Raw genomic sequence first — 53,568 nt, 5'->3', positions numbered from 1 at the left:
GCGACACCAGCGGAGCGAGCGGTTTTACTGTCCGTCTCCCGGGACGGTCCGCTGGGACGTGGAAACCGGGGTGCTGTGCCAACGCTCAGAGGGAGCGCTGTACCGTCTCCGTGGCGCTCCGGACCACGGTCTCGGCTGGGACGTCTTCGGTGACGGTGGTTCCGGCACCGACGACGGCGTTTTCGCCGACCGTGACGCCCGGAAGGATCACCGCGCCAGCGCCGACGAAAGCCCCGTTCTCGATGACTATCTCGTCGAACGTGTCGTTCTGAAACTCCATGCCTGCGTCGGTGAGGTCGTGGGTTACGCCGACGATGGAGGCGTTGGGCCCGACCTGGACGGACTCGCCAAGCGTCGCGTTCTCGACGTAGGCGTTCGCGTTGATATCGGTCGGTCCATGGATAGTCGCCTTCTTGATCGAGGCCCCTTCGTAAATCTGGACGCCGTCGCCGATGTCGGCGTCGTGGATCGTCACGTATTCGCGAATCTCGACGGTGCCCAGCGTCGCGTTCTCGACCTGGGCGGTCTCGTGGACAGCCATATGCGGATGTCAGCGCCGACCGTAATCATCGTGGCGGCGGCCAGTGTCGGAACTGGAGATGGTGCGCAGCTCAAAAAAGTCGCCAGTGGTCGGCGCTCTGGAAGGGGTGCCGCCGCTCGACTGAAAGGCGGTCTTCGCTTCGTTCGGAGCGCCCGAAGCCCTCGCGGGTCACTGCGTTCCCCGCACGGGTATTCGAGGCCTCCCGCTGGTCGGTCTCGCTATGTCTCACGGCTCCGCCGCTCGACTGAAAGACGGTCTTCACTCCGCTCAGACCGCCCTACGTCTCGCGGGTCACTGCGTTCCCCGCTGCGCGTTCCGGCGGCCTCCTTTCAGTCGGCCGCCCTACGTCCCGTGCTGCCAGGAATCCATATACTCGGCCTGGGTGTCAGTCAGCGAGTCGAAGTCGACACCCTCAGCGTCGAGCTTGATCTCCGCGACTTCCTTGTCGAGCCGGTCCGGGACGGCGTGGACACCGGCCTCGTAGTCGTCGCCGTTCTCGACCAGTTCGCGGACACAGACGGCCTGCACGCCGAAGCTCTGATCCATTACCTCGACGGGGTGCCCGAGTGCGATGGGCGTCGCGAGATTGACCAGCCGGCCCTCGGCCAGCACGTTCAGGCGGCGGCCGTCGGCCATCTCGTAGGTCTGGACGCCGTCGCGGGCCTCGTAGGTGTCGGCGGCGAGGTCCGACAGCGCGTCGAGGTCGACCTCTACGTCGAAGTGGCCGGCGTTGGCGAGCAGGACGCCGTCCTGCATCGCCTCGAAGTGCTCCTCAACGATGACATCGCGGTTGCCGGTGGTCGTGATGAACACGTCGCCCTCGGCGGCGGCCTCGGCCATCGGCTTCACGTCGTAGCCCTCCATGTGGGCTTCGAGCGCACGGCGGGGCTCGACCTCGGTCACAATCACGTCGGCGTTCTGACCGCTGGCTTTCTTTGCGACACCTTTGCCGCAGTCACCGTACCCGGAGACGACGACGGTCTTGCCGGCCCACGAGAGATTCGTCGTCATCGCAATCGAGGCCAGCGAGGATTCGCCGGTGCCGTGGACGTTGTCGAACAGGCGCTTCATCGGCGTGTCGTTGACAGCGAACACAGGATAGTCGAGTTCGCCGTCATCGTCCATCGCGCGCAGTCGGTGGACGCCGGTCGTCGTCTCCTCTGCCCCACCGATGATAGTGTCGATGAGTTCCGGATAGTCCTCGTGGATGGCCGCGACGAGGTCCATTCCGTCGTCGACGGTGATGGTCGGCTTGTGGCCGATGACAGCCTCGATAGCCTCGTAGTACTCCTCGTCGTCGACGCCGCGCTCGGCGTAGGAAGTGATGCCGTCGACGGCGTCGAGTGCGGCACTCACGTCGTCGTGCGTCGAGAGCGGGTTACAGCCGGTGATGGCGACTTCCGCGCCACCGATTGCGAGGATTTCCGCGAGGACGGCGGTCTTGGCTTCGACGTGCATCGCCATGCCGATGCGTTCGCCGGCAAAGGGCTGGTCGGCCTCGAACTGCTCACGGAGCGCGCCGCAGATGGGCATATGCTGGATAGCCCAGTCCATCTTTCGGCGGCCGGAATCGCGAGCCTCGTCAAGGTCATCAAGTCGCTCCGAAATAGGCGTCGTCATGTCACAACAGAGGAAGAGAGTTCCTAAAACGCTACCGAAGCCGTTCAGTTACCGCGTTCGTCCGGCGGGCCGGCGTCGTCCGGTCGGCCGCGGTCGCCGTCGTCATCGTCGTCGCTATCGGTGTCGTCGTCAGCATCGTCGTCCTCGTCTTGCTCTTCTGACTCGTCTTGCTCTTCCGTCTCGTCTTCCGGTTCCTCGGTTTCGTTCTCGTCGTCTTCAGTTTCGTTCTCCACGTCGTCGTCATCGCGGTCCTCGGGTGGCCCAGCGTCTTCGGGCGGACCACGACGGTCGTCGTCCGTCTCGTTTTCGTCGTCCGTTTCATTCTCCGCGTCATCGCTGCCCGGACCGCGGTCTTCGGGCGGTCCGGCGTCCTCGGGCGGGCCGCGGCGGTCGTCTGTCTCGTTTTCAGTCTCGTTCTCGTCGTCACCGAAGATGTCGGCCGGCGGACCCTGTCGTTCGCTGGGGTGGGTCTCGTTGTCGTCGGACTCGTTCTCACCAGTGACGTGTGCGGGCGGGCCGGCGTGGTCCGGCGCGTTGCCGGGGTTGTTCGCCGTCACGAAACTGGCCACAGCCGGGCCGATACCACCGGTCCGGTTCTTGTCGCTCAACAGGTCGCTCACGTAGGCCGACACTTCGAGTCCGAAGGTGTCGAACTCGGTCACGTTGGTGGCGTTCGGCGCGACAGTCAGGTCCGCCGTCGTCGTCGCAGTGTGATTGTCGGCCGTCGCCGTCACGTCGACCGTCACGTTCTGCTCGGGGGCGGGCAGTCCAACCGTCCCGTTGCTGTCGGTCGTGTAGTTGCCGGTCCCAGCGTAGGAGGTGTTGTCAGCCGATTCCACGGCGACAGAGGCGTTCTCGACGCCCGTCTCGTTCTGTGTGACCGATACCGTCGCGCTGCCGTCGTCAGCCTGTGAGACACCGACCGCGAGGGTGTTCCCCGCGCCGGTGTTGCCGGCCGAGTCCGCAGCGGCCGCCAGACCCGGACCGACGGCCAGCAGGGCCAGTCCGACAGCGGCGTACAGTGCGAAGAGTTTGGTGCGCATCGTAGCCAATACGTTCGCCGAGAGCGCGATAAACACCCCCTCCCGTTCAACTCGTTCACGCCGTTCGCAGCATCGACAACACCGCCTGAAATATAGTTATACCGTTTAAAACCCGTTCTCAGCGTTTATTCCGCTCACTCAGTCACCGGCTCGTTCGACCAGCGCGGACGCGTGGTCGCTCGCTCGTTCGCGGACGGCCTGCTCGTCGAACACCTCGACCGTGCGGTCGCGCATGAGCACTTCGCCGTCACAGACCGTGTGGCGAACGTCGCTCCCGTGGACGGCGTAGGCCAGGTGCGAGACGAGGTCGTGGGCCGGCGTCAGGTGGGGAGCGTCGAGGTCGATGACGGCCAGGTCCGCGTTCGCGCCGGCTTCGAGACGGCCGCTGTCGAAGCCGAGCAGGTTTGCGCCGTTTTCCGTCGCCATTTCGACGACAGTGCCAGCGTCGACCGCGCTGGCGTCGTCGGCCGCGAGTTTACCTATCATCGCCGCGTCGCGCATCTCGTCGAACATATCGAGGTCGTTGTTTGAGGCCGCGCCGTCGGTTCCGATGCCGACGGTGACGCCGGCGTCCAGCAGGTCCTGCACGGGAGCCATCCCGCTGGCGAGTTTCATATTCGAGGCTGGACAGTGAGCGACGCCGGTACCAGTTTCGGCCAGCAGGTCGATCTCGCTGTCGTCGACGTGGACGCCGTGGGCCACGTAGGTGTCGCCGTCCAGCAGGCCGATGTCGTCGGCGTAGGCGAGCGGGCGCTGGTCGTGCTCGTCGACGATGGGTGTCACCTCATCGCGCGTCTCGTTGGCATGCAGGTGAATCGAGCGGTCATCGTCGAGGGCCTTCGGGACGTACTCGCGCAGGTATTCCTCACCGACGGTCGTCAGGGAGTGGGGCTGGAACGTCGTCCGGATACGGCCGTCGGCCGCGCCGTCGAGTTTCCGAGCCACGTCGAGACTCTCCTGCAGATCAGACCGCGCGGCCTCGTCATCCTTGCCGACGGTGACTGCAGTAAAGCCAAGCACTGCTCGCATCCCGGCCTGGTCGACTGCGTCCGCGATTTCCTCGACCTCGAAGTACATGTCCGATAGTGCTGTCGTCCCCGACCGGATCATCTCGACCAGCCCGAGTTCCGCGCCGGCGTGGATGTCCTCGGCGGTCAGTTCCGCCTCGACGGGCCAAATGTCCTCCTGCAGCCAGGCGTCGAGGGGCTTGTCGTCCGCGAGGCCGCGCAGCAGCGTCATGGCGACGTGGGTGTGGGCGTTGACCAGCCCGGGAATGACCAGGCCGTCGCTGGCGTCGAGTTCGTCGTCGCCGTCCAGTGTGCCCGGTTCGTCGACCGCCACGATATCGCCGCTGTCCTGTGAAACCAGTACGTCCGCACGCTCGACGGTCAGGTCCGGCCGGAGGACCTGCCCGCCGGTAACGAGGAGTTCACTCATGGCGGTGGCTTCGCAACCGCGGGTCTTAGTTCGCAGGGTCCACAGCGCCGCTGTGTGGCGTGTTGCCATATCCCTGGAACAGGCTGACCGCCGAGACGGTGCCTGTTCCGTAGGGGTCTTTCCCCTCCGGCGCGTTCGGAAGGCCAAGAACATGGCGACGGCAGAGCGCATCCGACAGCGGGTCAGCGCGATGCGGCACGGAAGCCCGGCCCGAATGCTGCTTGCCGTCGCTGCCGGCTGGTTCCTCGTCCTCGGGATGCGTTTCGTCGTGCCTGCGGTTCTGCCGACGATACGCGAGGAGTTCATCATCTCGAACACACAGGCGGGGCTCGCGGTCACGGTGCTCTGGCTCACGTACGCGGCGGTACAGTTTCCGGCCGGAGTTCTGATCGACCGGATCGGGGAGCGGACGCTGTTGGTGGCCGCGGCGTTGCTGTCCGGCGTCGGGCTGCTGGGCTACTTTTTCGCGCCGGTGTTCTCGCTGTTCCTCATCGCGACGGGCGCGTTCGGGCTCGGGACGGGACTGTACGGCCCCACCCGCGGGACCGCCCTCTCGCGGACGTTCGACGCCCGCGAGGGGACCGCCTTCGGTGTCGTGATGGCCGCCGGCTCTCTCGGAGCGGCCGCACTGCCCGCCGTCGCCGCGTTCGTCACGACCCGGTACGGCTGGCGGCTGGCGCTTGCCAGCGCCGCCCCGCTGTTCATGCTTGTCGCCGGCGCGCTCTGGCTCTCGGTGTCGGACCGTCCGACCAGCGAGTCCGAACGGAGCCTCCGTCGGGACCTCCGAACGGTCCTCGTCGGCTTTCGGGACCGCCGGCTCGTGCTGTCGGTTTCGGGCAAGACACTGATGTTGTTCGCCTTTCAGGCCGTGACAGCATTCCTCACCACGTATCTGGTCACGGTCCGGGGCCTCTCACAGGGAACCGCTGGGGCGCTTCTCTCGGTGCTGTTCGTCGGTGGCGCGCTCTCACAGACAGCCACCGGTCGGCTCGCCGACCGATACGGAACGCCCAGTGTCCTGACCGCTGTCGCGCTCGTCAGTACCGTTCCCCTCGTACTCATTCCGTCCGTCCACGGCGTCGTGCCGCTGGCCGTCGTCTCCGGCCTCATCGGGGTTCGGATGAGCGTCGGCCCACTGGCAAACGCCTACATCGTCGACACGCTGCCTGACGCCGCCGAAGGCACCGGCTGGGGCCTGCTCCGGACCGGCTTTTTCGGGATTAGTTCGCTGGGCTCGACCGCTGTCGGCCTGCTCGCCGACCAGAACCTGTTTGCGGTCGCGTTCTACGGTCTCGCCGGTCTGACGCTCCTGGCCGCGGCTACCTTCGTTGTCCTCCCACGCCGGGACCGCCTGTAACGGCTCCGCCCGCAGCTGGTCAGTCTGAGGGGAAAGACAGTTGCCCCGCGGCCTGCCAGTAGGCGTATGCGAATCGCCGTCCCCAACAAGGGCCGCCTGCACGAACCAAGCGAGGAACTGCTCGAACGGGCCGGCCTCCACCTGGTCGACGGGGCCGACCGCCAACTGCACGCCGACACCGTCGACCCGGACGTGACCGTCCTGTACGCCCGCGCCGCCGACATCCCCGAGTACGTCGCGGACGGCGCTGCCGACGTGGGTATCACCGGCCTCGACCAGGTCCGGGAGTCCGACACCGACGACCTCGTCGAACTCCGCGACCTCGATTTCGGCCGCTGTCGCCTCGTTCTGGCCGCGCCGGAGGACAGCGACATCGAGACCGTGTACGACTTCGAAGGGGGCCGCATCGCCACGGAGTTCCCCAAAATCACCCGGCGGTACTTCGACCGGGTCGATGTGGACGTGGACGTGACGGAGGTGTCCGGCGCGACGGAACTGACCCCCCACGTCGACATCGCCGACGGCATCGTCGATATCACCTCGACCGGGACCACGCTCCGGATGAACCGCCTCGCCGTCGTCGACGAGGTACTGGAAAGCTCTGTCCGCCTGTTCGCCCGCGAAGACACCGCTGACGACGAGAAGGTCCAGCAGGTCGACACCGCGCTCGGCTCCGTCCTCGCCGCCGAAGACAAACGCTATCTCATGATGAACGCCCCCGAAGACGCCCTCGACGACGTGGAAGACGTGCTTCCGGGCATGGGCGGCCCCACGGTGATGGACATCGCCGGCTCCGACCAGCTCGCCGTTCACGCCGTCGTCGAGGAGCGCGCCGTCTTCGAGACGATTAGCTCGCTCAAAGACGTGGGCGCAAGTGACATACTGGTGACAGAGATAGAGCGGCTGGTCGAATAGCCGTTTTGCTCGTGCTGTTTCTCACGCGCTCACGGAGCGTACTCGACTTTGATACACTCATCGGCGTCGACCGTGACGAGAGACTCGCTGAACCGAAACGAGATAGAATCGGTTTCGGGCGTCTCACGTTTGCTGTCCTGTCTGAACAAGTCATTCAGTGATTCGGGATTGACAACGCCGTACAGTGAGGGGAGCGCTCGTGGATGGCAATCCTCAGCGATACTCACAGCCAGGACGACCGCTTCGCTTACCGATTCAGCGGAACGAACCTCGCGTTTAATCATACTAATCCTATAATTCAAAATATCTAATTAGTTCTGATTTTCACGTTCTGCATGTTGTTTATTATCCGGGTGAAACATCGGACAGCCCGCCAACAAGGACTCAACGGGGGTTACACGAAGCTGAAGATGTTGTTCAGCGCGAACCCGAGGACGGCTGCGAAGGCCAGGTGCAGCGCCACGAGCGGGGCTGTCGAGCGGGTCGAGAGCCGGTACGTGGTACTAATCGCGATACCGTCGGCCAGCATTGTGAGCACGAGGACGACCAGCACGCCCAGATCCGCCGAGACGACGCCGGACTCGACCCCCCAGCGCTGGAGGATCAGCGAGACGACCGCCGGTGCGGTGGCGGCTTTGGCCGCGAGCTGGCTGGGCACGTCGCCAATGAAAAACGTCGCGGCCAGGTGGAGCGTGACGGCGTAGAAGAGCCAGGTGACGAGAACGGTAACGAGGACGGCGAGGATACCGCCACCGGTCAGGCTAGAGAACCCGGACTGGAGCATACTCGAGGTTCGGCGGCCGCTCGCTTGTGCGTTTTGTTCCCGGGCGCGACCGGCACGCTCATAGCCGCTCGGCCACACCGCTCGGGCGTGTACGTCCTCGAACTCGGCGGGCAGGACGACGCGTTCGCGCGGCGGGAGGCAGCAAGCGCCGCGAGCGCCGTCGACACCCTCGCGCCCGGACTAGCGACGGCACGGGGCATCAGCGACCGTGTTCGCCACCTCGCGTTCACCCACCGGGCCTGTGACCTGATCGGAACCGCGGACCCCGACATCGAAAGCGCCGCCGCGCTGCTGTCGGCCGCGACCATCGACCGCGAGGGGAGCGTCGCCGTGCGAGCGGTCGACGTGCGAGCGAGCACTGGCATCGACACACAACAGGCTGAGCGGACGCTGGGCGGGGTGCTGACCGATCGCGGCTTTGCCGTCGACCTCGACGACCCCGACCACGTCCTCTATGCCTATCTCTCAGACCCCGACGGCGACGAGGAGGGCGGGACCGGCGAGGCCTGCTGTGCGCTGGGCTGGCTTACCGCCGAGAGCGTGCGGGACTTCGGCGGCCGACAGCCGACAGACCGCCCGTTCTTCCAGCCCGGCAGCATGGACCCGCTCGAAGCCCGCGCGCTGGTCAATATCGCCGGAGCCGGCCCGGACGCAACGATACTGGACCCGATGTGTGGCACCGGCGGCCTCCTGCTAGAGGCGGGGCTGGTCGGGGCCGACGTGGTCGGCGGCGACGCACAGGAAAAGATGGTCTCGGGGACGCGCGAGAACCTGAGCTACGCGCTCGACGGCAACGGCCATCCCAACAGGGACGCCTATCCCGACCCGGGCGACTGGGGGGTGTTCCGCTCCGATGCGTCCAAACTACCGGTTGCCGACGACGCCGTCGACGCCGTCGTCTTCGACGCCCCCTACGGCCGCCAGTCCCGTATCGAGGGCGAACTCGCCCCCCTCGTTTCCGGTGCACTCGGCGAAGCCGACCGCGTCGCAGGACGGTGCGTGCTGGTCGCCGACCGCGACTGGCGCGAGGCAGGGACCGGCGCAGGCTGGACTGTCACCGACTACTTCCAGCGGCGAGTCCACCGTTCACTTGTCAGACACGTCCACGTTCTTGAGTGAACATACGTCCACCTTCTCTGGACATGCGTTGTGATTTATTGCGGTATGAGCAAGGTTTATGCCATGACAAATGCTAATTAGTACCAAGTATGCCGACGTGGTCAGACCCCGCCCCATGCGACGACGACGAACAGTTATTCGAATGCCCGGACTGCGGAAAGCGCCTCTGTAGCGAGCGCTCGGCGGTCTCCTGTGGTCGCTGTGGAACAGATATGCAGAACCTCAGCGTTCCACGGCCGGAATAAAACCGGTCGCGTCCCGTTTTCTCGCCGGTTACTCCGATACGAGCGCAATCGCCCGCTCGGCGTCACCGTCCATCCGCTCCAGCAGCGACCGGACCCGGTCCCGGGCTTCGGCGTCACAGTCTGCCAGCACCATCCCTTCGTCCGGCTGGCCGTACACGACGCTGGCACCGGCAGGTGCGGCGAGCACTGCGGGGAGCGTGGCGAGGTCCTCCTCGCCGTCGACATCGAGAAGTGTCGTCTCGCCGCTGTCGATACCGTCCCTGAGCGCAGCAAGCAGTTCGGCGGTGAGCGTCGCGGCCGGGTTTGACACGTCTCGCTTCCGGTCAAACCCGTCGATAGCCGCCGACACGTCCGCGTCGACGGCCGAGCGCTTGGTCCGTTCGTCGACCAGCGCGAGGTCGGGCACCCGTCCGGCCTCGATGAGGTGGTACGTGACCATATCGCCAACGGCGATGATGGGGTCACCGGCGTCGGCCAGCAGCGCCGCTGTATCGGTATAAATCCGTCCGAGCGGCTCTTTCAGCTCGTGCCGCAAGTCACTCGGGAGTTCGAGAACGACGTCGGACACGTTAGCGGACTTTCAGCGCGTACTTGCCCGGCTCGGTCACTTCCATCTCCTCAGCGATGTCGGACCGCTCCGGGTGCGCGATGACGACGTAGCCGGCCCAGTCCTCGGTCAGTGCGGTGCCGCCACAGGCCTCGCACTGGCTTTCGATTTCCGCGCCCTGGACGCGGTGACAGTCGCGACAGACGAGTCGGTCCGCCATCAGCTATCACCGGCTTCCGCCGTGCCTTCGCGGCGCTCGCGCTCCTCCTGAAGCCAGCCGTGCTTGCCCAGGCCGACCTGTTTCGCTGTTAGGCCGATCTTGGAGTCCCGCGGGTTGCGCTCGTCGATGCTCTTGGTGACGATGCGCGCCCGGACAGCGTCGCCGACGGTGAGCGTCCGGTTGGACTCCCGTGAGGCGAGTTGCTGGTTCTCCTCGTCGTAGGCCAGATACTCGTCGGATATCTGGGAGACGTGCAGCAGGCCATCGACCGGCCCGATGCCGATGAAGGCCCCGAAGTTGACGACCTCGACGACCTCGCCGTCGACCACTTCCTGCATCTGCGGGTCGAACGTGAGCGCGTCGAACTCGGCCTCGTAGTAGACGCCGGGCTTGTTCGGCAACACAGCGCCGGTGCCGATGTCGTGGACCTCGATGACGGAGACGACGCTGCCGACGTCCTCGTCCATTCGACCTTCGAGCTTCTCTTGCAGGAGCCGTTTGACCAGCCCCGGACTGACCTCCGCCAGAAAGCGTGGCGGGACTTCGACCGTATCGCGTAGGCGTACCCGTTTATACATGTGTTATGGTTGAGTGATACCCAGTTTGTTCCGGCCCCTTAAACTAATTACTGGAACGCCCGCGTCCAGCAGGCGTCGTTTGAGGGGGGTGTCGTTCGTGACCGCGTGTGTCGCATCGTCTGCCTGTGCCAGTTCGAGGACGGCGTCGTCCGCGTAGTCCGCCGTCGTCTCCCGAACCGTACACCGGTCGAGCAGGTCCTGCCCGACCGAGGCGGCCGTCGCTTCCGCACCGGCCCCGTCGGCCAGTTTCGCCAGTTCGTCGCGGACGGCAGCGGGCGCGACGTAGTCCGTCGCGTCCGGCAGCACCCTATCGAGTTCCTCGAACAGCCGTACGTTGCATTCGACCGGCATCATCAGTGCGTTCGTGTCCAGCACAATCATCACCGCAGCGTGCCGACACCGATGAGCCGCCACCGAGCGCCGACACGGCGGTTGATGGCGATCTTCGAGCCCGAGGCCGCACAGACCGGGCGCTTGAGCGCGACTTCACATTCCTCGTCGCGCGCGCTTGTGACCGAACCGACTGTGGTGGCGGTACCGATAGTCAGCATCAGCGGTTCGCCGGTCGAAATCTCGTCGACTTCGCCGCCGTCGTCGCCGACGATGCGTTCCAGCAGGTCCACGTCCATCGTGAACGTCTCGTGGACCGGCGGGAGGCTGCCGGGCGGGCCGGCGACCTGGCCGGCGAGGGCGTCGCCCTTCGTGATGGCGGGATCGAGACCGGTCCCGACGCCGAGCAGGCCGCCCGGCGTGACCGTGTCCACGAAGTCGCCGCCGGACTGGAGCGAGCGGACCGTCGTCGTCACGGGCTGCCACTCCGTCTGGCCGCCTTCCTCGACCTCGCGGCCGGGACGGAGTTCGATCTCGTCGTCGGCGTCCAGTTGGCCGCCAACGAGCGACCCGCCAAGCACGCCGCCCATCAGGTCGTCCCAGGTTGTACCGGGACGGTTGATGTCGAACGAGCGTGCGACCATCATGCGGGCGTCCTCGTCCGGGTCCCGTTCCGGCGTCGGAATCTCAGACTGGACAGCCTCGATAAGCAGGTCGATGTTGGCCTCCTGGCCCGCGCTGATGGGGACAACCGGTGCGCCTTCGGCGACGGTGCCCTCGACGAACTCCTGAATCTGCTCGTAGTTCTGCATCGCCCGCTCCTCGTCGACAAGGTCAACCTTGTTCTGGGCGATGACGATATTGTCGATACCGATGATATCGAGCGCGCTCAGGTGCTCCTCGGTCTGGGCCTGCGGGACGGGCTCGGTCGCCGAGATGACGAGAACGGCCCCGTCCATGATGGCCGCGCCGGACAGCATGGTGGCCATCAGCGTCTCGTGCCCGGGCGCGTCCACGAACGACACCGTCCGGAGGTGGTCGGTGTCGACGTCGTGGTCGTCGCAGTGCTCGTCGACGGTAAAGGCCTCCGGCTCCTCGGCCTCCGGACAGCGACGGAACGTCGCGTCGGCGTAGCCGAGTCGGATAGAGATACCGCGCTTCATCTCCTCGGAGTGCTGGTCGGTCCATTCGCCGGACAGCGCCTGTACGAGCGTCGTCTTTCCGTGGTCGACGTGCCCGACGAGTCCGATGTTCACCTCCGGTTGTTTGTTCGATGTCATTTCGAGAGTAATCTTGGTGGAGTTTCGCCGCGTGCAACTGATAAACCTACTGTTTGCGCCCGGAGCACCCCCGCCGAACCCGGTTCAATCGCCGGTTTGGTCTCTGCTGACGGCGGCAACGTCACCATATTGCTCGGTATCGCCCTCGATATAGCGACGCGACCCCTGTCGGTTGGTGCGAGCGACAAGCTGTACGAGTCGGATGTCACGCCGGCAGTCGCCGTTGCGATAGCTCCGGTTTGGTGAGTGAGAGTCCGCCGCTGAGGTGAGTGCGGCTACAGCCCGCTCTCGTCAGCAGTGTTACGTAACTGTGTTTCTGTGAACGCTTTTGTTCCCACGGGGACAAGTTCACGCACGATGCGAGTCGATGAGTCCCCCGAAACTGATGCCGACATCGACCCGGCGACGGCGTTCTCGGTCATCGCGAGCGAGACGCGCCTGGACATCCTAGAGGCGCTGTGGCGCGCTGAGGACCGGCCGGTTCGCTTCTCGGAACTGTTCGATGCCGTAGAACTGGCCGACAGCGGGCAGTTCAACTATCACCTGCAGGAGCTCACCGGCCAGTTCGTCAGCCAGGGAGCGGACGGATACGACCTCCGGCACGCCGGGGCGCAGGTCATCCGCGCGGTGCGGGCAGGAACGTTCACGCGGACGCCCGATATCGACCCGTTCCCGGTGGCCGGGGCCTGTACGCGGTGTGGCGGCGGTCTGCTGGCCGAGTACGCCGACGAGCAGTTCGCCATCGACTGCGAAGACTGCGGGAAGGCCCACGGCGAGTATCCGTTCCCGCCGGGCGGCCTGGTCGACCGGACACCGGCGGAAGTCGCGACGGCCTTCGCCGAGCGGGTGCGACACCTCCACTGTCTGGCCGCTGACGGCGTCTGCCCGGACTGCGCCGGCCGGATGCGGACAGATATATCTCGTGATGGCGACTGCTGTCTCGACGTGTCGGTCCGCGCCGAGTTCGTCTGTGAACAGTGTCGGCACGAACTCTGTTCGCCCGTCGGGCTGACACTACTGGACGACTCCCGCGTCACGGCGTTCTACGACGACCACGGCGTCGACCTGTCGAGTCGCCCCTACTGGACGCTCCCCTGGTGTGTCGACGACCAGTACACGACCGTCGAAGGCACCGACCCGTGGCGACTCGCGGTCCGGATTCCGCTGGCCGAGGCGGAACTGACCGCCTATCTGGACAGGGACCTCCAGCCAGTCGAGTTCGAGCGGCAGGCCTGCGGGCACTGAGCCGGCCCGCCGATTGCGTTGTCGGTCCGATGCCAGTGAACTGTTTTCCCGCTGACTGAAATCGTCTGCAGGAGAGCGCCGGTACGCGCCTCCCGCAGAAATATCATTCAGATTATGCTTATCGCGTTTCGGGACCATCGTTTCACTGTAATGTACCAGCCTGCACCGTACACCGACCCCGAACTGTATAGACCGACGTATCCGCCGCTGACCGTTCGTTCCCTCCTCGGAGTGCTGACTGTGTATTTCGGCCTTCTGGCGATACTCTCACTGAGTCCACTTCTCGGACTGGCGGCGCTGGCCTGTCTCTTCGTCGCTAGGCGGTAACCGGGCGCGGGGCTTTTGCCCGTCCCAGCCCTCCGTCCGGTCGTGCGGGAGTTCGACTTCGAACTGGCGCTGTGTGCCCACCTCGAACGCGAGGGCCGTCTAGTGAGCCGCCAACTCGGTGGCGCGGTCCACGGCCGGCGCGTCCTCGACACTGTCGTCGTCAAGCCGGGGCCCGAGTTCGATGAGCGGGCGGCCATCACTCCCGAACGGTTGCCGACAGCGGCCATCGAAAGCAACGTCGGGCCGGGCCGGGCGCGGTACTGGAAAGACGCCTTCGACTGCCACCCCGACCGCGCCGAACGGGCCGTCGAACTGGCGGCCGAGCGTGGATTCTTCGAACGCGAGCGCCGCGGCGGCCGGACGTACGTCCGTCAGACGACGCGGTATCCCGACTGGTTCGACGGAATCGTCGCCATCGAAAACAAGCCGGACCTCGGGCGGCCCGGCGACCTGGAATCCCAGTTGCGGACCGACGTGTCGCTCGCGCTCGCCGACCGCGTCGTACTGGCGACGGCCTCTTACGTCACCGGCGCGCACCTCAACCGGATTCCCGAGGAAGTCGGCGTCTGGCGGTTCGACCCCGACAGCGGAACCATAGACGTCCGTCGGGAGGCGACACCACTGCCGACCGACGATGCCGGCGTCGAACTGCTGGAGGAGGGGCCGGTCCGGACGGACGTGCGGATCGTCGATTCCGTTGAAAAGGCCCGCGCGCGTCGAAAACTGGCCGAGCGAGCCTACGGCAAGGGGTGGCGGAGTTTCGACTACCCGACGTGTGAGCGCTGTTCGCCCGACAGCGACGGGATTCCGTACTGTCAGTGGAAAGGGCGCGCTGTCCGCGAAAGCGACGACTGCGGCCCGGACTGCGGTGGGTACGAGGCAGCCGACCCGCCGGCCGTCGACGGCGACTCACTCCGGGCCGAGCGGACGCCGTGGCGGGCAGACCCCGACGGGCGCAGGCGTCGCCAGTCGGGACTGGATCGGTTCGGATAGCCACGAGAAGTTGTCACCGCTACCGGGTGTCGTCGCTTGACGGCGCGTTATCGGGCGGGACGCCGCCGTCGCCGGCTGTCGGACGGCCGTGCTGTTCGTAGTTGTCTTCTGTCACTTCGGGGGCCTCAGTTGCGACCTGCGCCGCGTGTTTCGTTCTGGCCTGATAGTTTGCCGCGGCTGCGATACCAATACAGGCCACCAGTCCCACCACCAGCACCCAGTCGATACCACCCACGAGGCCCTGCTGGGCGGCGGTTGCGAGGACACCGCCGGCCAGCGACAGCCCACCGACCTCCGCGATGCCGCGCCTGTCCATATAGCGGCATTATCCGCCAGTACCTATAAGCTACGGCCTGTTTCACGGAGCCGAACGGCCATTAGAGCGTGAACCGCTCGCCGTCGAGACCGATGTCATCGGCGAAGGCCCTGTCCGCGGGGACGTAATGTGCGGTGTGGACGATGCGGTAGTCGTCGGCCTCGATGTCGGCGGCGAAGTCCCGCGCGCCGGGCAAGGTCATGTGTTTCGTGCCGAACGTCCGCGGGACGCCATCCTCGTCGTGGTGCGTCCCGCCTTTCGGGTGGTACTCGCAGGCTTCCGGATGGACGATACCCTCGACGAGCGCGAGGTCGGCCCCGGTCAGCACTGATTTCGAGCGGTCGGGCACGTCGTAGCAGGTGTCGCCGGAAATCGACAGCACCGCGCCGGTCTGTGGTTCCTCGATTCGCAGGCCGTAGCACAGCAGTGGCGGGTGCGTGACCGGGACGAGCGTCACCTCGAAGCCGGCGACGATGAACGGCTCGAACGGCGTCTGTGCGTGGACAGACACCGTATCGAGGTAGTCATAGCGGCTCCGGACGCCCTCTGCGACACTCTCACCCGTGACCGGGTCTGTCTCGTCGGCGGCGTGGACCGGCAGCTCGTCGAACAGGCGATAGGCGTTCCCGAGACCGTCGAGATGGTCGAAGTGGACGTGCGTGACGATAGCCGCGTCCGGCAGCGGGACCCCTTCGCGGAGGAACTGGTGGCGGAAATCGGGGCTCAGATCGATGAGTAGCGACTCCCCGGTTTCGTCGTTCGCCACGGCGACGGAGAAGCGCGACCGCTCGACGCCGCCCGTTGGGTCGATGCCGCGCTCGCGGACGCGAGCCCGGAGTTCCTCGTCGGGGTCGCGCGCCCGTTCACAGGTGTCACAGTCGCACTGGACAGTCGGCGTCCCCGTCGTGTCGCCGGTCCCAAGCAGCGTGACCTCCATTACTGTCCCTTCAGGGAGCGACTCGCCTAAGCCCCTCGCTTTCGTTACTCGCCAGCGAGGTCCGACGGGTCGACGTCCTGTCGCTCCAGCGTCGCCGCCAGCAGGGACTGGGCGCGCTCGTCGGAAAGGTCGTCGAACAGGCAGTCGAGGAACCCTTCGAGCAGTGCCGGTCGGATACGTAGGTCGACGTACTCGACTTGCTTTTCAGCGATAACTACGTCTACATCCCACTCGCCTTCATCGGGGTCAGTCATGCGAACGTCGACCCACGATTCCGCGGGGTCGTCTGTCTCGGTGAACACGTCATCGTCAGCCATGGCTACAGGGAATGGTTCCTGTACTGATAAGTAGATCGCTCATAACGACGGCCAGAGCCGGCGCTCGAACGGGTGATCCGCCGCTCAGTGGTCGTGATCGTGGTCGTGGTCGCTGCCACCGTCGCCGGAGAAGCCGCCGCTCCCGGCGACCAGCGCGTCGGCGTCGCCGTCCATCATGTCCATGTTCTTGAGGTTGTCCCGCTCCTCGAAGTCGATGATGGCGTCTTCAAGGTCCTGCTGGGTCAGCGTGGTCCGCTCCTCGGTCAGGGCGTTGAGGACGGCCTCACGGAGCACGAGCCGGAGGTCGCTGCCGGTCAGTCCCTCGGTTAGCTCCGCCAGCGTCTCGGGGTCGAAGTCGTCGATCTCCATCTGCTGGGTGACGATACGGAGGATATCCGCGCGCATCCCGTGGTCCGGCTTGGGGAAGTTCACGATCTCGTCGAAGCGCCGCCAGGCGGCGGCGTCGAGCTGGTCCGGGTGGTTCGTCGCGCCGATGAGCAGCACCTCGTCCTGAATCAAGGATATCTCGTCAATGCTCTTGAGCAGGGTGTTGACAGCGCGCTTGATGGCGGCGTGTTCGTCGGAGGACCGGGTCTTGGCGACGAAGTCGAACTCGTCCATGAAGAGGATACACGGCGAGAGCCGCTTGGCGACCTCGAACACCTTCTCGACGTTCTTGGCCGTCTCGCCGAGGTACTGGCTGGTAATCATCGACAGCTTCACTTCGACGAACGGGAGGTCGAGGTCGTGGGCCAGCGCCCGGGCGACGCTGGTCTTGCCGGTCCCCGGCGGACCGACGAACAGCAGTTTCCCGATCTCTCGCAGGCCGATGCGGGCGAGGTAGTCGCGGTGCTCGATGGCTTTGACGATTTTCTGTATCTCGTCTTCCTGGTCGGTGGTCAACACCAGGTCGGCCAGGGTCATCTCCACCTCTTCGGGGGCGCGAACGTCCACGAGGTCCAGCATCTCCTCGTCGTCCTCGTCGTCGGTGTCGAACGCCTCCTCCAGTTTGGCGTCGATGAACGCGCGGTCGGCGCGCGACGGTCGGTTCTGCTCGCGGGCCCGCTCGTAGTCAGCGCCCTCGACCTGGTCCTCGAAGGCTTTCGCCAGGACCGGATTGTCTTCGAGGGCCGCGGCATCGACCCGTTCGAGGAACCACTCCTCGGCGAGGTCGCGGTCCGTCATGGAGATGCTCCCCGAGAAGTCGTCGCGGTCGGTGAACATCAGGCCGGAGATGGCCGCCCAGGGCCGCTCGACGCCGGTGGCCTCGCTCGCGGTCGTGTTGGTGACCGACAGCGGCCGTTCGATCTCGCCGTCGCTCCAGAAGACGGACCGGTACGAGGCCGGCAGGTCGTCCGGTTCGAGGTCCCGCCGCTCGCTGTAGATAGTGGCCGTCAGCAGAAACTCAACGACATCCAGTTCCGGATTGCTCATTCCCACTGATGTTACCACGCAACCGGTATAAGTCACTCGAAGCCCCGGTGACCGACACCAGGGTAATATACCCCCTCTGTGTACTCCCAACGTGGCAACTGATAACACATTAATCAGCGTGTATCGGAACCGCATCGGCGAGCCGACGACCGACGACGAGGCCTACGGCTACTGGCTGTTCGTCATCGGCATCGTGCTCGGTATCGTCGGCCTCCTTCTGTTTTACCTGACAGCATCGCGGAGTACGCCCCGGCAGTTCGGCTATCTGCTGGGAGCTATCGGGCTCATACTGCTGTTTGCGGGACCGACAATCAGACTGCCGCTGACACGGCGTGGGCTGATACTCACATATCTCGGCGCGGTGGTCGGGCTGGTCGCGATGGTGTGGTTCACCACGTTCTATCCATCGAACTGGACCGGCCCCGAGGGGAACCCGGCGGTGACGCTGTACATCGTCGGCCTCGGACTGATGGCGGTCGGCGCGGTTGTCTCCCCGCTGCTGACCGGGCGGAAGGAAGCATACGACGAGGCCGTGCGGACGGCACAGGAAGCGACGGAGTCCGCCAAACGGTCCTCAGATGAAGCAGAGCGAGCGTCCAAGGAGACCGAGCAGGCCTCTCAGATGGCCAGCGAGCAGTCTCAAATCGCTGAGCAGGCGGCCCGCGAGCGCGACACGCTGGCCGAGAAGTTGGCGACCAGCGAGGCCGCCCGCGAGGAGATGGCGACGGTCACAGAAGCGACCGAGGCGGAACTCGCCGCGGCCCACGGCACCATCGCGGCTGCGATGGACAGCAAGGCGACGTTCGAACTGTTCGAGGACTCGGCGGGCAAGTACCGCTGGCGGCTCCGCCACCGGAACTCCAATATCATCGCCGACAGCGCACAGGGCTATTCGTCGCGCCAGAAGGCGATGCAGGGGCTCCGCAGCGTCCAGTCCAACGCCGCCGGCGGAGCCGTCGTCTTCTTCGAGGACGCGACCGAGGACGACACCGCCGAGGACGTGCCGGTCGTGCCGGCTCCCGAAAGCGACGCGACGTTCGAATCGTTCGAGGATTCGGCCGGGGAGTTCCGCTGGCGCTTGCGCCACGACAACGGCAACATCCTTGCCGACAGCGGCGAGGGGTACGCCTCGAAGTCGAACGTTCGACGGGCGCTGGAGAGCGTCCGCGCGTACGTCCCCGGTGCGGCCTATCTCAAGATCGATCCCGTGGCGTACGAGGTGTACGCCGACGCCGCCGGGGAGTTCCGCTGGCGCTTGCTCCACCGCAACGGCAACATTCTCGCCGACAGCGGCGAGGGGTACAGTTCCCGGTCGAACGCCCGGCGGGCGGCCCGCCGCGTCGGCGAACTCGCGCCCGACTCCGAGGTCGACGACGGCTTCGAGGTGTATCAGGACAACGCCGAGGAGTGGCGCTGGCGGTTGCGTGCGGCCAACGGCGAACTCGTCGCCGACTCCGGCGAGGGGTACGCAAATCGGTCGAAAGCCATGGATGCCGTCGAGCGGGTCCAGTCCTACGCCGCCGACGCCGACCTGCTGGAGATCGGGAGCGCGGCCTTCGAGGTGTACGAGGACAGAGGCGAGGAGTGGCGCTGGCGACTCCGCCACCGCAACGGCGAAATCATCGCTGACTCCGGCGAGGGGTACGCCGAGCGCAACAAAGCCGTCGCTGCCATCGAGCGAATCAAGCGCCACGCCCCCGGTGCAACACAGGAAGGGTAGCGGCGACCGAGACGCCCGGGCGGGCAATTCTCCGTAGCGAAGAATAGCCGAATTAATTAAACAGGTTTCAGTTGAAGTTACACCTATATGACAATAGATACCCTCGAAGCGGCCGGACTCACGCGCATGGACGACAGCAACATCGCGGCGTTTCTGTCGAACCAGCGGGTCGGCGTGCTGGGCCTGCCGACCGGGAACGGACCGTACATGATTCCCCTGTCGTTCGGGTACGACGGTGACCGGTCGCTGTATTTCACCTTCATCGGTGGGTCGGCAAGTCGTAAACAACAGTTGACCGAGGCGGCAGCGGACGCGGCCGTGCTCGTGTACAAGGTCGAATCGATGTTCCACTGGGAGAGCGTCCTGCTGCAGGGCGGCATCGAGGCCGTCCCCGAGTCCGAGTGGGACGAACTCGCAGACGTGCTCGATACGGCGTGGCGGCCGGAACTGCTCGAGGACGCTATCGAGGACGGCGACATCGCAGTCTATCGGTTCCACATCGACGAGAAGGAGGGGCTCAGACACGCCGGTCTGCCGCCGGCGTTCGAACAGGAGTGAGCCCACTGTCCGACTGTTTCGGGGAGCGGTTGGCCCGGTCGGAGACAACGGTTCCCCCACTGTGTAGAGTTTGTCAGGTTTTAACACAGGCCGAGACGTTCCGTTGTCCATGCCCACACCTGTCATCGTGGATGCAGTCAGAACGCCACAGGGAAAGGAGGACGGCGCACTCGCCGGCGTCCGGAGCGAAGACCTCTCTGTGCCGCTTATCAACCAGTTGCTCGCGTCGACCGGCGTCGAGGCCGAGGACGTTGACGACCTGCTGTGGGGCTGTGCCCAGCAGCGCGGGGAACAGGGCAACAACATGGCTCGCGTCATCGCGCTGTTGTCGGACCTCGGCGAGAGCGTCCCCGCATCGACCATCAACCGCTGGTGTGCGTCTTCCGCCGAAGCGCTGATGCGGGCCGCCGACGCCATCGCGGCCGGCCAGCGCGACGTGCTCATCGCCGGCGGCGTCGAGTCGATGTCCCGCGTGCAGATGGACGAGAACACCCACAACGTCCATCCGCGACTGGCCGAGCACTACAATATCGGCGAGCTTCAGATGGGAATGACCGCCGAGAAGGTCGCCAGCGAGATGGAGGTCGCCCGACAGGAACAGGACGAGTACGCGCTCCGGAGCCACCAGCGCGCCGCCGACGCGACGGAGTCCGGTCGCTTCGACGACGAAATCGTCCCAATCGATACCGAGGACGGCCAGCTCGAAGCAGACGAGGGTATCCGCCCGGACACCACGCTCGAAAAGCTGTCCCAGCTACCGACAGTGTTCAAGTCGGACGGGTCAGTCACACCCGGCAACGCCTCGCAGGTTTCCGACGGCGCGGCGGGGCTGATGGTCACGTCGCGCGAGTTCGCAGAAGACCGCGGGCTCGACATCCTGGCGGAGATCGGTTCCCACGAAGTCGCCGGCGTCGACCCGACCGTGATGGGTATCGGCCCGGTCCCCGCTGTCCGGAAACTCACCGAGCGCACCGACCGTGAGACGGACGACTACGACCTGGTGGAACTCAACGAGGCCTTCGCCTCCCAGTGCCTGTACTGCCAGCGCGAACTCGGCTTCGACGACGACATCTACAACGTCAACGGCGGCGCAATCGCCATCGGCCACCCGCTCGGGGCCTCCGGCGCGCGCCTTCCGGTGACGCTCGTCCACGAGATGAACCGCCGCGACGCGGAGCTCGGCCTGGCGACGGAGTGTGTCGGCTTCGGCCAGGGTGCGGCAATCGAGTTCCGACTGCCCTGACTGGGTGCTATCGGCGCAGTTTCGGGATTTTACCGCAGTACGTCGTTTTCGAGTGCGTTATTTGCGAACGTCGAGGCGCTCGCGCGAGCGAGAGTCGAGAGAAGACAGTCGCTAATCGGCAGCCACGTCGCCGGCTGTCGCCGCCTCGGCGGGACTCGTCAGTGAGTGGATGTAGTCGTCGAGGTCGAGCGCGAAGGTGGCGTCGGTCGGGAGATCGACCCACGAGAATTCGAACTCCGCGCCGCGCTCCTCGCCCGTGCCGGTGACAGTGTGCACCCAGTGATCACGGGACTCGTGGACGGGAAGGTGGTAGAACGACCGCACGTACCGCTTCGGGGGTGATTCACGACGCGTCCAGACGTCGGTGGCGATGTGTTGCAGGCGCTCGAAGGAGGCGAGACCGCTCTCCTCGACGGCTTCCCGTTGTACGGCGACCCGCGGTTTTTCGCCCGGTTCGACGGTTCCCTTCGGTATCTGTAGCCCGTCGTGGCCCGGTCCGTCGAACACCAGGAGTTCCGATCCGTTTCTGGTGATGTAGGCGCAGGCCTTCTTCACGTACGTCGCCCGCTGTGGTTGCATACTATCCGGTAGCGACAGCAGACATATAGTACTACCCACATATCTGCCTAAAATCATATTAGGACACCGGATGGCTGAGAAGAGGAGTGAGCGGGCGCAGTACGCCGGTAGCGGCGCACCACAGTACACTGACGCCGTCATTCTCGGTAGCGGATACGCACTGTGATGGTGGCAGTTCCGGGTAGTGAGCATTAATTTTAATCTAGATTGCGAGGATTAAAGTTGTGTCAACCATGAGGACTGTGTATGGACGGTCACATCACACCTGAGGAGTGGGAGCGAATCGAAGCGTTCGCACAGAAACCGAGCTACCTGCGTCGCCCGGAGCATCTACTCCCCGAAGAAGCCACGGAGGACGAAGAGAGCGTGGACGGAGCGGTCGCGGGCGACTGACAGGAAGCCGTGTTCTGTAGAACCGACCACACCTGACCCGTTGTTGTTCGTTCTCGGAGACTTATCAGACTCGGTTCCCTGGAGGTAGCCATGAGTCTCCAATCGATCTTCAACGACATCCCGTTTGTCAAGCAGTTAGGGATGGAAATAACTGCCGTCGAGGACGGCTATGCGGCAGGCGAACTCCCGTTGGAGGACGGTCACTCCTCGAACCCCGAATCGATAATCGCACACGGCGGCGTCACGTACTCGCTCGTCGATACCGTCGGCGGGGCGGCCGTCGTCTCGCAATCCGGCACCGTCTCGCCGACGGTCGACATGCGGATCGATTACCTCGCGCCCGCAACCGCCGATTTACGGACGGAGGCAGAAGTTATCCGGAGCGGCGGGAGCGTCTCCGTCGTCGACGCAGAAGTGTACGACACCGATGGCCATCACATCGCGAGCGCTCGCGGCACGTACAAGACGGACGGCGACCGCGGCGAGTCGCCGTGGACAGAAGGCGTCGACGAGTCAGACGTTACACGGCTTACCGACGACTAGTCGCCACTGACCATTTTCATCCCGTCGCGGACGGACTCCCGACGGCCCAGCAGCGTCACCATGTCGCCCTCTTCGAGGACGTAGTCGGCCGTGGGTACTTCGGCATTCTCGTGGAGCTCGCCGCTGACGAGCGCGACCAGACAGGCGTCGGGCAGCATCGGCCCGACCTCACTGATCGGCTTGCCGATGAGGTCCGGGTTCTTGACTTCGACTTCCTGGACATCCCCGCTGCGACCGATGTCGGTCATCCAGTGGGCGATGGCCGGGCGCTCGATCTGGTTGTCGATGGCCCAGGCCGTCGCCATCGCCGAGGAGATGGTCCGAACGCCGAGGTCCTCGAAGGCCTCGACGTTGTCCGGGTTGTTCGCGCGGGCGATGACCCGGTCGACGCCGAACTTCGAACTCGCAAGCTGTGACACCAGCAGGTTCGCGTCGTCGTCGCCGGTCGCCGCGACGACGGTCTTGGCGTTGTCCGCACCGGCCGACCGCAACATATCGGTGTCGGTTCCATCGCCGATCTCGACGGCGTACCCCTCGTTGCGGGCTCGTTCGACGCTCTCTTCTTCCTGCTCGATGATGACGACGTTCTCGCCCCGGTCTTCGAGGCGTGCGGCGAGCGCTCGGCCCACCTGTCCGCCGCCGACGATGATGACTCGCATTGGTATCACATCCAGTTTTTCCGCGATGAATCGCGCCAGTCCGCCCTCAAACAGGGCGGTCGCAAAGATGACAAGGAAGACGGTGCCCAGCAAGATATCCGCCTGCGTCCCCAGTAGTTCGGCCTGTGCCCCGGTGACTTCCTCGGCCGCGGCGTTCAGTTCAACGGCAAACAGCGTGGCGACAGATGCCGGAATAATACCGCGCGGGCCGACGAAGCTGACGAACAGTTTCTCGTTGGTCGTAAACCGGTCACCGACGGCCGAGACGAACACCAGCAACGGCCGGATGACCAGCGCGACGGCGAGAACGACGATAATGCCAGACAGTCCGACGTCGATGAGCGACGCGAGCTCCAACTGGGCCGCCAGCGCGATGAACACGAACGACAGCACCAGCAGCGTGATGTCGCCTTTGAACTCCTCGATGTCTTCCTCGTAGGGGTGGTCGACGTTCCCGAGCGCCATCCCCGCCGTCGCGGCGGCGGCGACGCCGGCCTCGGTCGCTATCGTGTTCGCACCCGCGTAGGCGATGAGCGCCCCGGCGAGCACGAGCAGTCGGGAGTTCCGCGGCGCGTCACCGGGCGAGAGGTCGACGTACTGGAGGAGGTAGTACACTACGCCAGCGACGAGGAGACCAACGAGTAGCCCCGTCCCCAATCGAAGCGCGAACGCCCGCAACAGCCCCTCGCTCGACGCCGCCGGATTGACCGTCTCGAAGATGACGACGGCGATGATCGCCGCGGTCACGTCGTTGACGATCCCCTCCGTCTCCAGCGCGGCCGCGACGCGGTCCCGAACCGGAACGACGTTGAGGATCGGCGTGATGACCGTCGGCCCGGTTGCGACCAGCAGCGCACCGATCAGGAACGCGAGATTCCAGGAGACGGCCGCGGAGTTGAACGCGAACTTGACGGCGATAGCGGTACCCACCAGTGCGATAGCCGCACCGACGGTAACGAGTCTGAACGTCGCAGCCGGGGCTTCACGCAGACGGTCGAACCGGAGGTGGTAGGCCCCCTCGAAGACGATGATTGCGACCGCTAAGCCGACGATGGCGGACAGCGCCCCGCCGAAGGTGCCGTCACCGATGATGCCCAGTCCGGGCTGGCCGATGATGACACCGACCAGTAAATAGAAGATGATACTGGGCACCCGCAGGCGCGCGGCGAGGACCTGTGCAAGGACGCCAAGTCCGATGATGCCGGCGACAAGCGGAATCAGTAGCCCCGAACTACCAGCCACAGTTGGCCTCCATCTGTCCAGCCTAACGTATCGGCCTCGTATAAACGCACTCACTCAACGGCACACGAAGGCTCTATCGGGAGCCCAGTCCACGGCCGATGTGACGCTGGCTATTCTTCGCGGTTGTCGAGGGCCACGAGCACGCCCCGGACGTTCAAGCGCATCTCGGCGCGGCCCTTGCGCTCGCCCCAGGTATCGGTGTCGGCCCGTTTGACGAAGTAGTCGATGACCGCCTCGTCGTCGCCGAGTTCCTCGCGCTTGCGCTCGACTTCGGCAACCCACTCGGGCAGGATCTCGGCGTAGGTCTCCAGTTTGTCGCCGGTTTCGGCCGGGCCGTAGTGGCCGAACATGAGGATGTCCGGGTCGAGGTCCTGTAACATCGCCACGTCGTCGAGGGCCCCCTCCAGCGTGAAGTTGACCGGCGGCGTCGTGACGTGCATCTCGTCGGTCGCCGGCGTGTAGATACCGGCGGCGTCGGCGGTGAACACACCGTCGACGACGGGGTCGTAGAAGACGACCTGGTGTGGGGCATGGCCCGGCGCGTGCATGACGTCCAGCGAGTGATCGCCCAGGTCGATCACGTCGCCGTCGGTTAGCGTCTCGATTCGGTCCTCGGGGACCGGAATCGGCTTGCCGTAGTACTCGATCTGGTCGCCGACGGCGTGTTTGGTCCCCTCCCAGAGCCGCTGGGGGTCGGCGAGGTGTCGCTTCCCGGACTCGTGGACGTACACCGTCGCGTTCGGACAGTCCTCGACGAGGTAGCCGGCCCCGCCGGCGTGGTCCAGATGGACGTGCGTCGCCGCGATGACCTCCAGGTCCTCGGGCGCGATACCGACTGACTCCATCGCTGAAAGGATGTTCTCGTGGCGCGCGCCGATGCCGGTGTCGACCAGCGCCGGCCGCTCGGCGTCGATGATGTAAACGGAGCCGTACTCGGCTACGTCGTACATCCCGGTGTCGACGTAGTGGACGTCTGTGCAGTCCCCGACCGTCACCTCGTAAACGTCACCGATTCCCATACACTTCCTCGTGACCGGCGGGGGCAAAACCGTTGTGCTGTGGCCGTCCTGACAACCGATGGTCAGGAAGGGCAAAGCCATTTACCCGGAATCAGAAACACCACTGTATGTACGACGCCGTACTCGTTCCGACCGACGGCTCCGAGGGGTCCGTAACTGCGGCCGAACACGCTATCGACCTCGCACAGCGCCACGATGCGAGTCTGCACGCGCTGCACGTCCTCGAAACCGAACAGGTAGTCGAACAGATTCCCGATTTCGAGGACAGCAGCATCTTCGACCGCCTCGCTGACGCCGGCCAGCAGGCCGTCGACGACCTGCGCGCGCAGGCCGAAGACGCCGGCATCGACACCGTGACCACAGCGGTCGAACAGGGCGTCCCCCACGAGGAAGTCGTAGACTACGTCGAGCGCAACGACATCGACGTCGTCGTGATGGCGACGGAGGGGCGGACCGGGCCGTCCAAGGAACTCATCGGCAGCGTCACCGAGTCGGTCGTTCGGGCCTCGCCGGTGCCGGTACTGGCGGTCAAGGTCGGCGGCGAAACGTAACGGAGGAGACGCACAAGTCGACAGTCGGGGGCAGCCCCACCGCGGGACCGACACGCCTAATTTCTGCCGCCGAGAACCGTCGTCCATGTTATCGAGACAGTTCGTCCGGGAGCACCCCGAGACGGTCCGTGACGCTATCGAGCGGAAGGGCGTCACGGACGTAGACCTCGACGAAATCCTCGAAATCGACGAGGAGTGGCGGGAACTGAAGGCCGAAGGCGACGGCCTCCGGCAAGAACGCAACGAAGTGTCGAGCAAGATTGGCCAGCTGAAACAGGACGGCAAAGACGAGGAGGCACAGGAGGCCATCGACCGCTCGCAGGAACTCAAAGACGAACTGCAGGAGGTCGAGGAGCGCGCCGACGAACTGGAGTCCCGGTTGGAAAAAGCCCTGCTGGAACTGCCGAACGTCCCCCACGAGTCGGTCCCGACCGGGGAGGGCGAGGCCGATAACGTCGAGCGCTACCGCGAGGGGTTCGACGACCTCCGGGACCTGCCCGACGAAGTAATTCCTCACTACGACCTCGGCGAGGACCTCGACCTGCTCGACTTCGAGCGCGGCGCGAAGGTGTCCGGCGGCGGCTACCAGTTCGTCAAGGGCGAGGGGGCACGTCTGGAACACGCCCTCATCCAGTTCATGCTGGACGTCCACCGCGAACAGGAGTACGTCGACGTGCTTCCGCCGATTCCCGTCAACTCCGATTCGATGGAAGGGACCGGCCAGCTTCCGAAGTTCGACGAGGACGCCTACCGCGTCGGCGCGCGCCAGGACGACGACTACGACAGCGACGACCTGTGGCTCCTGCCGACGGCGGAGGTGCCGGTCACCAACATGTACCGCGACGAGATCCTGCTGGACGACGACCTGCCGGTCAAACACCAGGCGTTCTCGCCGAACTTCCGCCGTGAGGCCGGCGAGCACGGGACGGAAACGCGGGGCTACGTCCGCGTCCACCAGTTCCACAAGGTCGAACTCGTCAACTTCGTCCGGCCGGAGAACAGCTACGACCGACTGGAGAGCCTACTGGACGAGGCCGCCGAGGTACTGGACCGTCTCGAACTTCCCTACCGCGTGCTTGACATGTGCACCGGCGACATGGGCTTTACACAGGCCAAGAAGTACGACATCGAGGTGTGGGCCCCCGGCGACGACATGGCGGACGGCCCCGACCGCGGCGGCCGCTGGCTCGAAGTCTCCTCGGTGTCGAACTTCGAGGACTTCCAGGCGCGCCGCGCCGGCCTTCGCTACCGTCCCGAACGGCACGAATCCGCCGACTACCTCCACACGCTGAATGGCTCTGGTCTGGCAGTCCCGCGTGTCCTCGTCGCCATCATGGAGTACTACCAGAACGACGACGGCACCATTACCGTTCCCGAACCCCTCCGCCCGTACATGGGCGGCCAGGAAGTTATCGAGGGCTCCGAGAAAATCGGCGAGAGCGCCGTCGGAGCCGGCGAGAAAGAGTAGGCCGCCGCGGTCCGTTGCGCTCGGCCGGTGTCCCGCTTTCCCGTATGCGGTGCGTTACACGACACCATATTTCAATGCACTATTACATTCGTTCGTCAGCACCGCCGAAGTATGCCGGACGACGCTTTCGGGCAGATGGTACTGGACTTCCACCGCGACGACCTCACCGAGCGGCCCCGCTATCGCCGCGACGACGGCGATTTGACCGAGGCGCATCTTGCGGGCTACTTCGAGCCGCCGTCCGAGTGGCATCCCATCGAACAGCGTCTGCTCTCGGACGTTACTGGACGGGTCCTCGACGCCGGCTGTGGCGTCGGCCGGCACGCGCTCGCGCTGCAGGAGCGCGGCCACAGCGTGCTGGCGGTCGACCGGAGTCCGGGGGCTGTCGCGGTCGCCAGCGAGCGCGGCGTCACGGATGCAGTGGTCGGCGACCTTCGACAGCCACCCGGTGACGGGTTTGAGACGGTCGTTGCCCTGGGCAAACAACTCGGCCTCGGCAGTTCGCTGGCCGACCTCCGGAGGACGCTCACAGAACTGGCGGCGGTGACACGGCCCGGTGGCCGTCTCGTCGCCGACGTGGACACGCTCGACCGGGCAGACCCGGAGACTGGCGCAGCCCACCTCGCCCAGCCCGGTGTCGCCTACCGCACCTTCCGCGTCGAGTACGACAGGCTGGCCGGCCCGTGGACCGACCTGCTGCTGGTCACGCCGTCGCAGTTCCGCGCCGCGGTTCGGGAGACACCGTGGTCCGTGGACACGTTCGTCGGGACCGAAACCGACGGGTCGGCTTACGGCGTCCGGCTGTCGCTGCCGGGACAGTGACACAGCAAATCCGAAAGCAGTCAAGCCTCAGCGCGTGTACGTCTCGATGCGCTCGATATCGTCCCCGGCGAACGTGAACACGTCGACGAAACCGACGATGCACTCGCCGTCGGTATCGAGCAGGCGGCCGCGGGCGACGACTTCCGCCGTCGCCGTGTCGTCGCCGTCGGCCGGCTCCGCTACGCTGTCCGGGCGACAGTAGAGGCCGTCCAGCGGATGCGTGGTGTCTGTCTGGGGCCGCTCTTCACGCATGAACTGTACGAACCGGTCCCGGCCTTCGATAGTCTGATCGGGGCGGTCGTGGACGAACGACGGGGCGAGCAGCGAGGCCAACTGGTCGTAGTCGTCGCCGTCGATGGCGTCGTAGTAGGCCCGTGTACGCTGACGGAGATCGGGTCGCGTCACGGGCCTGATTCGGGTTCCTCAGGGGTGTCTCTATCGCTCTCCGTGTCAGATGGCTCGCCGTCTGTTTCCGGTCCCGAACCGTCGTCCGGCTCGGGGTCGACCGCTGCTCCCGTGTCGTCGTCGGCCATCGGGTCGGCCAGGTCCAGTTCGACTGCGTCGTCGGTCTCTGTCTCGGAGGCAGCGACGTCCGGCGACGGGCCGGCAGTCGACTGCTCGCCGTCCGGTGGGTCCTGTGTCGAGGCGTCGTCGTCCGGTGGGTCCTGTGTCGAGGCGTCGTCGTCCGGTGGGTCCTGTGTCGAGGCGTCGTCGTCCGGTGCCGAGGATTCGTCGGCCGCGCTGCCGACCGTGTCGGGCGGCTCTTCGACCATTGCGGTTGGAGTCTCTTCCAGCGGGTCCGTCGGCTCGGTCTCGGCTTCGCTGGCGGCCAGTTCGGCCTGTATCTCCTCGATATCAGCGTCATCGACGTCCGATATATCACCCTCTCCGTCGGGTACCGACACTGACTCCGGCGGCGCGTCGTCGGCCGACGTTGCCGCAGATTCCGACGCTGACGGTTGGTCTACGGGTGCAGTCGGTTCGTCGGTCGAAGGCGGCGGATTCGTCGACTGGTCAGCTGTCCCCGCTGGTGTCGTCTCCTCAGCTGGTTCTGCCGCCGGTCCGTCGGCTGCGTCTCGCATTTCGTCGGCCGCATCGGCGGCTTCAGATGACGGCGTCGACTCCAGCGACTCGGTAGCCGACGATGCTGTCTCCGACAGTTCGCTGTCTGTCCGTTCGACTTCCGCGTCGATATCCACGTCGAGCGAGGTGTCCACAGCGGTCTCGTCCTGTGTGAGGAACGCCGGCCGGTCGTCGTCCTCCTCCTTTTCCAGCGTCTCCAGAGCTGGTGGCCACGGATCGTCGGGGTCGGGCGGTTCCTCGTAGCCACGGGCGGTTTCGAGCGGGCGCTCCGCGTCGTCCCGGAGTTGCTGGCCCTCGGCTCCGTTCCCGCTAGAGTAGGCGCGGGCGGCCTGGGTGAGCCAGTCGCTGGCCTGCCACAGCGAGTTCGCCTTTGTCTTTGCGTCCTCGTAGATCGGTTTCAGGGATTCGTCGTCGACGAACCGGACCGCGGTGTCGAAGTGGTCTTCGGCGTCTGCGAACTCGTCGCGTGCCTGCTGGAAGTCGCCCTGTGCGACCATCCACTCCGACTCGCGGAAGGCCTCCATCGCCGAGGTGAACGCGCGCCGGCCCTCCGTGTAGTGGGCGTGGCCGACGCGGTAGCGGGCGAACGCGGTGTCGTCGCCGCCGGTGTCGGCGATAGCGTCCTTGATCTCCCCGACACGGGGGAGTTCCTGAAGGTCGTCGGTACTCCAGGCGTACTGCACGTCGCCGTCGTGGTCGATGACGACGACAGCGCGCTCGATGAGCTGCTGGCCGATGTCGTCCACGAAGTCGAGCCCGTACTCGCGGGCGACATCGTGGTCGGTGTCGGACAGCAGCGGGATGTTCAGGTCGTAGCGGTCGGCAAAGGCCCGGTGGCTGTACACCGAATCCGGGCCGATACCGAGGATAGTTACGTCCTTCTGCATCGTAAAGAGGTCGAGTTCGTCCAGATCACAGGACGTCTCGTCACAGGCTGGATTGAAATCCGCCGGATAGAACGCGAGGATGACCACATCCTCGCCGAGATAGTCGGCTAGTCCGACTCGCTGGCAGTCGTCATCGACGAGCGCCGGTAGTTCGAACAGTGGTGCCGTCGTCCCCTCTGAAAGCACACGTTGTACAACCAAGCCCGGCTATAACAGTGTTTGCACAGTGTCACCGAACGAGTCGCTTTTATTCGCCAGCGTAGTAGCGCTCGTGTGGAACTGCACGTCCGGTACGAGGGTGACGACGACCCCGACAAATGTAGCGCGCGGAAGCTGGCCCGGATGGACGAGGCCGAACTCCACCGCGCGACGCGGTCGACGCCGCCCGGCATCGTGCTCAACCCCTTCGCCGAGCAGGCGCTGTCCCCGGCGGACCGGCCGACCGCCGGCGACGGCGCTCGCCACAGCCGCCTGGTCGCGCTCGACTGCTCCTGGGAAACCGCCGAACGGGAGGCGTTCGACCTCGAAGGGGTGCACCGCTCGCTCCCGTTTCTCGTCGCCGGCAATCCGGTCAACTACGGGACCGCGTTCCAGCTAAATACCGTCGAAGCGTTCGCCGGTGCGCTCGCCATTCTCGGGGAGCGCGACCACGCCGAGCGAATCCTCTCGACGTTCTCCTGGGGCCACACCTTCCTTGAACTGAACGAGGAACCGCTAGAGCGGTACGCGAACTGCGAGGATTCGAGCGACGTCATCGACGTACAGGACGACTACCTCGCCGAGGAGTAGTCATTTGGGCGTTGCTGGCTTATCGAGGAGCGGCGCATCACAGTGTGGACAGGCCCGTCGTGCGTGTGCCTCCAGTACATCTTCGATGCGTTCTCCGCAGGCTTGGCACCGCATGACAATAGTTAGCCTCCAGACAACAATGTAGCTTCGGCTTCATTTCTAAGGGCGTTTACCAGAACCCGGTTCCGATGCCGACCGGCGCGTCGGGTGGCGCAAGCGGACTCGTCGGCAGCTCCGCGTCCGGGTCGGGGTCGTTGTAGCCGCCGGGCGCGACGTCGTTCGGCCCGTCAGGATAGCACAGCGACGCCAGCGCCTGGATGTGGTCGCGACCGACGCCGAGTTCGAACTGCCCGCCGCCGTACAGGTCGATGCCGTGTTGCTCACAGTAGTCGATGGTCGCAAGCACCGACTCGACGGTCCCGCAACGGGACGGTTTCATGTTGAGCCACGCCGGTTCGAGCGGCAGCGCCTCGATGCTCTCGACGCCGGTGATAGGCACGTCCCAGGTGACGCGCGCTTCTTCGCCGTCGAAAACCGGCCGAGTTGCGTCGGTCAGGTCTGGGTCCTCAACCAGCGCGTCGGGGAGGCCGGCGACGACGCGGCGGTAGAACTCGGGGTCAGCCTCTACGTCGACGTCCGTCCCCTCGTACAGCCCTTTCAGGTCCAACACGCGAACATCGTAGTCCGTCAGTGCGTCGACGAGGGCATCGCTCCAGGACGGCGTGGGGTCTAGTTTGAACGAAAGGTCGCCGTAACGCTCACACAGCATCGCCAGTCTGTCAGCCGTCGGCGGCGTGTCGTCGTCGGCGTTCGAGAGCCGCGTCGAGACGACGAAGTTCACCGGGTCGTACTGCCGGTCGAGCACCGTCCCGAGATCCGTGTCGGCCTGTTTCAGCGCCAGGTCTAGCGCCGCGCTCTCGAACCCCCAGCGCCGGTAGTGGCGAAAGCGCTCCTGGTCGGGAGGGGCGGGCCACAGGTCGGCCGCTTCCAGCGCCGCGGAAAACGAATCAACGGTGTACTCGCCGGCCAGCGGGGAGTCCTCGCCCGGCAACGCATCGCTGTCCTGTAGCGCGTCGTGGGCTTCGGCTGTGTACGTCACGTCCTCGCCGCTGCCGGTCTCACCCGCACCGGAGAGGTGGACAACAGTGGTGACCCGGTCGAATCCGCTGGAGGTCGCCCGCTCTCGGCGCTCGAACGCACAGCTCTCGACGGTGACCGGCAGGTCTGCGACCTGATTGTACATACTCCGGCTTCGCCGCTCGGGCATCTAAAGCCAGCGACGTCCGGAGTCCGATTCCCGTGCTCGAACGGTCACCGCTCCCCGTACCGAAACTCAAAGCTTAAACGCGCGCACCGGAAAGAGGCGCGCATGGCTAGCTTCGAGACTGCGTCCGACCGACTCCTCAACAAGCAGATCTGCATGCGGTGTAACGCTCGGAACCCACAGCGCGCACAGCAGTGCCGGAAGTGCGGCTACGGCAACCTGCGTCCGAAGGCGAAAGAGACCCGCAGCGCCTGATTTTCGGGTCAGTTGCCGCCGGCATCCGGTGGCGGTTCGTCGCCAATCAACTACTTCTCAGTGGGTTCTCTGTCCGCTGATTGCCGGTCGAGCGTCGCCATGCGAACCGACGCGTGTGAGACGATGAGTTCCAGCAGCTTTTGATCTTCTTCCCCGACAGTCGTCTCGTCCGTCGTGACTGAGAGAACGACCGTCGCCGTGCCCTCGTCGTCCAAAACCACCGCCGACACGCAGTCGGTGACTGACTCGGGGATGTCGACGGAGAACGGCCGGTCGTGAACAGTGATCTCACCCTGTTGCTGTGTCCGGACTTCCTGTGCGAGCGAGCCGACAACGTCGACCGGCACGGTTCGAATCGTGTTCGCGAGCACCACTGCATCGCCGTCCTTGAGCCGGATGACGGCCGTCTCCTCCATGCCGGTCATCGTGCCGAAGGCCTCGACGACGAAGGCGGCGACGCCGTCGACGCTGGGGGCGCTGGCGATGGCGCGTCCGTAGTTGTTCACGTCGGCCGCCTTCCCGGCGAAGGCCTCGATACGGTCGCGCTCGGCCGCCAGTTCGCGGAGCCGACTGCGGCTCCGGGCGTCGTACAGCCCGACCAGAACGCCCGCCAGCGCGCCGACGGTGACGAGGTCCACCGTCAGGTACGACGCTCGGGCGAGTGACCCGGAGGTCACGCGCTGGCTGAACAACAGGAGCGCCGCGATGGCGGCAAACGCCACGGTCCCGCCGGCGGCCCACGCGGCCACCCGGGACGTGGCCCCCTCGAACGTCGTGTCACGGACGAGCCAGACGCCCGCGTACACTATCGCCAGTCCCATCGCCACAAAGGGGAGCGCATCGACTGCAATTGCCACCGGAATCCGGGTTTGCTGGAACGCATGGAGGGCCTGCATAGCGGCCAGCACGACGCCGGAGAGCGCCAGGGCCGTCCCCGTCAGAAGTCGCTGGTTCATGGAGTCGAATATCGGCCCTATCACTAGAGCGTTGCGCCGGTTTCGAGCGGTCACTCGTCGGGATACTTCGGCTCGCGGCGTTGCGCCCGGTCGAGGGCGCGTTCGACGACCTCGCGGACGTCGCCGTGGAAGACGCCGCCGTGACCCGAGTACATGTGTTCGACGCCTGCCGGCATTCGGTCGAGAATGCGCTCGATGCTCTCGATGAGGCGCTCGCGGGACTGGCTGGGGCGGTCGGTGCGGCCGAAGGAGCCGCCCTCGAACGCGCCGTCGTCGTGGACGACCACGTCGCCGGAGAACAGGGACGACTCGGAGACGAGCGAGACGTGGTCGTCGGCGTGGCCCGGCGTGTACACGACCTCACAGTCCTCGTCACCGACCGTGAGCGTGTCGCCGTCAGCGAGTTCGTGGTCCCGGCGCGGGTGGGAGCTGTAGGCGTACAACGGCGCGTCGAAGGCGTCGAGGACGGCGTCGAGCTGCTGGACGTGGTCGCCGTGCTGGTGGGTCAACACGACGGCGTCGAGCGCATCGACGTGCTCGCGGACGACATCGACGACGCCGCGCATCGCGCCGGCATCGACCAGCGTCGTCTGCTCGCCGGTCGCGAGATAGGCGTTGCAGGTGAACGTCTCGGCCTCGGCGGTGACGTTGTGAACGTCCATACACCAAGCCTGTGGCGCGGCCCGCTTGAGTGTACTGTCCGCCGGCAACCCGACCGGAATAGGGTATTTCGACTCACAGTGCCGAGAAAATATCGGTTATCAAACACGATAGTGTCGCCGAGTGATTTTTTACTAAGAACGTCATAGTTGTACACGTACCATGGGGTTCGGGAGCTACGACGAATCGGAACAAGACAATCAGGAGTACGACACAGACTTCGAGGACGAGGACGGCCTCGATGCTGAAGAAAACGCCCACGAGGGCGACATCGAGTACGAGTTCACCGCGTCGAACGACGAACTACTCGATAGACTGGAAGACATCAAAGACAACCAGAACACGTGAAATCAGGGGCACGGGCCCTCGGCGTGGCGGAGTCGTATCGGGCTGAAACCAGTCAGTTCGCTGGTGCCGTCGTTCGCGCCAGTCGAGTGGCTGACGGCTTTGTTTTCAGTACTGCCACAGTCGGTGGGAGCGACGCGACTGAGACGGTGTGTGCGATGGTCGACAGACTGGACCGCGAGGACGTCCGCTACTTGCTGGTGGCGGGCATCGCGCCGGCGTGGTTCAACGTACTCGACCTCGAACAGATTCACGACCACACCGACCTGCCGGTCGTCTCGGTCACCTTCGAGTCCTCGCCGGGACTCGAAGGGGCCATCCGCGAGGCCTTCGACGACTCCGATGTCGTGCAGGACCGGCTGGCGACCTACCGTGCCCAGCCGGAGCGCCGACCGGTGTCGGTGAACGACGAGACGGTGTACGTCCGGAGCGTCGGCCTCGACGACAGCGCCGCCGCGGATGTCGTCCGCGCGTTCACGCCGGAGGGCGGCCGTCCTGAACCGCTCCGTGTCGCCCGACTGGCGGCGCGGGGACTGGTCGAAATGGAGTGACTCACACAGCGGGAGCGACCGACCGGATGCGGTATCGTATTGCCCATCGGTACAATGGACGGCCCGAATTCACGTCCTTCAGATACCCCAACGACTCATTAGCTATTACTAAGTTAGAGATGGAGGTTTGAACGACATAGGCGGTAGCAATATCCTATCGTAGGTTGTATTTAGCAATAGCTAAACATAGTCTGATTGTCCGGCACTGTGTTTGTAGAGATACAATGGCAGAAAGCAGAACGCAGACGAGGAATGCTGTAGAGCCCGCAGAAACGAACGAGCAAACGAACATCAACAGTAGCGTGACCCGGTACGAAGGCGACCAGCCGACAGAACACAGCGTCTACGGCACGCGCCAGCAGGACAGCCAACTCGTGTTCTTCGACGGCCAGTTCCCCGACGCGGAAACGGCTCGCAGCGGCGACGTTCAGGAACAGACGCTCGCCGTGCTCGACCAAATTCGTGCCATGGCTGCCGAATCCGGTCTCGAACCGCGTGACCTGCTGCGGACGACGGTGTACCTCACGGAGATGGACCACCTACCAGCGGTCAAGCAAGCGTACGCGGCGTTTTTCGACGGGCAGCGACCGTCACGGACTGTCGTCGGCGTGGCACACCTGCCGAACGACGCGGCGGTGCAGATCGAAGCGACGGGTGTAAAGCGGTAATCGCTGCCAGATCTGGACAGTTGTTTTCGCTGAAGCTAGCGGAACCGGATTCCGACCGGAAGCCCGACGGCGGACCGCTGCGTTTGAGAGCCCCCGGCGCAAACGACGGGACATGGAGCAGATGGACGGCCTCAACGTCGTCGACTGTGAGCGCTGTGACGACCTCTGCCGCTCGCGCTCGCGAATCGTCAACGGCGTCGGCCCCGCGGACGCGGACCTGCTGTTCGTCGGGGAGGCCCCCGGCGCGAACGAGGACGAACAGGGCGAGCCGTTCGTCGGGCGGAGCGGCGACGTGCTCGACGAGGCGTTGCGCGAGGCCGGCCTCGACCGCGGCGACGTGCGCATCACCAACTGTGTGCGCTGTCGCCCGCCGGACAACCGCGACCCGCGAACGGGTGAACTCGCGAACTGCCGCGACTATCTGGAGACGGAGATCGACCGCGTCGACCCCGAGGTCGTCGTCACGCTCGGGAAAGTGCCGGCTGAGCACCTGCTGGAGCGTGACGTCGCCGTCACCGGCGAAGCGGGCGACGTGTTCGACGTGGCTATCGCCGGCCAGCCACGCCGCGTGCTCGTCTCCGTCCACCCGGCGGCGACGCTGTACGACCCCAGCCAGAAGGAGACGTTTGAGGCCGCGATAACGACTGCCGCGGAGTTCACCGACGCCCAGAGCGGACAGTCGCGGCTCGGCGAGTTTTAAAATAGTCGGGTAGTGCGGCCCGGAACCGCTACTTCGCTGCGATGTCCATCGCCTCTGCCTTCGTGTCGACCAGCGAAATGTCGACACCAGGAATCTCGCCGACCCGGCTCTTGAGCGCCATCTTCTTGATTCCCTCGGAGACGATGACCCAGTCCGTGATACCGAACTCCTTGCCCGCCTCGGCGGCCTCCTGTGCTCGCGTGAATACGTCGTCGTTCAGTGACGCCTCCATCTGGAGGTTCGAGATATGCGTATCGACCGCCGGCTGTGAGGCGAGTTCCTCGAACCGTTCATTGACTTTCGCGAATGTCTCGTCTGTCATCTCCATCTCTTCGGGAAACTCAGCGATGAGAACGTTACCGTCGACGTACAGAACGTCTGTAGGATCAACCATCAACGGCCGTATGCGGTAGGTCAATAAAACTGGGCCGGCCTATTTTCATAGTTGATATCCTTATCAGGTCCGGGTGTCCGACTGTAAGCGACACCTCCCGCCGGACAGTGGTCGTGCCGAAGGTTTGTTCGAACAGGAAGTCACTTAGCCCCTGTTCGCCTACGATCCCGTATGAGTGTCAGACAGACGACCGCGGACGTGGTCGTCGTCGATTACGGACTGGGGAACCTCCGGAGCGTCACGCGCGGGCTCGAACGCGCCGGCGCAGAGGTCTCCCTTTCGGAGGACCCTGCGGAGTTCGACGCGGCCGACGGCATCGTCCTGCCCGGCGTCGGGGCGTTCTCCGAAGGAATGGACAACGCCGGGCCGTTCCGCGAGGCGCTGGTCGAACAGGCCGAGGCCGGCAAGCCCCTGTTCGGGATCTGCCTCGGGATGCAGATGCTCCTGACGACGAGCGAAGAGGCCGACCACGAAGGCCAGGGCGACGCCGAAGGGCTCGACCTCATTCCCGGGAAGAACGTCCGGTTCAGCCGCGACCAAACCGTGCCACACATGGGCTGGAACGAACTCGACGTGACGCGGGACCATCCGCTCGTCGAGGGCGTCGACGGCGAGCACGCCTACTTCGTCCACTCCTACTACGCCGTCCCCGACGACGAGAACGCGACGGTGGCGACGACGGACTACGGGGCCGACTTCGCCTCCATCGTCGCCAACGACGCCGGCAACGTCTTCGGCACGCAGTTCCACCCGGAGAAATCGGGCGAGACGGGGCTGCGCATCCTCCGGAACTTCGTCGACTACTGCCTCGACCACTGAGTTCTGGACTCGGTATGTGTCCGTATGTCTACAAGTAATTCTGTCGTTCTGCTCACTGGTGCAGCGTCGGGTATCGGAGCGGCGACGGCGCGGGCGTTCGTCGACGACGGCTGGACAGTGTATGCGACGGACGTTCGAGCGGAGTTCCCTGCGGACATCCGCGAGCGCTGTCGCTGTCTCGAACTCGACGTGACCGACGAAGCACAGATCGAAGCCGTCGTCGACCAGGTCATCGAGGAGACAGGCCGACTCGACTGTCTGGTGAACAACGCCGGTTACGGAGTCGCCGGGCCAGTCGAAGACATAGCCAGCGACGACGTTCGCGAGCAGTTCGACGTGCTGGTCCACGGCCCACACCGACTCGCACAGGCAGTGCTCCCCGAGATGCGCGAACACGGCGGGCGCATCATCACGGTATCCAGCGTGCTGGGTCACACCGCGTCGCCGGGCCTGGGCGCGTATTCGGCCGGCAAGGCCGCCGTCGAGTCGCTGACCGACGCGCTCCGGATAGAGATCGCCGGCGAGGACGATATCCACGTCTCGCTCGTCGAACCGGCGTGGGTAGACACCGGCTTCGCCGACAGCGCGCTGGGAAGCCTGAACGACGAAGATCGGACGCCGACCTACAACCGGACGTACGAGGCGCTGGAGGACGGCTGGGTCCTCACCGGTGGACCGCTGGCGACAACGCCAGAAGCCGTCGCGGCGACGGTACTCGCCGCAGCGACCGACGACCCGCCGAAGGCCCGCTACCCCGTCGGAAAGTTCGCCACGTTCGTCCGGTGGACCCACTGGCTCCCGGCGCGACTGCAGGACCCGATTCATCGCGGGTTCGGTCGAGCGAGTTCGTTTCTGGGGCGGTGGCTGCGGTGACGCGACTGGGTGATGGCGACAGAGTGCGGCTCTCGACCGGCCACGAAGTGACGCTCCCGCTGGTCACCGAGGCGACGGTCGCCGGCGCGGTGCTCCCGGCGCGATACGACGTTGCCGAGTCACTGCTACCCGACGGGCTTGCGCCGGTTCGGGCGACGGCCCGCCGGGCCGCGGTCGTGCTCCTCTGTGTCGAGTACCACCGCATCGGCGACGACGCGATGGCCCCCTACGACGAGTTCGCGGTGCTGATTAGCGCAACGGCGGACGGGCGGCGGCCGCCGTTGCTTCCACTGCTGACGCGCAATGTCGGCGGTTACGTCTGGTCGCTCCCGGTGACGACCGAGCCTGCTTGCGCCCTCGGCGACGAGATCTGGGGCTACCCGAAGACGGTCGCCGACATCACGCACCGCGACGACGCGACCCGCCGCGAGACGACGGTCGTCGAGGACGGGAACCGTGTCGCAACAGTCGGCATCGACTGGCCCCGGACATGGGAGCGTCGGGAAACGGTCGAGAGCTACGCGGTCCGGGAGGGCCAGCTTGAACGGACGCCAATCGAGTTCCAGGGGAAACTGGGGGCCGCGCCGCTGAGCAACCGCGTCGACGTGGACCTGGGCGACCACGAGCGAGCCGACACGCTCCGGTCACTCGACCTCGGCTCCCGGTCAGTGCTTCGGTTCTCGCTGGAAGGGCGGATTACGTACGGCGCTGGGCGGCCGGTGGAGCGGTAACGGGATAGTGCGGTAGCAGGAACGGAGCAGAGCGGTAGCAGTAGCAGAGCGGTGAGGAAGCCGTACCGCATAGCATACCGCGCGCCGACGGAGCGCGGTTTCACTTCTCGCGACCAGCGGGAGCGAGAAGGTCGTTTTTAGCGTAGATTTTTGCGAGGAGCCCTCCCGCAGCGGCGCTACGCGCCGCGAGGAAGGGCGACGAAGTAAAAAGGTACTATAGGAACTCCCGGACCTCAGAGTACCACATATCGTGCTCGTCGACGGCGTCGATAGCCTCGGCGACGCGGACGGCGATGGCGTGCCAGCAGAGCTGGTCGGGGTCGTCCGCATCGAGATTGTACTCGCTGTCGGCGCAGGTACAGCCGCCGTCCTCGACGATGTACTCGTCGTCGTGGCCCACGACGACGGTGAAATCGCGGTACTGCTTGACGCGGCTCTCGCCGACAGCCTCGATGGCCTGGTGGCCGCGGTCGCCGTGGACGTCGACGATAGCCGACACTGCGTCGGGGGTCAGCTCCCCGGCGGCTTCGAGGTCGGCCACCCACTCCTCGACTCCGGTCACATCCATGCTACGGAAAGGGGTGACAAAACGGCGTCGGCTTCAGCAGCCACGTCCCGGCTGGCTCGCAGCCGCAGCAGGGAGTTATCAGTGCTTGTACTGTGCCCGGAAGAATAAACACGGAATACGGGTTTCTTCCGGCATGAACCTCGACCTCCCGTGGCTGGCGCTGGGCTCGTTTGCCTCGGGATTCGGGTCGCTGTATCTGCTGGCCCAGCTCCGAGCGCACTGGGACAAGCCCGGCGCGCGGTGGTTCGTCGCGACCATCGTCACGCAGACGGGCTGGTGTTTCAGCTACGGCGCGGCGCTGCTGGTGTTCGACCCGACACTGCGCCTTGCCTTGGAGATGGTGTCCTGGCTGGGTATCATCTGGATCGGCTTCTGTTTCCTCTCCTTTGCGCTGGGATACACCGGTCGGACGAACGTCCTCGAAAGCGGCTGGTACCGGGCCGTAGCGGTGCTGCCGCTCGCCGGAACGGCGCTCGTCGTCACGAACCCGCTCCACACCGTGGTCTGGCAAGGGTTCCGGGTCGTGCCGACCGCCGGTAGCGCGGGAGCCGACTACGCCGTCTTGCCGGTGGGGCTGCTCACGATCATCGTCGCGATGCTGTTCGTCAGTTTCGGGACCCTGCTGGTGTTCGATACGGTCGTCAGCTACGGCCCGCTGTACCGGCGCGAGGCGCTCGCGGTCGGCCTGAGCCCGATACCGCCCGGCGCCGGGGTGTTGCTGTGGGCCGGCGGCGTCGGACTGGTTCCGGCGGTGAATCTGACGACGCTCCTGTTCCTGCCCCACATCGCCCTTGACCTGTACGCGTTCGTCCGGAGCGACATGTTCGAGTTCCACCCGGCGACCCGGCGGGCCGGCGAGCGGGCGGCCATCCACGACATCGCCACGCCGGTCGCCATCGTCGACGAACAGGGACGGGTCGTGAATCTCAACCCCGCCGCCGAGCGGATGCTGGGTGTGGATAAGCGCGAAGGCCTGACAGAGCCACTGAACAGCTTTCTAGCGGGTGACGACATCGCGACAGACGGCGGGAGTTCGCGGGCGTCCATCGAGGCCGGTGGTCGACACCGGGAGTTCAAGGTCCGGCAGACGGCGCTCCGGGACGAGGCGGGGACGCAACTGGGATACACAGTCGTCTTTCAGGACATCACAGACGAGATCCGCCGCGAGCGCCGCCTCGAAGTGCTCAACCGCTTTCTCAGACACAACGTCCGCAACGAGAGCGTCGTCATCCAGGCCCGGGCGGAGTTGCTGGCGGGAGAACTCGACGGCGAGCAGTCCGACCACGCGGCGACCATCGAGCGGTCGGTCAGTCGTTTAGTCGACTCCGGCCAGAAGGCTCGAACGCTCGCCGAAGCGGGTGCTGGCGACGCGGGCCTGGAATCCGTCGCACTTGCCGACCTCGCCACCGGAGTCGTCGAGTCTGCCCGCGAGGAATACGGTGGCTCGGTCACGGTTGAGATACCCGACGACCTCCGGCTGACGACCCAGCCCGCCCTGCTGGAAATCCTGCTTACCAATCTCGTCGAGAACGCTCTCCAGCACGTTCCGGACGCCGTCGTCACCGTCGGTGCGAAGGTCGATGGCGACGATGTCGTGCTGACCGTCAGCGACAACGGCCCTGGCGTTCCAGAACACGAACTCGGCGTGCTGGAGCGGGGCCGCGAAACGGACCTGAACCACGGCAGCGGCATCGGCCTCTGGCTCGTCCGCTGGACCGCGACGACGCTTGGGGGAGACCTCGACTTCGACACGAACGACGGAACGACAGTGACCGTTCGGCTGCCACAGGAGCGGACGGCCGCCGAAGCGGCGTGAGCGGAGAGCCTTCGAACGACTTAACGGCGCACGCACGGACCGGGGAGTATGCGCGTCAGTGAGGGCCGGGTGACGGTCACGGTGCCGGAACAGCCGGAGGCGGGGAAGGGTGCGGACGTATTCTTTAACCCCGTACAGGAGCTGAACCGCGACATCACCGTGGCGGCGCTGCGGGCCTACCGAGAGCGAACCCCCCGCGTGTCGACGTACCTGGACGCCACCGCCGCGAGCGGCATCCGGGGCGTCCGCGCGGCGGCCAACGACTGGGAGACGACGCTGTGTGACATCGACGACGACGCGACGGCGCTGTGCGAGCAGAATCTCGAACGCAACGACCTTGCCGCCTCGGTCCGGCGGTCGGACGCGAACGTGCTTATGCACTCGGAGGCGTTCGACGTGGTCGACGTGGACCCCTTCGGCACGCCGATTCCCTTCGCCGACGCGGCGGTGCAGGGCACCAAACACCTCCTCTGTGTGACGGCCACCGACACCGCGCCGCTGTGTGGCGCACACTTCGAGAGCGGCGTTCGGTCCTACGGCGCGGTCCCGCGCAACACCGAGTTCCACGCCGAAATGGGGATGCGCGTCCTCCTGTCGGCGATGGTCCGGACAGCCGCCCGCTACGACATCGCCGCCAGGCCGATTCTCAGCCACGCGACGAAACACTACGCCCGGACCTACCTGGAGTTCGACCACGGCGCGAAGGTCGCCAACGACTGCATCGACGAACTCGGCTACGTCCACCACTGCCAGCACTGCCTCTGGCGCGACCACGACTACGGCCTCATCGCCGACCCGCCCGAGGACTGTCCGGTCTGTGACAAGCACCTCCAGACGGCCGGCCCCATCTGGCTCGGTCGGACCTGCGAACCGGCGTTCGCCGACGCCGTGTCCGAACAGGTGACCGAGGAGATGGGCACCGCCGACGAAGCGAGAGAACTGCTGGCGACGCTCAGCGAGGAGATCGACACGCCAACCCACTACGACCAGCACCGCCTCTGCAAGCGCTGGGGGCGCGGCGCGGAAGCCATGGACGAGTTCATCGAGAAACTTCGGGACACTGGCTACGAGGCCTCCCGAACGCACTACGGCGGCACGACGTTCAAGACGGACGCCGACGTGGTCGAAATCCGTGAGGCGACGGCGGAGTAGTGGCCCCGGGAATCTATAGTGGCCATTGAAAATCAATGCACACCTGATCGCACGACGGCAGTGCGATCAGTGTGTAAATCGTTTCAATTGTTACTATAGCTCCGTCTGGACACGAACTACCGACCGTTCGCCCGGCCAACGCTCTCTCGAACCGCGGAGACGAGGTCATAGCCCAGCAGATACACCGGCCGCAGGAAGTAGTTCGCCATCCCCGCGAGGCCGAGCATGCCGCCAATGGCCTGTACCTCTCCGGGTGTGGCCGACAGGCGGACGAGCAGCGGTAGGGCCGTGACGAGCGGCGCGAGCCACAGCGACTTGACGATGCCGTCCATGTCGACACCGGCGACGAGACCGAATCGGTCCTCGTCCGGTCGGGCGGCGAATAGAACAGCCGTCAGTACCAGCAGGCCCACGACAATCGGCAGGGACGCGCCGACGCCGGCGACGCCGAAACCGATAGCCAGTGCGGCCGCGACGAGCAACAGGACGGTCACCTGCATCGTCCCGTGCCGGATGGCCGCTTCCGTATCCATATCCGGTCGTTGCAGCGGCGCTGTATAAACCCTGTGAGGGCGGCTCCCCTTTCTTAACACCTTTCGGGTTCGGCCGCAAAGCAGTGGCGAAGACGTGCCCTCCACGTACAACCCGGTCCGTGGCGTCCTGCTGTTCATCGGCGGCCTGCTCGCGCGGTTCGACCTCGTCGAGCGCGAGCGGGTCCGCCGAGCGACGGACCTGTCCTGGCCCCGGATCGTCACCGGACTGGCCCGGATGTCGAAGTCGACGGTCGACGTGGCGATGGTCGGACTGGCACTCGGGCCGACCGCCATCGCCGGCGTCGGCTTCGCCGCACCGTTCTGGGAACTCGTGTTCGCACTGGGCGGCGGCGTCGCCGGAGGAACCATCGGGATGGTGTCCCAGCGCTACGGGGCCGACGCCGAGAGGGAACTGGCGGTCACCGTCACGACCAGCGCCGCCGTCGTTCTGGGGCTGACACTTCCGTTGATGGCGGCGTACTGGGTCATCCCCGGTCTGCTCGTCGATCTCGTCGGGACGGGGTCCGAGGCCGTCGGGTACGGGGTCGAGTACCTGCGCGTCGTCGCCCTCGGTGTCCCCTTCGCCGCACTGAACCTCATCGCCAGTCGGACGCTCGTGGGAGCCGACGACGCCTGGACGCCGATGCTGTTGCGGGCCGGCGGCGCGGTCGTCAACATCGCGTTGAACGCCGTCTTCATCTTCGGGTTCGGCCTCGGCGTCGTCGGTGCGGCGCTGGGCACGGTCATTGCGAACGTGCTGGTCACGGCCGGGTTCGCCGTCGGGCTAGCCCGCGGTGGCCTGCCGATAATCGGCGCGTTTCCGGTCCGGGTTCCGGTGTCGTGGCCGTTCCTCGACCGGGGACTGGGTCGGGACCTCGCGGAAACCGGGGCACCGCTGGTGGGGGCCAACCTCGCGCGGACCGGGGCGCAGTTCCCCCGGCTGTTCATCGTCGGCCTGTTCGGGCCCGGCGTCGTGTCGGCCTACGTCGTGGCGCTCCGCGTCCGGGCGCTGCTCGATACGCCGAACTGGGGACTGAGCCTCGCGTCGAGCAGCCTCGTCGGACAGGCTCTGGGCGACGGTAACGAGGGCGAGGCGACCGTCTGGGCGCAGACGGTGCTCCGGCTAAGTGTCGGCGTGTACATCGTGGTCGCGGCGACGCTGCTCCCGTTCTCGCGGGGCATCGCCCGCCTGTTCGTCTCGGACCCCACAGTGCTCCCACTGGTGACGGTGTTCGTCTCCGTCGCCTGTGCCAGTGTCGTGTTCCGAGGTGTCGACGGCGGCTCGACCGGGCCGCTCCGGGCCAGCGGCGACACGCGCTGGCCGTTTTACTCCCAACTGGCCGGGATGTACCTGTTCGCCCTCCCGCTGGCGTATCTCGGCTACGTCACGCCGCTCGGCGAGCTCGCGCTGTACGCCTCGCTCGTGGTCGAGACGGCCGTTCCCGCGGCAGTGACCTACTATCGCTTCCGGTCGGGGACGTGGCGGGTCGTGAGCCGGTCCTACCGGCCCGACGCGGCGCTCGACGACTGACGGGTGTCGACGGCCAGAACGACGGTCTGGCGTCAGCCAGTCGACAGTATATTTGGGGCTCCACCCCGAGATGCTCGCGTGGATCGCACACGCGCTGTCTCCGTCGCTCGGGATGTCGTCCGCACTGTCCAAGAGGAGGAGGTCTCCTTTCTCGCGGCCGGCATCGCCTACTACATGTTCGTCTCGCTCCTGCCGCTGTTGTTGCTGACGCTGGTCGTCGGCACGCTGGCGGGCGGGGAGGCCTTTGCCGAGCGAATCGTGACGGCTGCGGGAGACGTGCTCTCGCCGACGGCATCGACGCTGCTCGAAGACGCGCTGACAAGCGGGGCTGGCCGCGGGGGAGCGACTGTGCTCGGCGTCGGCGTCACGCTCTGGAGCGCGCTCAAGGTGTTCCGCGGGCTTGACGCGGCCTTCAGCCGCGTCTACGGGACGGACGGCCCCGGTTCGATTGTCGGCGAGCTCGTCGACGGGCTGGCCGCGCTGGGCGGCATCGTCGTGGCGCTGGGCGGGCTCGGCGTCATCGGCGCTCTCGGAACGGTGCTGGGCGTCCAGGTTGCGCTGGGCGGACTCGCACTCATCCCTGTACTAACGGTGTCCTTCCTCCCACTGTACTACCTGTTTCCCGATCAGGAGATGACGATACGGGCGGCCGTCCCCGGCGCGGTGTTCGCCGGTGCCGGGTGGACGCTGCTCGGAACAGGGTTCAACGTGTACGCGGCGCAGGCCGACTCCTACCAGGTGTACGGCGTCATCGGCGGGGTCCTCCTGCTCGTGACGTGGTTCTACTTCGCCGGACAGGTGCTACTCGTGGGCGCAGCGGTCAACGCGGCGCTCGCGGACCGGCAACTACAACAGGTATCGCACCGACGGTCCGGCAAAGCGATGAGTGAGGACGCTGACGAGACCGACACACCCCCGCCAGCCGGAACCGGGCCGACCGGACGAGACACTGATGCGCTGACAGACGAGGAGCTACAGGAACTCCGCGAAGAGTTCGAGTCGTTCCGCGAGGACGTCGAGGACCGGACACTCCACCGTGACGAGGTGCGGTCGGACCTCAAACAGTACGTCCGCCGCCGGATGCGCCGCGGCCACGCCCGACAGTGGGGCCCCTACATCGTCTTGCTGTACGGCACGATCATGACGCTTGGCGCGTTCTACTACCTGAAAGGCGTCTGGGCCGTCCTGGCGATGCTGGTCATCTGGCTGTCGACGCTCGGCCTCTACGCCGTGATGATTACGGTCGGTGTGACGCTTACTGCCACCGGCCTCCCCGGACGGCTCGTCGACCGAGTGCGCGACTGGCGACAGTGATACGGGCTGTCGGCGTCACCGAGGTGCTGTCGGCGCTGCCCGGTGCAGTCGTCGTGTTGTTCGCCCTCATCACCCAATTAGGGGACTTCTGGTTCACATTCCTGGCCTGTGGCCTGCTGTACTGGCTCGGCCCGTGGACGCCGAAACTCGGTCGCGGCCTCACTCGGGACCGGACGGCGATGCTCGTGGCGCTGCTCGCCGTCGCCGTCGCGCTCGTCGTGTCACTGAAGGGCGTGTTCGCGCTGCCGCGGCCGCCCGGAGCGGGTACGGCCACCCACGCCGAACTGCTCCCGGCGGCGCTGCGGGGCGTCTACGAGTCGATGGCGACCGGAGAGGGGTTCGGCTTCCCCAGCGGCCACGCCACCCTCTCCCTGCTCGTCTGGGGCGGCATCGCGTGGGCGCTCCGGGTCGGCACGCGTCGGCAGCGCGCCGCCGTCGCCGCGACGATCATCGCCCTCATCGGGCTCTCCCGGCTTGTACTCGGCGTCCACTACCTCGCCGACATCCTCGCGGGCTTTGCCATCGCCGGTGCGGCCCTCGCGCTCGCCCTCGGTGCGCTCAAAACGCCCGAGCGGGTGTTCGGCTTCGCGGCCGTCATCGCCGTAGCAGGGCTGTTCGTCACCGGCGTTTCCCGCAATTCGGCCGGCGCGCTGGGTGTCGCTGTCGCGGGTGCCGTGGTCTGGGCGCTCCTAGGAGATTCAATCCCGGAACCGACCCGGCACGGTGTCGGTATCACGGCGTTGCTGGGCGTTGTCTCGGTTGGAACGTTGCTCGGGGTGACGTTCGGGTTAGACCCGACGCCGGTCGCCGTCACGCTGCTTGCAGGGGTCGGGACCGGGGTCCTGCTAACGCTACCGCTGGCCGGTGAGCAACTCGCAGAAAAATACTGAAGTGGAAGCCGTTTAGAACTTCTCGAGGTAGCGGTCGAGTTCCCAGTCGGAGACGTCGACGAGGTACTCCTTGTGTTCCTGCGTTTTGGCCTCGACGAAGTTCTCGTAGACGTGCTCGCCGAGAGCGTCCTGAATCACTTCGTCGTCTTCGAGCGCTTCGACGGCTTCGCCGAGGTTCGACGGGAGCGTGGTGATGCCGTACTCCTCGCGTTTCTCCTCGTCGAAGTCGTAGATGTTCTCGCGGACAGGGTCGTCACAATCGAGGTCCTGCTCGACGCCGTCGAGCCCAGCGTGGATGAGCGCGGCGAAGGCGAGGTACGGGTTACACGACGGGTCGGGGAAGCGAGCCTCGATACGGCTTGCGGCCGGGGTGCGGGCGGCCGGCTTGCGGATGAGCGCCGAGCGGTTACGGTCGGACCAGGCGACGTAGACGGGTGCCTCGTAGCCCGGGACCAGACGCTTGTAGGAGTTCACGGTCGGGTTCGAGACGGCCGTGATAGCCGGTGCGTGCTTGAGGATACCGGCGGTGAAGCTCTTTGCCGTCTCGGAGAGGTTGAACTCGTCGTCCTCGTCGTGGAACGCGTTCTCGCCGTCCTCGGTGAACAGCGAGAGGTGCGTGTGCATCCCGGAGCCGTTGATCTTCGGGATGGGTTTCGGCATGAACGTCGCGTGCAGGTCGTGCTCGGCCGCGATGGCGCGGACGACAGAGCGGAAGGTGGCGACGTTGTCGGCCGTCGAGAGCGCGTCGTCGTAGGTGAAGTTGATCTCGTGCTGGCCCTGGGCGACCTCGTGGTGGGAGGCTTCGATGTCGAAGCCCATGTCTTCGAGGCCGTAGATGATGTCACGGCGCACGTCGGAGGCGAGGTCCTTTGGCGCGAGGTCGAAGTAACCGCCGGCGTCGTTGGTCTTGGTCGTCGCACGGCCCTCTTCGTCTTCCTCGAACAGGAAGAACTCGGGCTCGGGGGCGGCGTTGACCGTATAGCCCATGTCGTTTGCGCGCTCGATAGCACGCTTCAGGACGCCACGCGGGTCGCCGGAGAACGGCTCGCCGGTCGAGGTGTCGATGACGTCACAGATGAGGCGGGCACTGGAACCGCCTTCGACGTTTTCCCTCCACGGAAGCACCGAGAACGTCGAGGGGTCCGGGTCCAGACGCATGTCGGACTCCTGAATCCGGACGAAGCCGTTGATCGAGGAGCCGTCGAAGTAGATCCCCTCTGTGAACGCTTTCTCTGCCTGGTCGGCTGTGATCGAGACGTTCTTGATGGTGCCGAGGATGTCGGTAAACTGGAGCCGGAGGAAGTCGACGTTCTTCTCTTCGATCTCGTCGAGTACCTCCTGTGCCGCCTCTGAAAGTTCGCTTGTCATCTTTGGACACCCGATAGGAACGGTGCTACTACTAAAACCCTGCTGATTTGCGCAAAGGTTTCGACGCTTTCGCTTACATTTGGACATTCGTAAAATTCTAATCCCTGGGGGGCGTCCCCCAACGTAATGACGTACGAAAATCTCGACCGTGAGCTAGTGAATGCACTTCTGGGGGATGGCCGCGCCAGCCTCCGAAGCCTCGGAGAAGACCTCGACGTGTCGGTAACGACCGTCTCAAACCACCTCTCCGATCTTGAGGACGAGGGAATCATCAACGGGTACACCCCCAAGGTTGATTACGACAAGCTCGGCTACGACGTGACAGCCATCATCCAGCTCAAGGTGGAAGGGTCGTCGCTCCCGGCAGTCACCGATGACCTCGAAGAGCACAAGCAGATGATATCGGTGTACGAGGTCACCGGCGACTACGACGTCATCGCGGTCGGGAAGTTCACCGACACCGACGGCATGAACGCCCAGATCAAAGAGCTCCTCACCGACCCGGATATCAGGGAGTCGAACACCTCCGTCGTGCTCAACGCCGCAAGCGAACACGAGCAGTTCGACCTCGACCTGAAGGAGTAGCGACCGTCCTTCTACCATCGTTCCGAACGCTCTCAGAGCGACGGCTCCTGCAAGTCTGAGCCCGATATAGCAGGGCATGCGAACTCACCCGCAAGCGGTACCGACGCATTCTTGACTGACCAGTCAGTTAGTTACGCGTAATGAACGACGGCGACACGGCCGACGATATTATGGACGCGACCTACCGTGCGCTGTGTACGCACGGCTACGCGGATCTGACGATGCAGGACATCGCGGACGAGTCGGACAAGAGCAAAGCTGCCCTCCACTACCACTACGACAGTAAACACGACCTCCTCTGTGCGTTCCTCGAATACCTCTATGACGGGTTCGTCGACCGGATCGAAGACCCCGACGGCGAGAACCCACACGAGCGCCTGCTGGCGCTCATCGATTCCGTGCTGGACAAGCCGGACGACGGGAGCGAAGAGTTCGGGACGGCGATTCTCGAAATCCGTGCCCACGCGCCCTACGAACCCGGCTTTCGCGAGCGACTCACCAAATTCGACGACTACCTCGTCGACGAACTCGAAGTGATCCTCGAAGACGGTATCACTGGCGGGACGTTCAAATCCGACCTCGACGCCGAGGAGACCGCCCAGTTCATCGTCACCGTCCTGACCGGGGCTGCGACCGAGCGTGTCACGACCGGTCGCCCGGTCGAGTGTACCCGACGGATGCTCGCCGAGTACGTCGAGACGCATCTCCTGGACGGACAGCAGGAGGTCACAGCGTGAGCCTCCGGCAGAAACTGGGCCGTCTGGGTGCGCGGCTCGGGAACCTGTTCAAAGGGCAAGAGGAACTGAACCTGACCAGCGGCGACATCGGCAAGCCGCTGCTGTTCCTTTCTTTCCCCATCGTCATCACGAACCTGCTACAGGTGGCGTACAACCTCGCGGATACGTTCTGGCTGGGGCAGTACTCCACGACGGCGCTTGCGGCCATCTCATTTGCCTTCCCGATGATCTTCCTGCTCATCTCGCTTGGAATGGGACTGTCAGTGGCAGGCAGCGTGCTGGTCGCCCAGCACACCGGGGCCGAGGAGCACCGCGAGGCCGAGTACGCCGCCTCCCAGACTGTGACGTTCGCGCTGCTGGCCTCCGTGTTACTCGGCGCGACCGGCTACTTCTTCGTCGAGGACTTCCTGTCGCTTTTGGGCGCATCCAGCGAGGTGCTGCCGGGCGCGACGGGCTACCTGCAGGTCGTCTCGCTCGGACTGACGGCGATGTTCGGCTTCTTCGTGTTCATCTCGCTGATGCGCGGGGCCGGCGACACCATCACGCCGATGCTCGTGATGTTCGGGACTGTCGTGCTGAACATCGTCATCGACCCGTTCCTCATCTTCGGCTGGTGGGTGTTCCCCGAGATGGGCGTCGTCGGCGCGGCCGTCGCGACCATCTTCTCGCGTGCCGTAGCGCTGGTCGTCGGCATCGGTATCCTGCTGTCGGGCAGGCGCGGCGTGCGGATTCACCTCAGTGATATGGCCCCCGACCTGGAGTACCTCCGGAAACTGCTCAGGCTGGGCATCCCGGCCTCCGTCGAAGGCACCGGGCGCGCCGTGTCAGTCAACGCCATGCTGTTCATCGTCGGGACGTTCTCCGTGACCGTGGTCGCGGCCTTCGGCGTCGGCATCCGCGTGTTCTCGCTGGTGTTCATGCCCGCCATCGCGATGGACCGCGGCGTCGAAACGATGACCGGCCAGAACCTCGGTGCCGAGCGGCCTGACCGCGCGGCGACGGCCAACCACTTCGCCGCAAAAGTATCGTTTGCCATCCTCTCTGTGCTGGGTGTGGTCACGATCTTCGCCGCACCGGCCGTCGTCAGCGTGTTCAGCGACGACCCCGAGGTCGTCCGCATCGGGGCCGAGTTCCTCCAGTGGGTCGCCCCGACCTTCGGCTTCATCGGCGTCGTCCGGGCCTACTCCGGCGGGTTCCGCGGGGCCGGTAAGACGCTCACCGCAGCGGCGCTAGCGGTTACCATGCTGGGAATCATCCGCCTGCCGGTCGCCTGGGTCGCATCCCGCCCAGTTTCGGTCCCGGCGTGGCTCGGCCCGCAGGTCGTCGACCTCTTCGCGTACTCGCTGGCCGAACAGGGCATCTGGCTGGCCTTCGCCGTCTCGAACGTCCTCGCGGCCGGCCTCGCAGCAGCCTGGTTCCTCCGCGGGACGTGGCGCGAGGCCGACCCCCGGGCCGGCAGCGAACCGGCCGTTGCAGACGACTGATGGCACAATCGAGACAACCGCAAAACGTTCTAAAATCGCGTTTCAGCGCCGTTCGGCCCGCTCGAAGCGCTCGTCCGTGAGGTACACGTCGCCGTCCCGAACCGTGACCTCGATACTGTCGAGGGCGTCGCCGGCGCAGGGGCCGTGCGTGCAGACGCCGTCGTCGCGTTCGAACTGCGCGCCGTGTTTGTGACACACCAGACGGTCGCCCCGCACAATCGCGCCCCGGCCCGGGTCGAGCGGGACTTCGGGCTGGTGGGGACAGGAGTTGCGCCAGGCGGCGACGGCGTCGCCCGAGCGGTGCAGGATGCAGTTGACGCCGCGCCGGCCGTCGCGCGCCTCGAACACGAGCGTGCTGTCGGTCGGCACCGAGTCGAGTTCGGCGATGCGGCGCGGGTCGTCGTTGCCGTCGGGCGACTGCTCGTCGTCGCCCCCAGCCGCCTGCCCATCGTCTCCAGTGCCGGAAAAACTGAATCGGACGGTTGCGTCGCCGGCTTCGACCTCGCCACCGTCGTCGTGGATACGGACCGATTCCGACTCGTCGTCGGTGTCAACGGTCACGTCCACGGGGTCGCTCATAGCAATGGGTCAGCGGCTGACACACATAGCGATGTCGAAGTCGGTCGCAACGTGCCGGTTGCAAAACTGAGTTATGTCAGCCCCTCGGAAGGTCGGTATGGACCGAGACGACGTTTCCGTCGAAGTGGAGGTCGAGGTAGCGGTAGATACAGCGGAACTGGAAGCCGAAGTCGAAGACATGGCGGAGTTCGAAGCCGAACTGGAAGGCAAGGGCGTCGAAATCGAACTTGAGGCCGAAGTCGAGTTCGCCGAACACGACGAACACGAGGAGATGGACGAGACAGAAGACGAGACGGCGGCCTCCGAAACCGGCGACGAGATGGACGAGACAGAAGGCGGCGACGAAGACCAGGAGTAGTCGCGGGCAGCAACGGACGTGGGGCAGGGCACCCCCAGGAGCGCGGGTGAACTGCTGTCAAATCACAGGTGCGTATCGGCCTCAGCAGTGAATCTCGGCAGCGCTGTGACCGATAGAATTCGGTCTATGTTCATCGATATCAGCTGTCGCGACTGATTCACGATGTCACTACGGCCTGACCCGTGACTTCCTGTCAGAATACGCACTGAAACTTTTTTCTCAGAGTACTTACTAATTAGCGGTGGCTACGAACAGACACACGATGCACGACACGCCACACGTTATCGGTATCAGCGGAAGCCTCCGCGACGACAGCGGAACCAGAATCGCCGTCCAGCGCGCCCTCGACGCGGCAGTGGGGGATGGTGCAACGATCGAGCACATCGACCTCCGGGAGTGGGACCTCCCGCTGTTCGACCCCGACGCGGGTGAGGCCGACTCCGGTGACGGTCCGGAACTCGCCGCCCGTGTCCGCGAGGCCGACGCCCTGGTCCTCGGAACTCCCGTGTATCACGGCACCATCGCCTCACCACTGAAGACGGCGCTTGACTACTGCAGTATTGACGACGTCGAAGGGGCGACCGTCGGTATCCTCGCAGTGGCCGGCGGCGGGTTCCCCACGCCGACGCTACAGCATCTTCGCGCCTCTGTACTGGAGTTGAAGGGCTGGCCGCTTCCGCAAGCCGTTGCCATCCCCGAATCGTGGGCCGCCTTCGAGGACGGACACATCGCCGACGAAGACATCGCAGCGCGCGTCGAGGAACTGGGCTCAAACGTCGTCGCGTACACGGGTGTTGCGGACCGACGCGAAGAAACAGAACAGTCGGAACTGGCGACCGGCGACTGATACTGTTGACTGTCCCTTCGTGAAGACAGTCGCCAGCTCGGGGTGGCAATATTCGTCAGGGGAGTACAGCCAACAGTATGACTCACTCGAACCAGTCGACGAAACTGCCCTCCAGCAGCGTCTCCTCCTGATGGCGGATGTAGGTGGCCTGCATCCCCCAGATCGCTTCGGCCAGCGGGACGTTCTCCTCGACGCGGCGGCGGACGTAGTCGTGTTTCCAGCGCGCGGGCGTGAGCCGGCGGTCGACGCGCTCGCGTAGCGGCCGGATGTACCCATGGGCTTCCTCCGCCGAGAGGCCGCGCTGTTCGAGGCCCTCGCGTGCGTGCTCGAACAGTTCGCCGTATATCTCCTCGGTGCTGGTCGTCGTTGCCCCGTCAGCGGTGATCCACTCGATTTTCGCCCGGAGGCCGCTCCGAGCGGCGGCGTAGAAGTTCCGCTTCGCCGTCTCC

Annotated in this window: 62 protein-coding genes (1 of these 62 cut by a window edge); 33 read left to right on the top strand and 29 right to left on the bottom strand. The window is 65.5% G+C overall.

Translation table 11 applies throughout. The features are described from left to right. Positions 1-85: 85 nt before the first annotated feature. The 4 genes from HAH_RS00570 to HAH_RS00555 all read right to left on the bottom strand — a co-directional run bounded on the left by HAH_RS00570 (position 86) and on the right by HAH_RS00555 (position 4,641). Positions 86-541 (bottom strand): acyltransferase, encoded by a 456-nt coding sequence (locus HAH_RS00570; protein WP_014039140.1) that lies wholly within the window; start codon positions 539-541, stop codon positions 86-88. A gap of 342 nt (positions 542-883) precedes the next feature. Next, positions 884-2,161: an adenosylhomocysteinase gene (locus tag HAH_RS00565; protein WP_023843059.1), complete on the bottom strand. Its 1,278-nt coding sequence runs from the start codon at positions 2,159-2,161 to the stop codon at positions 884-886. A 44-nt stretch (positions 2,162-2,205) separates the two neighbouring features. After that, the gene (locus tag HAH_RS00560; protein WP_014039138.1) at positions 2,206-3,204 is read right to left on the bottom strand and encodes a hypothetical protein; all 999 of its coding nucleotides are present in this window, start codon (positions 3,202-3,204) and stop codon (positions 2,206-2,208) included. Between the two features lie 138 nt (positions 3,205-3,342). Continuing rightward, complete coding sequence (locus tag HAH_RS00555; RefSeq protein ID WP_014039137.1) at positions 3,343-4,641, bottom strand: amidohydrolase; 1,299 nt, start codon at positions 4,639-4,641, stop codon at positions 3,343-3,345. Between the two features lie 214 nt (positions 4,642-4,855). On the opposite strand from HAH_RS00555, the gene HAH_RS00550 reads away from it, so the two are divergent. Beyond that, positions 4,856-5,998, top strand: a complete 1,143-nt coding sequence (locus HAH_RS00550; RefSeq protein WP_014039136.1) for an MFS transporter — start codon at positions 4,856-4,858, stop codon at positions 5,996-5,998. A 66-nt stretch (positions 5,999-6,064) separates the two neighbouring features. Continuing rightward, positions 6,065-6,913: an ATP phosphoribosyltransferase gene (gene hisG, locus HAH_RS00545; RefSeq protein ID WP_014039135.1), complete on the top strand. Its 849-nt coding sequence runs from the start codon at positions 6,065-6,067 to the stop codon at positions 6,911-6,913. Positions 6,914-6,942: 29 nt separating this feature from the next. On the opposite strand, the gene HAH_RS00540 is transcribed toward hisG, so the two are convergent. Further along, entirely contained in the window at positions 6,943-7,197 is a 255-nt protein-coding gene (locus HAH_RS00540; RefSeq protein ID WP_014039134.1) for a HalOD1 output domain-containing protein, read from the bottom strand. A 110-nt stretch (positions 7,198-7,307) separates the two neighbouring features. Further along, the gene (locus HAH_RS00535; RefSeq protein ID WP_014039133.1) at positions 7,308-7,697 is read right to left on the bottom strand and encodes a DUF7473 family protein; all 390 of its coding nucleotides are present in this window, start codon (positions 7,695-7,697) and stop codon (positions 7,308-7,310) included. A gap of 87 nt (positions 7,698-7,784) precedes the next feature. Between HAH_RS00535 and HAH_RS00530 the strand changes: the two genes are divergently transcribed. Further along, a complete protein-coding gene (locus tag HAH_RS00530) occupies positions 7,785-8,816 on the top strand; it encodes an RNA methyltransferase (protein WP_014039132.1) in 1,032 nt (343 codons plus the stop codon). An 89-nt stretch (positions 8,817-8,905) separates the two neighbouring features. Then, positions 8,906-9,061 carry a rubrerythrin-like domain-containing protein gene (locus HAH_RS19430; RefSeq protein WP_129755853.1) on the top strand — a complete coding sequence of 52 codons (156 nt, stop codon included), beginning with the start codon at positions 8,906-8,908 and terminating at the stop codon, positions 9,059-9,061. A 28-nt stretch (positions 9,062-9,089) separates the two neighbouring features. Here the strand turns inward: HAH_RS19430 and HAH_RS00525 are convergent, their stop codons facing one another. The 5 genes from HAH_RS00525 to HAH_RS00505 are packed head-to-tail and all read right to left on the bottom strand — an operon-like array spanning position 9,090 to position 12,016. Next, positions 9,090-9,629, bottom strand: coding sequence for a GTP-dependent dephospho-CoA kinase family protein (locus HAH_RS00525; RefSeq protein WP_014039131.1), 540 nt, complete (start codon positions 9,627-9,629; stop codon positions 9,090-9,092). A 1-nt stretch (position 9,630) separates the two neighbouring features. Beyond that, positions 9,631-9,828 (bottom strand): transcription elongation factor subunit Spt4, encoded by a 198-nt coding sequence (gene spt4 / locus HAH_RS00520; protein WP_004516008.1) that lies wholly within the window; start codon positions 9,826-9,828, stop codon positions 9,631-9,633. Further along, the gene (locus HAH_RS00515; RefSeq protein WP_004516007.1) at positions 9,828-10,406 is read right to left on the bottom strand and encodes a DNA-directed RNA polymerase; all 579 of its coding nucleotides are present in this window, start codon (positions 10,404-10,406) and stop codon (positions 9,828-9,830) included. Before HAH_RS00515 ends, spt4 begins: the two co-directional genes overlap by 1 nt. Positions 10,407-10,409: 3 nt before the next feature. Then, entirely contained in the window at positions 10,410-10,787 is a 378-nt protein-coding gene (locus HAH_RS00510) for a DUF188 domain-containing protein (RefSeq protein ID WP_014039130.1), read from the bottom strand. After that, positions 10,787-12,016: a translation initiation factor IF-2 subunit gamma gene (locus tag HAH_RS00505; protein WP_023843057.1), complete on the bottom strand. Its 1,230-nt coding sequence runs from the start codon at positions 12,014-12,016 to the stop codon at positions 10,787-10,789. Before HAH_RS00505 ends, HAH_RS00510 begins: the two co-directional genes overlap by 1 nt. Before the next feature lie 357 nt (positions 12,017-12,373). On the opposite strand from HAH_RS00505, the gene HAH_RS00500 reads away from it, so the two are divergent. Together HAH_RS00500 and HAH_RS00495 are read left to right on the top strand one after the other, a co-directional pair. After that, a complete protein-coding gene (locus HAH_RS00500) occupies positions 12,374-13,261 on the top strand; it encodes a DUF7351 domain-containing protein (protein WP_014039128.1) in 888 nt (295 codons plus the stop codon). A 369-nt stretch (positions 13,262-13,630) separates the two neighbouring features. Then, on the top strand, positions 13,631-14,581 hold the full coding sequence (locus tag HAH_RS00495) for a DUF5787 family protein (RefSeq protein WP_014039126.1): 951 nt from the start codon (positions 13,631-13,633) through the stop codon (positions 14,579-14,581). A 19-nt stretch (positions 14,582-14,600) separates the two neighbouring features. Here HAH_RS00495 and HAH_RS00490 read toward each other — a convergent pair whose 3' ends face one another. The 4 genes from HAH_RS00490 to HAH_RS00475 all read right to left on the bottom strand — a co-directional run bounded on the left by HAH_RS00490 (position 14,601) and on the right by HAH_RS00475 (position 17,585). Continuing rightward, positions 14,601-14,897 carry a hypothetical protein gene (locus HAH_RS00490; protein ID WP_014039125.1) on the bottom strand — a complete coding sequence of 99 codons (297 nt, stop codon included), beginning with the start codon at positions 14,895-14,897 and terminating at the stop codon, positions 14,601-14,603. Between the two features lie 61 nt (positions 14,898-14,958). Further along, positions 14,959-15,834 (bottom strand): MBL fold metallo-hydrolase, encoded by an 876-nt coding sequence (locus HAH_RS00485; protein WP_014039124.1) that lies wholly within the window; start codon positions 15,832-15,834, stop codon positions 14,959-14,961. Positions 15,835-15,878: 44 nt separating this feature from the next. Continuing rightward, positions 15,879-16,151: a hypothetical protein gene (locus tag HAH_RS00480; protein WP_014039123.1), complete on the bottom strand. Its 273-nt coding sequence runs from the start codon at positions 16,149-16,151 to the stop codon at positions 15,879-15,881. A gap of 84 nt (positions 16,152-16,235) precedes the next feature. Beyond that, complete coding sequence (locus HAH_RS00475) at positions 16,236-17,585, bottom strand: ATP-binding protein (RefSeq protein WP_008307079.1); 1,350 nt, start codon at positions 17,583-17,585, stop codon at positions 16,236-16,238. 118 nt (positions 17,586-17,703) lie between these two features. Between HAH_RS00475 and HAH_RS00470 the strand changes: the two genes are divergently transcribed. From HAH_RS00470 to HAH_RS00460, 3 genes are all read left to right on the top strand, one after another. Then, the gene (locus HAH_RS00470) at positions 17,704-19,305 is read left to right on the top strand and encodes a YegP family protein (RefSeq protein ID WP_014039122.1); all 1,602 of its coding nucleotides are present in this window, start codon (positions 17,704-17,706) and stop codon (positions 19,303-19,305) included. An 87-nt stretch (positions 19,306-19,392) separates the two neighbouring features. Then, complete coding sequence (locus HAH_RS00465) at positions 19,393-19,863, top strand: pyridoxamine 5'-phosphate oxidase family protein (protein WP_014039121.1); 471 nt, start codon at positions 19,393-19,395, stop codon at positions 19,861-19,863. A 109-nt stretch (positions 19,864-19,972) separates the two neighbouring features. Further along, positions 19,973-21,106 carry a thiolase family protein gene (locus tag HAH_RS00460; RefSeq protein WP_023843054.1) on the top strand — a complete coding sequence of 378 codons (1,134 nt, stop codon included), beginning with the start codon at positions 19,973-19,975 and terminating at the stop codon, positions 21,104-21,106. 111 nt (positions 21,107-21,217) lie between these two features. Here the strand turns inward: HAH_RS00460 and HAH_RS00455 are convergent, their stop codons facing one another. After that, complete coding sequence (locus tag HAH_RS00455; RefSeq protein WP_014039119.1) at positions 21,218-21,685, bottom strand: NUDIX hydrolase; 468 nt, start codon at positions 21,683-21,685, stop codon at positions 21,218-21,220. Positions 21,686-21,931: 246 nt separating this feature from the next. Here HAH_RS00455 and HAH_RS19785 point away from each other — a divergent pair, with 246 nt between their 5' ends. Both HAH_RS19785 and HAH_RS00450 read left to right on the top strand, forming a co-directional pair. Continuing rightward, on the top strand, positions 21,932-22,078 hold the full coding sequence (locus HAH_RS19785; RefSeq protein ID WP_008307084.1) for a hypothetical protein: 147 nt from the start codon (positions 21,932-21,934) through the stop codon (positions 22,076-22,078). 90 nt (positions 22,079-22,168) lie between these two features. Next, on the top strand, positions 22,169-22,621 hold the full coding sequence (locus HAH_RS00450; RefSeq protein ID WP_014039118.1) for a PaaI family thioesterase: 453 nt from the start codon (positions 22,169-22,171) through the stop codon (positions 22,619-22,621). On the opposite strand, the gene HAH_RS00445 is transcribed toward HAH_RS00450, so the two are convergent. Together HAH_RS00445 and HAH_RS00440 are read right to left on the bottom strand one after the other, a co-directional pair. Next, a complete protein-coding gene (locus HAH_RS00445) occupies positions 22,618-24,522 on the bottom strand; it encodes a cation:proton antiporter domain-containing protein (protein ID WP_014039117.1) in 1,905 nt (634 codons plus the stop codon). The two genes, HAH_RS00450 and HAH_RS00445, sit on opposite strands and share 4 nt — an antisense overlap. 110 nt (positions 24,523-24,632) lie before the next feature. Then, positions 24,633-25,541 carry an MBL fold metallo-hydrolase gene (locus HAH_RS00440; RefSeq protein ID WP_014039116.1) on the bottom strand — a complete coding sequence of 303 codons (909 nt, stop codon included), beginning with the start codon at positions 25,539-25,541 and terminating at the stop codon, positions 24,633-24,635. Between the two features lie 107 nt (positions 25,542-25,648). Between HAH_RS00440 and HAH_RS00435 the strand changes: the two genes are divergently transcribed. The 3 genes from HAH_RS00435 (at position 25,649) to HAH_RS00425 (ending at position 28,382) form a co-directional block, all read left to right on the top strand. After that, entirely contained in the window at positions 25,649-26,092 is a 444-nt protein-coding gene (locus tag HAH_RS00435) for a universal stress protein (RefSeq protein WP_014039115.1), read from the top strand. 85 nt (positions 26,093-26,177) lie between these two features. After that, a complete protein-coding gene (gene serS, locus HAH_RS00430) occupies positions 26,178-27,560 on the top strand; it encodes a serine--tRNA ligase (RefSeq protein WP_014039114.1) in 1,383 nt (460 codons plus the stop codon). Between the two features lie 111 nt (positions 27,561-27,671). Further along, positions 27,672-28,382, top strand: a complete 711-nt coding sequence (locus HAH_RS00425; RefSeq protein ID WP_014039113.1) for a class I SAM-dependent DNA methyltransferase — start codon at positions 27,672-27,674, stop codon at positions 28,380-28,382. Between the two features lie 27 nt (positions 28,383-28,409). Here the strand turns inward: HAH_RS00425 and HAH_RS00420 are convergent, their stop codons facing one another. Beyond that, positions 28,410-28,787, bottom strand: coding sequence for a nuclear transport factor 2 family protein (locus HAH_RS00420; RefSeq protein WP_014039112.1), 378 nt, complete (start codon positions 28,785-28,787; stop codon positions 28,410-28,412). Beyond that, entirely contained in the window at positions 28,784-30,538 is a 1,755-nt protein-coding gene (locus HAH_RS00415; protein ID WP_014039111.1) for a redoxin domain-containing protein, read from the bottom strand. Before HAH_RS00415 ends, HAH_RS00420 begins: the two co-directional genes overlap by 4 nt. 87 nt (positions 30,539-30,625) lie before the next feature. Here HAH_RS00415 and HAH_RS00410 point away from each other — a divergent pair, with 87 nt between their 5' ends. Continuing rightward, complete coding sequence (locus HAH_RS00410) at positions 30,626-31,141, top strand: DUF367 family protein (protein ID WP_014039110.1); 516 nt, start codon at positions 30,626-30,628, stop codon at positions 31,139-31,141. Between the two features lie 169 nt (positions 31,142-31,310). Here the strand turns inward: HAH_RS00410 and HAH_RS00405 are convergent, their stop codons facing one another. Beyond that, entirely contained in the window at positions 31,311-32,384 is a 1,074-nt protein-coding gene (locus HAH_RS00405) for an enolase-like domain-containing protein (RefSeq protein WP_014039109.1), read from the bottom strand. Between the two features lie 126 nt (positions 32,385-32,510). Between HAH_RS00405 and HAH_RS19065 the strand changes: the two genes are divergently transcribed. Next, positions 32,511-32,660, top strand: coding sequence for a 50S ribosomal protein L40e (locus HAH_RS19065; RefSeq protein ID WP_004960523.1), 150 nt, complete (start codon positions 32,511-32,513; stop codon positions 32,658-32,660). Between the two features lie 50 nt (positions 32,661-32,710). On the opposite strand, the gene HAH_RS00400 is transcribed toward HAH_RS19065, so the two are convergent. After that, on the bottom strand, positions 32,711-33,616 hold the full coding sequence (locus HAH_RS00400) for a hypothetical protein (protein WP_014039108.1): 906 nt from the start codon (positions 33,614-33,616) through the stop codon (positions 32,711-32,713). 50 nt (positions 33,617-33,666) lie between these two features. After that, positions 33,667-34,278, bottom strand: a complete 612-nt coding sequence (locus tag HAH_RS00395) for an MBL fold metallo-hydrolase (RefSeq protein ID WP_014039107.1) — start codon at positions 34,276-34,278, stop codon at positions 33,667-33,669. A 160-nt stretch (positions 34,279-34,438) separates the two neighbouring features. On the opposite strand from HAH_RS00395, the gene HAH_RS00390 reads away from it, so the two are divergent. The 4 genes from HAH_RS00390 (at position 34,439) to HAH_RS00375 (ending at position 36,540) form a co-directional block, all read left to right on the top strand. Further along, positions 34,439-34,624, top strand: a complete 186-nt coding sequence (locus HAH_RS00390) for a DUF5786 family protein (protein ID WP_004515979.1) — start codon at positions 34,439-34,441, stop codon at positions 34,622-34,624. Further along, positions 34,621-35,172, top strand: coding sequence for an endonuclease dU (locus HAH_RS00385; RefSeq protein ID WP_023843053.1), 552 nt, complete (start codon positions 34,621-34,623; stop codon positions 35,170-35,172). The genes HAH_RS00390 and HAH_RS00385 overlap by 4 nt, the downstream gene beginning before the upstream one ends. 224 nt (positions 35,173-35,396) lie before the next feature. Beyond that, positions 35,397-35,840, top strand: a complete 444-nt coding sequence (locus HAH_RS00380) for a RidA family protein (RefSeq protein WP_023843052.1) — start codon at positions 35,397-35,399, stop codon at positions 35,838-35,840. A 112-nt stretch (positions 35,841-35,952) separates the two neighbouring features. Next, positions 35,953-36,540, top strand: a complete 588-nt coding sequence (locus HAH_RS00375) for a uracil-DNA glycosylase (protein WP_014039104.1) — start codon at positions 35,953-35,955, stop codon at positions 36,538-36,540. Positions 36,541-36,568: 28 nt separating this feature from the next. Here HAH_RS00375 and HAH_RS00370 read toward each other — a convergent pair whose 3' ends face one another. Continuing rightward, the gene (locus tag HAH_RS00370) at positions 36,569-36,934 is read right to left on the bottom strand and encodes a hypothetical protein (RefSeq protein WP_014039103.1); all 366 of its coding nucleotides are present in this window, start codon (positions 36,932-36,934) and stop codon (positions 36,569-36,571) included. Positions 36,935-37,105: 171 nt separating this feature from the next. Here HAH_RS00370 and hisH point away from each other — a divergent pair, with 171 nt between their 5' ends. The 3 genes from hisH to HAH_RS00355 are packed head-to-tail and all read left to right on the top strand — an operon-like array spanning position 37,106 to position 39,357. Next, positions 37,106-37,753, top strand: coding sequence for an imidazole glycerol phosphate synthase subunit HisH (gene hisH / locus HAH_RS00365; protein ID WP_008307104.1), 648 nt, complete (start codon positions 37,106-37,108; stop codon positions 37,751-37,753). 24 nt (positions 37,754-37,777) lie between these two features. Continuing rightward, positions 37,778-38,626 carry an SDR family oxidoreductase gene (locus HAH_RS00360; protein WP_014039102.1) on the top strand — a complete coding sequence of 283 codons (849 nt, stop codon included), beginning with the start codon at positions 37,778-37,780 and terminating at the stop codon, positions 38,624-38,626. Next, a complete protein-coding gene (locus HAH_RS00355) occupies positions 38,623-39,357 on the top strand; it encodes an acetoacetate decarboxylase family protein (protein WP_129756192.1) in 735 nt (244 codons plus the stop codon). The genes HAH_RS00360 and HAH_RS00355 overlap by 4 nt, the downstream gene beginning before the upstream one ends. Positions 39,358-39,571: 214 nt before the next feature. On the opposite strand, the gene HAH_RS00350 is transcribed toward HAH_RS00355, so the two are convergent. After that, positions 39,572-39,925: a hypothetical protein gene (locus HAH_RS00350; RefSeq protein ID WP_014039100.1), complete on the bottom strand. Its 354-nt coding sequence runs from the start codon at positions 39,923-39,925 to the stop codon at positions 39,572-39,574. A gap of 133 nt (positions 39,926-40,058) precedes the next feature. On the opposite strand from HAH_RS00350, the gene HAH_RS00345 reads away from it, so the two are divergent. Both HAH_RS00345 and HAH_RS00340 read left to right on the top strand, forming a co-directional pair. Beyond that, on the top strand, positions 40,059-41,741 hold the full coding sequence (locus HAH_RS00345; protein WP_014039099.1) for a histidine kinase N-terminal 7TM domain-containing protein: 1,683 nt from the start codon (positions 40,059-40,061) through the stop codon (positions 41,739-41,741). A 48-nt stretch (positions 41,742-41,789) separates the two neighbouring features. After that, complete coding sequence (locus HAH_RS00340) at positions 41,790-42,893, top strand: tRNA (guanine(26)-N(2))-dimethyltransferase (RefSeq protein ID WP_014039098.1); 1,104 nt, start codon at positions 41,790-41,792, stop codon at positions 42,891-42,893. Between the two features lie 116 nt (positions 42,894-43,009). Here HAH_RS00340 and HAH_RS00335 read toward each other — a convergent pair whose 3' ends face one another. Next, entirely contained in the window at positions 43,010-43,426 is a 417-nt protein-coding gene (locus HAH_RS00335; protein ID WP_014039097.1) for a hypothetical protein, read from the bottom strand. A gap of 94 nt (positions 43,427-43,520) precedes the next feature. Here HAH_RS00335 and HAH_RS00330 point away from each other — a divergent pair, with 94 nt between their 5' ends. The 3 genes from HAH_RS00330 to HAH_RS00320 all read left to right on the top strand — a co-directional run bounded on the left by HAH_RS00330 (position 43,521) and on the right by HAH_RS00320 (position 47,161). Continuing rightward, positions 43,521-44,957, top strand: coding sequence for an MATE family efflux transporter (locus HAH_RS00330; protein ID WP_014039096.1), 1,437 nt, complete (start codon positions 43,521-43,523; stop codon positions 44,955-44,957). Positions 44,958-45,035: 78 nt separating this feature from the next. After that, positions 45,036-46,271, top strand: a complete 1,236-nt coding sequence (locus tag HAH_RS00325) for a YihY/virulence factor BrkB family protein (RefSeq protein WP_014039095.1) — start codon at positions 45,036-45,038, stop codon at positions 46,269-46,271. Then, positions 46,268-47,161: a phosphatase PAP2 family protein gene (locus tag HAH_RS00320; protein ID WP_014039094.1), complete on the top strand. Its 894-nt coding sequence runs from the start codon at positions 46,268-46,270 to the stop codon at positions 47,159-47,161. The genes HAH_RS00325 and HAH_RS00320 overlap by 4 nt, the downstream gene beginning before the upstream one ends. 12 nt (positions 47,162-47,173) lie before the next feature. On the opposite strand, the gene glnA is transcribed toward HAH_RS00320, so the two are convergent. Further along, positions 47,174-48,529: a type I glutamate--ammonia ligase gene (gene glnA, locus HAH_RS00315; RefSeq protein WP_014039093.1), complete on the bottom strand. Its 1,356-nt coding sequence runs from the start codon at positions 48,527-48,529 to the stop codon at positions 47,174-47,176. Between the two features lie 126 nt (positions 48,530-48,655). Between glnA and lrp the strand changes: the two genes are divergently transcribed. The 3 genes from lrp (at position 48,656) to HAH_RS00300 (ending at position 51,335) form a co-directional block, all read left to right on the top strand. Next, positions 48,656-49,114, top strand: coding sequence for an HTH-type transcriptional regulator Lrp (lrp, locus tag HAH_RS00310; protein WP_004515963.1), 459 nt, complete (start codon positions 48,656-48,658; stop codon positions 49,112-49,114). Positions 49,115-49,254: 140 nt separating this feature from the next. Further along, a complete protein-coding gene (locus tag HAH_RS00305) occupies positions 49,255-49,851 on the top strand; it encodes a TetR/AcrR family transcriptional regulator (protein WP_014039092.1) in 597 nt (198 codons plus the stop codon). Beyond that, a complete protein-coding gene (locus HAH_RS00300; protein WP_014039091.1) occupies positions 49,848-51,335 on the top strand; it encodes an MATE family efflux transporter in 1,488 nt (495 codons plus the stop codon). The genes HAH_RS00305 and HAH_RS00300 overlap by 4 nt, the downstream gene beginning before the upstream one ends. Before the next feature lie 42 nt (positions 51,336-51,377). On the opposite strand, the gene HAH_RS00295 is transcribed toward HAH_RS00300, so the two are convergent. Beyond that, positions 51,378-51,914 carry a Rieske (2Fe-2S) protein gene (locus HAH_RS00295; RefSeq protein ID WP_014039090.1) on the bottom strand — a complete coding sequence of 179 codons (537 nt, stop codon included), beginning with the start codon at positions 51,912-51,914 and terminating at the stop codon, positions 51,378-51,380. Positions 51,915-52,011: 97 nt separating this feature from the next. Here HAH_RS00295 and HAH_RS00290 point away from each other — a divergent pair, with 97 nt between their 5' ends. Together HAH_RS00290 and HAH_RS00285 are read left to right on the top strand one after the other, a co-directional pair. After that, positions 52,012-52,272, top strand: coding sequence for a hypothetical protein (locus HAH_RS00290; protein WP_023843050.1), 261 nt, complete (start codon positions 52,012-52,014; stop codon positions 52,270-52,272). 262 nt (positions 52,273-52,534) lie between these two features. Then, a complete protein-coding gene (locus tag HAH_RS00285) occupies positions 52,535-53,119 on the top strand; it encodes an NADPH-dependent FMN reductase (protein WP_014039088.1) in 585 nt (194 codons plus the stop codon). An 82-nt stretch (positions 53,120-53,201) separates the two neighbouring features. On the opposite strand, the gene HAH_RS00280 is transcribed toward HAH_RS00285, so the two are convergent. Beyond that, positions 53,202-53,568, bottom strand: the 3' portion of a protein-coding gene (locus HAH_RS00280; protein ID WP_014039087.1) for a glutamate--cysteine ligase family protein. Its footprint extends 1,154 nt past the window's final position; the window shows 367 of its 1,521 coding nt (coding positions 1,155-1,521); its start codon lies beyond the right edge, outside the window — the gene reads right to left on this strand; it ends in the stop codon at positions 53,202-53,204.

The organism is Haloarcula hispanica ATCC 33960 (assembly GCF_000223905.1).
GTDB lineage: Archaea > Halobacteriota > Halobacteria > Halobacteriales > Haloarculaceae > Haloarcula > Haloarcula hispanica.
The sequence above is the reverse complement of the archived record's forward strand: the minus strand, read 5'-3'. Positions and strand labels throughout refer to the sequence as shown.

Bases quoted from the DNA above. Each gene is read 5' to 3' on its own strand.
- HAH_RS00570 (WP_014039140.1), bottom strand. From the start codon at position 541: ATGGCTGTCCACGAGACCGCCCAGGTCGAGAACGCGACGCTGGGCACC.
- HAH_RS00565 (WP_023843059.1), bottom strand. From the start codon at position 2,161: ATGACGACGCCTATTTCGGAGCGACTTGATGACCTTGACGAGGCTCGC.
- HAH_RS00560 (WP_014039138.1), bottom strand. From the start codon at position 3,204: ATGCGCACCAAACTCTTCGCACTGTACGCCGCTGTCGGACTGGCCCTG.
- HAH_RS00555 (WP_014039137.1), bottom strand. From the start codon at position 4,641: ATGAGTGAACTCCTCGTTACCGGCGGGCAGGTCCTCCGGCCGGACCTG.
- HAH_RS00550 (WP_014039136.1), top strand. From the start codon at position 4,856: ATGCTGCTTGCCGTCGCTGCCGGCTGGTTCCTCGTCCTCGGGATGCGT.
- hisG (WP_014039135.1), top strand. From the start codon at position 6,065: ATGCGAATCGCCGTCCCCAACAAGGGCCGCCTGCACGAACCAAGCGAG.
- HAH_RS00540 (WP_014039134.1), bottom strand. From the start codon at position 7,197: ATGATTAAACGCGAGGTTCGTTCCGCTGAATCGGTAAGCGAAGCGGTC.
- HAH_RS00535 (WP_014039133.1), bottom strand. From the start codon at position 7,697: ATGCTCCAGTCCGGGTTCTCTAGCCTGACCGGTGGCGGTATCCTCGCC.
- HAH_RS19430 (WP_129755853.1), top strand. From the start codon at position 8,906: ATGCCGACGTGGTCAGACCCCGCCCCATGCGACGACGACGAACAGTTA.
- spt4 (WP_004516008.1), bottom strand. From the start codon at position 9,828: ATGGCGGACCGACTCGTCTGTCGCGACTGTCACCGCGTCCAGGGCGCG.
- HAH_RS00515 (WP_004516007.1), bottom strand. From the start codon at position 10,406: ATGTATAAACGGGTACGCCTACGCGATACGGTCGAAGTCCCGCCACGC.
- HAH_RS00510 (WP_014039130.1), bottom strand. From the start codon at position 10,787: ATGATTGTGCTGGACACGAACGCACTGATGATGCCGGTCGAATGCAAC.
- HAH_RS00505 (WP_023843057.1), bottom strand. From the start codon at position 12,016: ATGACATCGAACAAACAACCGGAGGTGAACATCGGACTCGTCGGGCAC.
- HAH_RS00500 (WP_014039128.1), top strand. From the start codon at position 12,374: ATGCGAGTCGATGAGTCCCCCGAAACTGATGCCGACATCGACCCGGCG.
- HAH_RS00490 (WP_014039125.1), bottom strand. From the start codon at position 14,897: ATGGACAGGCGCGGCATCGCGGAGGTCGGTGGGCTGTCGCTGGCCGGC.
- HAH_RS00485 (WP_014039124.1), bottom strand. From the start codon at position 15,834: ATGGAGGTCACGCTGCTTGGGACCGGCGACACGACGGGGACGCCGACT.
- HAH_RS00480 (WP_014039123.1), bottom strand. From the start codon at position 16,151: ATGGCTGACGATGACGTGTTCACCGAGACAGACGACCCCGCGGAATCG.
- HAH_RS00475 (WP_008307079.1), bottom strand. From the start codon at position 17,585: ATGAGCAATCCGGAACTGGATGTCGTTGAGTTTCTGCTGACGGCCACT.
- HAH_RS00465 (WP_014039121.1), top strand. From the start codon at position 19,393: ATGACAATAGATACCCTCGAAGCGGCCGGACTCACGCGCATGGACGAC.
- HAH_RS00460 (WP_023843054.1), top strand. From the start codon at position 19,973: ATGCCCACACCTGTCATCGTGGATGCAGTCAGAACGCCACAGGGAAAG.
- HAH_RS00455 (WP_014039119.1), bottom strand. From the start codon at position 21,685: ATGCAACCACAGCGGGCGACGTACGTGAAGAAGGCCTGCGCCTACATC.
- HAH_RS19785 (WP_008307084.1), top strand. From the start codon at position 21,932: ATGGACGGTCACATCACACCTGAGGAGTGGGAGCGAATCGAAGCGTTC.
- HAH_RS00450 (WP_014039118.1), top strand. From the start codon at position 22,169: ATGAGTCTCCAATCGATCTTCAACGACATCCCGTTTGTCAAGCAGTTA.
- HAH_RS00440 (WP_014039116.1), bottom strand. From the start codon at position 25,541: ATGGGAATCGGTGACGTTTACGAGGTGACGGTCGGGGACTGCACAGAC.
- HAH_RS00435 (WP_014039115.1), top strand. From the start codon at position 25,649: ATGTACGACGCCGTACTCGTTCCGACCGACGGCTCCGAGGGGTCCGTA.
- serS (WP_014039114.1), top strand. From the start codon at position 26,178: ATGTTATCGAGACAGTTCGTCCGGGAGCACCCCGAGACGGTCCGTGAC.
- HAH_RS00425 (WP_014039113.1), top strand. From the start codon at position 27,672: ATGCCGGACGACGCTTTCGGGCAGATGGTACTGGACTTCCACCGCGAC.
- HAH_RS00405 (WP_014039109.1), bottom strand. From the start codon at position 32,384: ATGTACAATCAGGTCGCAGACCTGCCGGTCACCGTCGAGAGCTGTGCG.
- HAH_RS19065 (WP_004960523.1), top strand. From the start codon at position 32,511: ATGGCTAGCTTCGAGACTGCGTCCGACCGACTCCTCAACAAGCAGATC.
- HAH_RS00400 (WP_014039108.1), bottom strand. From the start codon at position 33,616: ATGAACCAGCGACTTCTGACGGGGACGGCCCTGGCGCTCTCCGGCGTC.
- HAH_RS00395 (WP_014039107.1), bottom strand. From the start codon at position 34,278: ATGGACGTTCACAACGTCACCGCCGAGGCCGAGACGTTCACCTGCAAC.
- HAH_RS00390 (WP_004515979.1), top strand. From the start codon at position 34,439: ATGGGGTTCGGGAGCTACGACGAATCGGAACAAGACAATCAGGAGTAC.
- HAH_RS00380 (WP_023843052.1), top strand. From the start codon at position 35,397: ATGGCAGAAAGCAGAACGCAGACGAGGAATGCTGTAGAGCCCGCAGAA.
- HAH_RS00375 (WP_014039104.1), top strand. From the start codon at position 35,953: ATGGAGCAGATGGACGGCCTCAACGTCGTCGACTGTGAGCGCTGTGAC.
- HAH_RS00370 (WP_014039103.1), bottom strand. From the start codon at position 36,934: ATGGTTGATCCTACAGACGTTCTGTACGTCGACGGTAACGTTCTCATC.
- hisH (WP_008307104.1), top strand. From the start codon at position 37,106: ATGAGTGTCAGACAGACGACCGCGGACGTGGTCGTCGTCGATTACGGA.
- HAH_RS00360 (WP_014039102.1), top strand. From the start codon at position 37,778: ATGTCTACAAGTAATTCTGTCGTTCTGCTCACTGGTGCAGCGTCGGGT.
- HAH_RS00350 (WP_014039100.1), bottom strand. From the start codon at position 39,925: ATGGATGTGACCGGAGTCGAGGAGTGGGTGGCCGACCTCGAAGCCGCC.
- HAH_RS00345 (WP_014039099.1), top strand. From the start codon at position 40,059: ATGAACCTCGACCTCCCGTGGCTGGCGCTGGGCTCGTTTGCCTCGGGA.
- HAH_RS00340 (WP_014039098.1), top strand. From the start codon at position 41,790: ATGCGCGTCAGTGAGGGCCGGGTGACGGTCACGGTGCCGGAACAGCCG.
- HAH_RS00335 (WP_014039097.1), bottom strand. From the start codon at position 43,426: ATGGATACGGAAGCGGCCATCCGGCACGGGACGATGCAGGTGACCGTC.
- glnA (WP_014039093.1), bottom strand. From the start codon at position 48,529: ATGACAAGCGAACTTTCAGAGGCGGCACAGGAGGTACTCGACGAGATC.
- lrp (WP_004515963.1), top strand. From the start codon at position 48,656: ATGACGTACGAAAATCTCGACCGTGAGCTAGTGAATGCACTTCTGGGG.
- HAH_RS00305 (WP_014039092.1), top strand. From the start codon at position 49,255: ATGAACGACGGCGACACGGCCGACGATATTATGGACGCGACCTACCGT.
- HAH_RS00295 (WP_014039090.1), bottom strand. From the start codon at position 51,914: ATGAGCGACCCCGTGGACGTGACCGTTGACACCGACGACGAGTCGGAA.
- HAH_RS00290 (WP_023843050.1), top strand. From the start codon at position 52,012: ATGGACCGAGACGACGTTTCCGTCGAAGTGGAGGTCGAGGTAGCGGTA.
- HAH_RS00285 (WP_014039088.1), top strand. From the start codon at position 52,535: ATGCACGACACGCCACACGTTATCGGTATCAGCGGAAGCCTCCGCGAC.